General features: G+C 40.4%; 64 protein-coding genes, 1 pseudogene and 1 riboswitch (1 of these 66 cut by a window edge). Of the genes and pseudogenes, 46 read left to right on the top strand and 19 right to left on the bottom strand.

Annotated features, from left to right (window positions below):
* Positions 1–328 carry the 5' portion of a spore coat protein gene (locus CSV74_RS10815; protein WP_029052743.1) on the bottom strand. It extends 308 nt beyond the left edge of the window, so the window shows 328 of its 636 coding nt (coding positions 1–328); its start codon is at positions 326–328; its stop codon lies beyond the left edge, outside the window.
* Positions 329–475: 147 nt separating this feature from the next.
* Between CSV74_RS10815 and CSV74_RS10810 the strand changes: the two genes are divergently transcribed.
* Positions 476–1,759, top strand: a complete 1,284-nt coding sequence (locus CSV74_RS10810) for a LysM peptidoglycan-binding domain-containing protein (RefSeq protein ID WP_099691653.1) — start codon at positions 476–478, stop codon at positions 1,757–1,759.
* Between the two features lie 50 nt (positions 1,760–1,809).
* Here the strand turns inward: CSV74_RS10810 and CSV74_RS16765 are convergent, their stop codons facing one another.
* Complete coding sequence (locus CSV74_RS16765; protein WP_199083996.1) at positions 1,810–1,953, bottom strand: hypothetical protein; 144 nt, start codon at positions 1,951–1,953, stop codon at positions 1,810–1,812.
* A 381-nt stretch (positions 1,954–2,334) separates the two neighbouring features.
* On the opposite strand from CSV74_RS16765, the gene gdhA reads away from it, so the two are divergent.
* The 3 genes from gdhA (at position 2,335) to CSV74_RS10795 (ending at position 5,746) form a co-directional block, all read left to right on the top strand.
* Positions 2,335–3,717, top strand: coding sequence for an NADP-specific glutamate dehydrogenase (gene gdhA / locus CSV74_RS10805; protein WP_099691652.1), 1,383 nt, complete (start codon positions 2,335–2,337; stop codon positions 3,715–3,717).
* A gap of 142 nt (positions 3,718–3,859) precedes the next feature.
* Positions 3,860–5,071 (top strand): argininosuccinate synthase, encoded by a 1,212-nt coding sequence (locus CSV74_RS10800; protein ID WP_099691651.1) that lies wholly within the window; start codon positions 3,860–3,862, stop codon positions 5,069–5,071.
* A gap of 99 nt (positions 5,072–5,170) precedes the next feature.
* Positions 5,171–5,746: a YdcF family protein gene (locus CSV74_RS10795; RefSeq protein WP_199170345.1), complete on the top strand. Its 576-nt coding sequence runs from the start codon at positions 5,171–5,173 to the stop codon at positions 5,744–5,746.
* A gap of 62 nt (positions 5,747–5,808) precedes the next feature.
* Here the strand turns inward: CSV74_RS10795 and CSV74_RS10790 are convergent, their stop codons facing one another.
* Complete coding sequence (locus CSV74_RS10790; RefSeq protein WP_099691650.1) at positions 5,809–6,603, bottom strand: histidinol-phosphatase HisJ family protein; 795 nt, start codon at positions 6,601–6,603, stop codon at positions 5,809–5,811.
* Positions 6,604–6,758: 155 nt separating this feature from the next.
* Between CSV74_RS10790 and hisZ the strand changes: the two genes are divergently transcribed.
* The 11 genes from hisZ (at position 6,759) to rlmN (ending at position 16,956) form a co-directional block, all read left to right on the top strand.
* The gene (gene hisZ / locus CSV74_RS10785) at positions 6,759–7,991 is read left to right on the top strand and encodes an ATP phosphoribosyltransferase regulatory subunit (protein WP_158231787.1); all 1,233 of its coding nucleotides are present in this window, start codon (positions 6,759–6,761) and stop codon (positions 7,989–7,991) included.
* Entirely contained in the window at positions 7,979–8,614 is a 636-nt protein-coding gene (gene hisG / locus CSV74_RS10780; RefSeq protein WP_099691648.1) for an ATP phosphoribosyltransferase, read from the top strand. Before hisZ ends, hisG begins: the two co-directional genes overlap by 13 nt.
* Entirely contained in the window at positions 8,611–9,891 is a 1,281-nt protein-coding gene (gene hisD, locus CSV74_RS10775; protein WP_099691647.1) for a histidinol dehydrogenase, read from the top strand. The genes hisG and hisD overlap by 4 nt, the downstream gene beginning before the upstream one ends.
* Positions 9,891–10,475 (top strand): imidazoleglycerol-phosphate dehydratase HisB, encoded by a 585-nt coding sequence (gene hisB / locus CSV74_RS10770; protein ID WP_099671755.1) that lies wholly within the window; start codon positions 9,891–9,893, stop codon positions 10,473–10,475. The genes hisD and hisB overlap by 1 nt, the downstream gene beginning before the upstream one ends.
* A gap of 297 nt (positions 10,476–10,772) precedes the next feature.
* A complete protein-coding gene (gene hisA / locus CSV74_RS10765; RefSeq protein WP_099691646.1) occupies positions 10,773–11,498 on the top strand; it encodes a 1-(5-phosphoribosyl)-5-[(5-phosphoribosylamino)methylideneamino]imidazole-4-carboxamide isomerase in 726 nt (241 codons plus the stop codon).
* Complete coding sequence (hisF, locus tag CSV74_RS10760; RefSeq protein ID WP_099691645.1) at positions 11,485–12,249, top strand: imidazole glycerol phosphate synthase subunit HisF; 765 nt, start codon at positions 11,485–11,487, stop codon at positions 12,247–12,249. The genes hisA and hisF overlap by 14 nt, the downstream gene beginning before the upstream one ends.
* Positions 12,242–12,892 carry a bifunctional phosphoribosyl-AMP cyclohydrolase/phosphoribosyl-ATP diphosphatase HisIE gene (gene hisIE, locus CSV74_RS10755; RefSeq protein ID WP_099691713.1) on the top strand — a complete coding sequence of 217 codons (651 nt, stop codon included), beginning with the start codon at positions 12,242–12,244 and terminating at the stop codon, positions 12,890–12,892. The genes hisF and hisIE overlap by 8 nt, the downstream gene beginning before the upstream one ends.
* Positions 12,885–13,946 (top strand): histidinol-phosphate transaminase, encoded by a 1,062-nt coding sequence (gene hisC / locus CSV74_RS10750; protein ID WP_099691644.1) that lies wholly within the window; start codon positions 12,885–12,887, stop codon positions 13,944–13,946. The genes hisIE and hisC overlap by 8 nt, the downstream gene beginning before the upstream one ends.
* A gap of 220 nt (positions 13,947–14,166) precedes the next feature.
* Positions 14,167–15,519 carry a cyclic 2,3-diphosphoglycerate synthase gene (locus CSV74_RS10745; protein ID WP_099691643.1) on the top strand — a complete coding sequence of 451 codons (1,353 nt, stop codon included), beginning with the start codon at positions 14,167–14,169 and terminating at the stop codon, positions 15,517–15,519.
* A gap of 97 nt (positions 15,520–15,616) precedes the next feature.
* Entirely contained in the window at positions 15,617–15,799 is a 183-nt protein-coding gene (locus tag CSV74_RS10740) for a hypothetical protein (protein WP_029052757.1), read from the top strand.
* 80 nt (positions 15,800–15,879) lie between these two features.
* Complete coding sequence (rlmN, locus tag CSV74_RS10735; RefSeq protein ID WP_029052758.1) at positions 15,880–16,956, top strand: dual-specificity RNA methyltransferase RlmN; 1,077 nt, start codon at positions 15,880–15,882, stop codon at positions 16,954–16,956.
* Positions 16,957–16,971: 15 nt separating this feature from the next.
* Here rlmN and CSV74_RS10730 read toward each other — a convergent pair whose 3' ends face one another.
* The 4 genes from CSV74_RS10730 to CSV74_RS10715 all read right to left on the bottom strand — a co-directional run bounded on the left by CSV74_RS10730 (position 16,972) and on the right by CSV74_RS10715 (position 20,052).
* The gene (locus CSV74_RS10730) at positions 16,972–17,337 is read right to left on the bottom strand and encodes a hypothetical protein (protein ID WP_037561493.1); all 366 of its coding nucleotides are present in this window, start codon (positions 17,335–17,337) and stop codon (positions 16,972–16,974) included.
* A 65-nt stretch (positions 17,338–17,402) separates the two neighbouring features.
* Entirely contained in the window at positions 17,403–17,963 is a 561-nt protein-coding gene (locus CSV74_RS10725; RefSeq protein WP_099691642.1) for an SCO family protein, read from the bottom strand.
* A complete protein-coding gene (locus CSV74_RS10720) occupies positions 17,960–19,363 on the bottom strand; it encodes a sensor histidine kinase (RefSeq protein WP_099691641.1) in 1,404 nt (467 codons plus the stop codon). Before CSV74_RS10720 ends, CSV74_RS10725 begins: the two co-directional genes overlap by 4 nt.
* Positions 19,360–20,052 (bottom strand): response regulator transcription factor, encoded by a 693-nt coding sequence (locus CSV74_RS10715; RefSeq protein WP_099691640.1) that lies wholly within the window; start codon positions 20,050–20,052, stop codon positions 19,360–19,362. The genes CSV74_RS10720 and CSV74_RS10715 overlap by 4 nt, the downstream gene beginning before the upstream one ends.
* A gap of 143 nt (positions 20,053–20,195) precedes the next feature.
* On the opposite strand from CSV74_RS10715, the gene CSV74_RS10710 reads away from it, so the two are divergent.
* The 4 genes from CSV74_RS10710 to CSV74_RS10695 all read left to right on the top strand — a co-directional run bounded on the left by CSV74_RS10710 (position 20,196) and on the right by CSV74_RS10695 (position 22,762).
* Positions 20,196–20,945: a FixH family protein gene (locus tag CSV74_RS10710; protein WP_029052763.1), complete on the top strand. Its 750-nt coding sequence runs from the start codon at positions 20,196–20,198 to the stop codon at positions 20,943–20,945.
* A 122-nt stretch (positions 20,946–21,067) separates the two neighbouring features.
* The gene (locus CSV74_RS10705) at positions 21,068–21,400 is read left to right on the top strand and encodes an ASCH domain-containing protein (protein ID WP_029052764.1); all 333 of its coding nucleotides are present in this window, start codon (positions 21,068–21,070) and stop codon (positions 21,398–21,400) included.
* 8 nt (positions 21,401–21,408) lie between these two features.
* On the top strand, positions 21,409–21,849 hold the full coding sequence (locus tag CSV74_RS10700) for a hypothetical protein (RefSeq protein WP_029052765.1): 441 nt from the start codon (positions 21,409–21,411) through the stop codon (positions 21,847–21,849).
* Between the two features lie 127 nt (positions 21,850–21,976).
* The gene (locus tag CSV74_RS10695) at positions 21,977–22,762 is read left to right on the top strand and encodes a MetQ/NlpA family ABC transporter substrate-binding protein (RefSeq protein WP_099691639.1); all 786 of its coding nucleotides are present in this window, start codon (positions 21,977–21,979) and stop codon (positions 22,760–22,762) included.
* 50 nt (positions 22,763–22,812) lie between these two features.
* Here the strand turns inward: CSV74_RS10695 and yfkAB are convergent, their stop codons facing one another.
* Complete coding sequence (yfkAB, locus tag CSV74_RS10690) at positions 22,813–23,916, bottom strand: radical SAM/CxCxxxxC motif protein YfkAB (protein ID WP_099691638.1); 1,104 nt, start codon at positions 23,914–23,916, stop codon at positions 22,813–22,815.
* Between the two features lie 21 nt (positions 23,917–23,937).
* Positions 23,938–24,912: an SEC-C metal-binding domain-containing protein gene (locus CSV74_RS10685; RefSeq protein WP_099691637.1), complete on the bottom strand. Its 975-nt coding sequence runs from the start codon at positions 24,910–24,912 to the stop codon at positions 23,938–23,940.
* A 216-nt stretch (positions 24,913–25,128) separates the two neighbouring features.
* Between CSV74_RS10685 and CSV74_RS10680 the strand changes: the two genes are divergently transcribed.
* The 9 genes and pseudogenes from CSV74_RS10680 (at position 25,129) to CSV74_RS10640 (ending at position 32,376) form a co-directional block, all read left to right on the top strand.
* The gene (locus CSV74_RS10680; protein ID WP_029052769.1) at positions 25,129–25,548 is read left to right on the top strand and encodes a hypothetical protein; all 420 of its coding nucleotides are present in this window, start codon (positions 25,129–25,131) and stop codon (positions 25,546–25,548) included.
* An 8-nt stretch (positions 25,549–25,556) separates the two neighbouring features.
* Complete coding sequence (locus CSV74_RS10675) at positions 25,557–26,018, top strand: hypothetical protein (protein WP_099691636.1); 462 nt, start codon at positions 25,557–25,559, stop codon at positions 26,016–26,018.
* Between the two features lie 30 nt (positions 26,019–26,048).
* A complete protein-coding gene (locus CSV74_RS10670) occupies positions 26,049–26,627 on the top strand; it encodes an SCO family protein (RefSeq protein WP_099691635.1) in 579 nt (192 codons plus the stop codon).
* Positions 26,628–26,660: 33 nt separating this feature from the next.
* Positions 26,661–27,392 carry a hypothetical protein gene (locus CSV74_RS10665; protein WP_099691634.1) on the top strand — a complete coding sequence of 244 codons (732 nt, stop codon included), beginning with the start codon at positions 26,661–26,663 and terminating at the stop codon, positions 27,390–27,392.
* Positions 27,382–27,672, top strand: a complete 291-nt coding sequence (locus CSV74_RS10660) for a hypothetical protein (RefSeq protein ID WP_099691633.1) — start codon at positions 27,382–27,384, stop codon at positions 27,670–27,672. Before CSV74_RS10665 ends, CSV74_RS10660 begins: the two co-directional genes overlap by 11 nt.
* A 15-nt stretch (positions 27,673–27,687) precedes the next feature.
* The gene (locus CSV74_RS10655) at positions 27,688–27,975 is read left to right on the top strand and encodes a hypothetical protein (RefSeq protein ID WP_099691632.1); all 288 of its coding nucleotides are present in this window, start codon (positions 27,688–27,690) and stop codon (positions 27,973–27,975) included.
* Between the two features lie 17 nt (positions 27,976–27,992).
* Positions 27,993–31,632, top strand: a pseudogene (locus CSV74_RS10650) (copper oxidase).
* Between the two features lie 25 nt (positions 31,633–31,657).
* On the top strand, positions 31,658–31,975 hold the full coding sequence (locus CSV74_RS10645; RefSeq protein ID WP_099691631.1) for a hypothetical protein: 318 nt from the start codon (positions 31,658–31,660) through the stop codon (positions 31,973–31,975).
* Between the two features lie 5 nt (positions 31,976–31,980).
* Positions 31,981–32,376 carry a hypothetical protein gene (locus CSV74_RS10640; protein WP_099691630.1) on the top strand — a complete coding sequence of 132 codons (396 nt, stop codon included), beginning with the start codon at positions 31,981–31,983 and terminating at the stop codon, positions 32,374–32,376.
* A 43-nt stretch (positions 32,377–32,419) separates the two neighbouring features.
* Here CSV74_RS10640 and CSV74_RS10635 read toward each other — a convergent pair whose 3' ends face one another.
* From CSV74_RS10635 to CSV74_RS10625, 3 genes are all read right to left on the bottom strand, one after another.
* Positions 32,420–32,656: a hypothetical protein gene (locus tag CSV74_RS10635; RefSeq protein WP_099691629.1), complete on the bottom strand. Its 237-nt coding sequence runs from the start codon at positions 32,654–32,656 to the stop codon at positions 32,420–32,422.
* A 477-nt stretch (positions 32,657–33,133) separates the two neighbouring features.
* Positions 33,134–34,849, bottom strand: a complete 1,716-nt coding sequence (gene ptsP / locus CSV74_RS10630) for a phosphoenolpyruvate--protein phosphotransferase (protein WP_099691628.1) — start codon at positions 34,847–34,849, stop codon at positions 33,134–33,136.
* Positions 34,849–35,115, bottom strand: coding sequence for an HPr family phosphocarrier protein (locus CSV74_RS10625; protein ID WP_083032553.1), 267 nt, complete (start codon positions 35,113–35,115; stop codon positions 34,849–34,851). Before CSV74_RS10625 ends, ptsP begins: the two co-directional genes overlap by 1 nt.
* A 117-nt stretch (positions 35,116–35,232) precedes the next feature.
* Here CSV74_RS10625 and CSV74_RS10620 point away from each other — a divergent pair, with 117 nt between their 5' ends.
* The 4 genes from CSV74_RS10620 (at position 35,233) to CSV74_RS10605 (ending at position 39,420) form a co-directional block, all read left to right on the top strand.
* Positions 35,233–35,985 carry a DeoR/GlpR family DNA-binding transcription regulator gene (locus tag CSV74_RS10620; protein ID WP_083032551.1) on the top strand — a complete coding sequence of 251 codons (753 nt, stop codon included), beginning with the start codon at positions 35,233–35,235 and terminating at the stop codon, positions 35,983–35,985.
* Positions 35,982–36,896, top strand: a complete 915-nt coding sequence (pfkB, locus tag CSV74_RS10615) for a 1-phosphofructokinase (protein ID WP_099691627.1) — start codon at positions 35,982–35,984, stop codon at positions 36,894–36,896. The genes CSV74_RS10620 and pfkB overlap by 4 nt, the downstream gene beginning before the upstream one ends.
* Before the next feature lie 16 nt (positions 36,897–36,912).
* Entirely contained in the window at positions 36,913–38,820 is a 1,908-nt protein-coding gene (locus CSV74_RS10610; RefSeq protein ID WP_099691626.1) for a PTS fructose transporter subunit IIABC, read from the top strand.
* Positions 38,821–39,042: 222 nt separating this feature from the next.
* Complete coding sequence (locus tag CSV74_RS10605) at positions 39,043–39,420, top strand: PH domain-containing protein (protein WP_099691625.1); 378 nt, start codon at positions 39,043–39,045, stop codon at positions 39,418–39,420.
* A 56-nt stretch (positions 39,421–39,476) separates the two neighbouring features.
* On the opposite strand, the gene CSV74_RS17025 is transcribed toward CSV74_RS10605, so the two are convergent.
* Positions 39,477–39,602: a hypothetical protein gene (locus CSV74_RS17025; RefSeq protein ID WP_255407670.1), complete on the bottom strand. Its 126-nt coding sequence runs from the start codon at positions 39,600–39,602 to the stop codon at positions 39,477–39,479.
* A gap of 83 nt (positions 39,603–39,685) precedes the next feature.
* Between CSV74_RS17025 and CSV74_RS10600 the strand changes: the two genes are divergently transcribed.
* Positions 39,686–40,204, top strand: a complete 519-nt coding sequence (locus CSV74_RS10600; protein ID WP_099691624.1) for a hypothetical protein — start codon at positions 39,686–39,688, stop codon at positions 40,202–40,204.
* Positions 40,205–40,478: 274 nt separating this feature from the next.
* Here the strand turns inward: CSV74_RS10600 and CSV74_RS10595 are convergent, their stop codons facing one another.
* Together CSV74_RS10595 and CSV74_RS10590 are read right to left on the bottom strand one after the other, a co-directional pair.
* The gene (locus tag CSV74_RS10595; RefSeq protein ID WP_099691623.1) at positions 40,479–40,796 is read right to left on the bottom strand and encodes a DUF3784 domain-containing protein; all 318 of its coding nucleotides are present in this window, start codon (positions 40,794–40,796) and stop codon (positions 40,479–40,481) included.
* A gap of 84 nt (positions 40,797–40,880) precedes the next feature.
* Positions 40,881–42,044 (bottom strand): MFS transporter, encoded by a 1,164-nt coding sequence (locus CSV74_RS10590; RefSeq protein ID WP_099691622.1) that lies wholly within the window; start codon positions 42,042–42,044, stop codon positions 40,881–40,883.
* A 52-nt stretch (positions 42,045–42,096) separates the two neighbouring features.
* Positions 42,097–42,196: riboswitch (purine riboswitch) on the bottom strand.
* 216 nt (positions 42,197–42,412) lie between these two features.
* Between CSV74_RS10590 and CSV74_RS10585 the strand changes: the two genes are divergently transcribed.
* From CSV74_RS10585 to CSV74_RS10575, 3 genes are all read left to right on the top strand, one after another.
* Positions 42,413–42,634, top strand: coding sequence for a DUF2829 domain-containing protein (locus CSV74_RS10585; protein WP_029052786.1), 222 nt, complete (start codon positions 42,413–42,415; stop codon positions 42,632–42,634).
* A 56-nt stretch (positions 42,635–42,690) separates the two neighbouring features.
* Positions 42,691–43,446 carry a 3-oxoacyl-ACP reductase gene (locus CSV74_RS10580; RefSeq protein ID WP_099691621.1) on the top strand — a complete coding sequence of 252 codons (756 nt, stop codon included), beginning with the start codon at positions 42,691–42,693 and terminating at the stop codon, positions 43,444–43,446.
* Positions 43,447–43,600: 154 nt separating this feature from the next.
* On the top strand, positions 43,601–44,116 hold the full coding sequence (locus CSV74_RS10575) for a QueT transporter family protein (protein ID WP_099671825.1): 516 nt from the start codon (positions 43,601–43,603) through the stop codon (positions 44,114–44,116).
* 103 nt (positions 44,117–44,219) lie between these two features.
* On the opposite strand, the gene CSV74_RS10570 is transcribed toward CSV74_RS10575, so the two are convergent.
* The 3 genes from CSV74_RS10570 to CSV74_RS10560 all read right to left on the bottom strand — a co-directional run bounded on the left by CSV74_RS10570 (position 44,220) and on the right by CSV74_RS10560 (position 46,485).
* Positions 44,220–44,705, bottom strand: a complete 486-nt coding sequence (locus tag CSV74_RS10570) for a hypothetical protein (RefSeq protein WP_029052789.1) — start codon at positions 44,703–44,705, stop codon at positions 44,220–44,222.
* Complete coding sequence (locus CSV74_RS10565) at positions 44,706–44,915, bottom strand: helix-turn-helix transcriptional regulator (RefSeq protein WP_099691620.1); 210 nt, start codon at positions 44,913–44,915, stop codon at positions 44,706–44,708.
* A 163-nt stretch (positions 44,916–45,078) separates the two neighbouring features.
* Positions 45,079–46,485, bottom strand: a complete 1,407-nt coding sequence (locus tag CSV74_RS10560) for an MDR family MFS transporter (protein WP_099691619.1) — start codon at positions 46,483–46,485, stop codon at positions 45,079–45,081.
* 216 nt (positions 46,486–46,701) lie between these two features.
* On the opposite strand from CSV74_RS10560, the gene CSV74_RS10555 reads away from it, so the two are divergent.
* The 8 genes from CSV74_RS10555 (at position 46,702) to CSV74_RS10520 (ending at position 53,280) form a co-directional block, all read left to right on the top strand.
* Entirely contained in the window at positions 46,702–47,229 is a 528-nt protein-coding gene (locus tag CSV74_RS10555; RefSeq protein ID WP_099691618.1) for a D-glycero-alpha-D-manno-heptose-1,7-bisphosphate 7-phosphatase, read from the top strand.
* A 261-nt stretch (positions 47,230–47,490) separates the two neighbouring features.
* Positions 47,491–49,497 (top strand): acyltransferase family protein, encoded by a 2,007-nt coding sequence (locus tag CSV74_RS10550; RefSeq protein WP_099691617.1) that lies wholly within the window; start codon positions 47,491–47,493, stop codon positions 49,495–49,497.
* Positions 49,498–49,589: 92 nt separating this feature from the next.
* A complete protein-coding gene (locus tag CSV74_RS10545; protein ID WP_099691616.1) occupies positions 49,590–49,811 on the top strand; it encodes a small, acid-soluble spore protein tlp in 222 nt (73 codons plus the stop codon).
* 162 nt (positions 49,812–49,973) lie between these two features.
* Positions 49,974–50,300 carry a monothiol bacilliredoxin BrxC family protein gene (locus CSV74_RS10540; RefSeq protein ID WP_099671820.1) on the top strand — a complete coding sequence of 109 codons (327 nt, stop codon included), beginning with the start codon at positions 49,974–49,976 and terminating at the stop codon, positions 50,298–50,300.
* A gap of 222 nt (positions 50,301–50,522) precedes the next feature.
* Positions 50,523–51,113, top strand: a complete 591-nt coding sequence (locus tag CSV74_RS10535; protein WP_099691615.1) for a class I SAM-dependent methyltransferase — start codon at positions 50,523–50,525, stop codon at positions 51,111–51,113.
* Positions 51,114–51,266: 153 nt separating this feature from the next.
* Entirely contained in the window at positions 51,267–51,647 is a 381-nt protein-coding gene (locus tag CSV74_RS10530; RefSeq protein WP_099691614.1) for a DUF3887 domain-containing protein, read from the top strand.
* Positions 51,648–51,838: 191 nt separating this feature from the next.
* Positions 51,839–52,720 (top strand): 3-hydroxyacyl-CoA dehydrogenase family protein, encoded by an 882-nt coding sequence (locus CSV74_RS10525; RefSeq protein WP_099691613.1) that lies wholly within the window; start codon positions 51,839–51,841, stop codon positions 52,718–52,720.
* Positions 52,721–52,917: 197 nt separating this feature from the next.
* A complete protein-coding gene (locus CSV74_RS10520; RefSeq protein WP_099691612.1) occupies positions 52,918–53,280 on the top strand; it encodes a rhodanese-like domain-containing protein in 363 nt (120 codons plus the stop codon).
* Positions 53,281–53,326: 46 nt separating this feature from the next.
* On the opposite strand, the gene CSV74_RS10515 is transcribed toward CSV74_RS10520, so the two are convergent.
* Positions 53,327–53,842: a cupin domain-containing protein gene (locus CSV74_RS10515; RefSeq protein WP_051210449.1), complete on the bottom strand. Its 516-nt coding sequence runs from the start codon at positions 53,840–53,842 to the stop codon at positions 53,327–53,329.
* Positions 53,843–53,998: 156 nt separating this feature from the next.
* Here CSV74_RS10515 and CSV74_RS10510 point away from each other — a divergent pair, with 156 nt between their 5' ends.
* Positions 53,999–55,345: a dihydrolipoyl dehydrogenase family protein gene (locus CSV74_RS10510; protein ID WP_099691611.1), complete on the top strand. Its 1,347-nt coding sequence runs from the start codon at positions 53,999–54,001 to the stop codon at positions 55,343–55,345.
* Positions 55,346–55,529: 184 nt separating this feature from the next.
* Positions 55,530–56,357, top strand: coding sequence for a bifunctional hydroxymethylpyrimidine kinase/phosphomethylpyrimidine kinase (gene thiD / locus CSV74_RS10505; protein ID WP_099691610.1), 828 nt, complete (start codon positions 55,530–55,532; stop codon positions 56,355–56,357).
* Positions 56,358–56,548: the final 191 nt, after the last annotated feature.

Genomic DNA, 56,548 nt, shown 5'->3' with positions numbered 1-56,548 from the left:
GTGCTTTTTCTTTCATGCCGTAAATGAAATCGCTGCCTGCTTTCATTTGATAGCGCTGTGTAGGATGTGAAGGATCTTTGCCTGTCTTAAAACTTTCGACAAGGATATTGTACTCATCCAGCGTGAATCGGTATTGTCGATCAAGAATATCGAGAAGTTCTGGATCTTGGACATGTGGACGTAAAATCATTGCTTGATTCAATGCTCCAACGGTCGCGCTTAATATCTCTTTAACATCAAATAACTCATGTCCCCCGTGATTCATCGATGGGGGTACCTGTCCACCTTGCATGTGTTGAGATGTTTCAAATTGATTTGTCAAATTTATTTCCTCCTTCAGTTGTCATGTACATCGAGAGTAGTATGTGAAATCATCGAAATCCTATACATATGAAATGGCATTCACGACTCATGCATAGTTCGTAACGCAACATCATATCATAAGGATAGAACTCAAGAAGGGTAGTGGGGATACATGCAGATTCATGTAGTTTCGCAAGGGGAGAGTTTATATGAAATTGGTAACATATACGGTGTGCCATACGAGCAAATAGCAGATGCTAATGAATTAGAAAGCGAAATACGATTAGCTGTGGGACAAGCGCTTGTCATTCCAATAATAGGTTCTTATTACTGGGTGCGACCTGGAGATAGCCTATATACAATTGCACAGAGATATGGTTTAACAGTTGCGCGCTTGGCGCAAATTAATGCAATCGACCCTACTAGAAGGTTAATGATCGGTCAGCGTTTGTATATACCACAAGAAGTGAAAACGTTGATTGATTCATTATTATATGTAGAACCGCGTAATCCTGTCAGTCAAGATATGCTGGCGGAAGTTCGTGAACGTGTGGATGGTCTCACGTATCTCGCGATGTTTAGTTATGAAGTACAACGTGACGGTTCACTCAAAGCACCAGCTCTAGCAGATATTCCGACTATCGCCAAAAATGCAGGTACTGAAAATATACTAGTGCTGACGAATTTAGAAAACTATTCCTTCAGTGCGGATTTAGCGCATGTAATTTTTACCGATCAAGCTGCACAAAACCAAATGATTCAAAGTGCCATTGAAGTAGCAAAAGAAATCGGCTATAGTGATATTCACTTCGATTTTGAGTTATTATTCCCTGAAGATCGCGAATTATACAATCAATTATTACGTAATGCGCGTGATCAAATTCATAAAGCGGGCCTGACAATTTCCACAGCACTTGCACCAAAAGCTGGGGAAGTAACGACAGGTATTTATGGCGCCCATGATTATAAAGCACATGGAGAGATTGCAGATTTCGTTGTATTGATGACGTATGAATGGGGATATACGTATAGTGCACCACAAGCTGTGAGCCCAATCGGTCCAGTCACAAAAGTAGTGGAATATGCCGTAAGTCAAATCCCGAATGAAAAAGTGTTTTTAGGACAAAATCTATACGGTTATGATTGGACAGCTCCATTTGGTCAATCGGACAGTAAAGCTGCCAGAGCATTAAGTCCACGGATGGCGACTAATCTAGCAATCGAGCAGAATGTCGCTATTGAATACGACGCATTAGCCCAAGCGCCACATTATACGTATTACGATGAAACTGGAACCGAACATGAAGTGTGGTTTGAAGATGCACGAAGCATCAACGAAAAGTTTAACTTGCTGAAGAAATTTAAGTTGCGTGGAATCATGTACTGGAAACTCGGGCTAGCATTCCCGCAAAATTGGTTGTTATTAGAAGATCGCTTTACTATTCGCAAGCGATAAATATAGGAGCCTTTCCTTAAATAAAAGGAAAGGCTCTGTCATATGAGTTGTCACTCGTTATTTAATAATTTCATAGCGCTTTGGAACACATCCATATCTGGATTTACGAGTAAAGCAGGTAGGAAAGCAAAAGTCATGATGAGGAGGAGGTTCGCTCCTAGGATTGATCGAATTGTACCTGTTTTCTTTGTCATGGCGCTTCGCCTCTTTCTTTTCGTATTGTTCTCACTAATATGTGTATGCGCTTACATTTAGAACTTCACATAGTTTGTTTGAATAGTCTAATAATACTATGAATTCAGTCGAATGTAAATGATAAAGTTTAATATAGTACATAAAATTGACACAAAAGTTAAGTCAAAATTGAGATATTCTAAAAAAATCTTGTAACTTGCTATCTTTTCAGTGATAATATTGGAATACAAAGAAATATTTCGAACAATTAAAATTCAATTTATATTAGTAGAATTTACTCTTTTAACATACAAGTATTTTGAAATCATAGTCACTGAGTAAATGAGCGACTGGTCAGTCAACAGTTTTTAATTAACAACTAAGGAAAGGGATGATCGCAGATGACAAAGGTTGATGAGGTAGAATATAATAATCGCAAACGAGCAAATGATTACGTTCATAATGTATATGAATTGGTGAAAAAAAGGAATCCAGATGAGAAGGAATTTCTACAAGCGACAAGAGAGATTTTTGATTCTCTTCGTCCCGTCTTTGCTAAGCATCCCGAATTCATGGAAAACGGAATTCTTGAACGAATTACAGAGCCAGAAAGAATTATTTCCTTCCGCGTAGCGTGGGAAGATGATAAAGGTAAGGTGCAAGTAAATAGAGGTTTCCGCGTTCAGTTCAATAGTGATCTTGGACCTTATAAGGGAGGACTTCGTTTCCACCCATCTGTAAATAATAGTATTATGAAATTCCTCGCTTTTGAGCAAATCTTCAAAAATGCTTTAACAGGACAGCCAATCGGGGCAGGTAAAGGTGGATCTGATTTCGACCCAAAAGGGAAGTCTGATCGTGAAGTCATGCGCTTTACGCAAAGTTTCATGACAGAACTTAGCAGACATATTGGACCGGACATCGATGTGCCAGCAGGAGATATTGGTGTTGGTAAACGTGAAATCGGCTATTTATTTGGACAATACAACCGGATTAAAGGTGGCTATGAAGCAGGTATTTTAACTGGGAAAAATCCTGATCATGGTGGAAGTCTTGGTCGTAAAGAAGCGACTGGTTACGGTACAGTGTACTTTGTTGATGAGATGCTGAAAGAAAACAATCTTTCATTGGAAGGTCAAACTGTTGTAGTTTCAGGTTCAGGTAATGTTTCGACGTATGCTATGGAGAAAGCTATGCAACTTGGAGCGAAAGTTGTGGCATGTAGTGATTCTGATGGCTATATCTACGACAAGAACGGAATTGATCTTGAATTAGTGAAAGAACTAAAAGAGTACGGCAATAAACGTATTTGGGAATATACGAAAGAACATCTTGATGCAGAGTATCATGCAAATTGTACGGAAATTTGGTCTATTCCATGTGATATTGCACTACCATGTGCTACACAAAATGAAATTGATGAAATTGCTGCACATATGCTAATCGCAAATGGTGTTAAAGCAGTTGGTGAAGGTGCAAATATGCCATGTACGATTGAAGCAATTGTCATTTTCCAAGAACACAATGTGTTATTCGCACCAGCTAAAGCTGCCAATGCGGGTGGCGTAGCTGTTTCCGCTATGGAAATGTCTCAGAACAGCCAGCGTCTATCGTGGTCAGAAGAACAAGTAGATAAGCATTTGAAAGAGGTTATGCAGAATATCTATAAAGACTGCAGTAATGCAGCGACGGACTACGGTAAACCAGGCAATCTAGTAATGGGTGCTAACGTAGCAGGCTTCCTGAGAGTAGCCGATGCGATGGTTGCACACGGAATTCGATAAGTGATATTAAACAGACACATTTTTTTACATAATGTGTCTGTTTTTTTATGCTTTCCTATTGCGTTTCAACTAAAATATGTTATTATAAAAATACGTTAAATTGAATAAACATACACTTACTTGCATGAAAGGGGATCTTCCCATGAAAAAGAAAAAAGTCGTTTTAGCCTACTCAGGCGGTTTAGACACATCAGTTGCGATTCAGTGGTTAACGGATCAAGGATATAGTGTAATAGCAGTTTGCTTAGATGTCGGTGAAGGAAAAGATCTCGACTTTATTAAGGAAAAAGCTCTTACAGTTGGCGCAATCAGCAGCTATGTTATTGATGCGCGTGAAGAATTCGCACAAGATTTCGTCCTACTTTCATTGCAAGCTCAAACATATTATGAGAATAAATATCCACTAGTCTCTGCCTTATCCCGTCCGCTTATCTCCAAAAAATTGGTGGAAATTGCGCATCAAGAACAAGCAACTGCAGTAGCTCATGGATGCACAGGAAAGGGAAATGACCAAGTACGTTTTGAAGTAGCGATCAAGTCGCTGGATCCAACGCTTGAAGTCGTAGCACCGGTGCGTTCATGGAGTTGGTCACGTGAAGAAGAAATTCATTATGCACAAGAACATAATATTCCTATACCGATTGATTTGGATAATCCATACTCAGTGGACCAAAACTTGTGGGGACGTGCAAATGAATGCGGAATTCTAGAGGACCCATGGGCAACACCTCCAGAAGACGCGTTTGGTTTAACGGTTTCCATTGAAAATGCACCCGATACCGCTGATATTATCGAAATTGGCTTTGAACAAGGTGTTCCGGTTACGATTGATGGAGAACAGTATATATTAAGTGAACTGATCACCAAGTTGAATGAAATTGCTGGTAAACATGGGGTCGGCCGTATCGATCACGTAGAAAATCGTTTAGTCGGTATCAAATCCCGTGAAGTGTATGAAGCACCAGGAGCTATCACGTTGTTGAAAGCACATAAGGAACTGGAAGATTTAACGCTTGTAAAAGAATTAGCACATTTTAAGCCCATTATTTCACAAAAACTAGGTGAATTGATTTATAACGGTCTTTGGTTCTCTCCTTTACGTAATGCACTTGAGGCATTTATTAAAGAGACACAGCAATACGTCAACGGTACAGTTCGAGTGAAATTGTTTAAAGGCCATGCGATAGTAGAAGGTCGTAAATCTCCCAATTCGCTATATGATGAAAAATTAGCGACTTATACAGCAGATGATGAATTTGATCAAGCTGCAGCGGTCGGTTTCATCAAGCTATGGGGACTTCCTACCGAAGTGCATAGTATGGTCAATGAAAAGCAAGTTGTGAAGAAGTCTTAAGATGGATAGTTAGAGCAGCGCGGCCAAAAGCTTCGCTGCTCTTTTTTGTAACTACTTCTCATTCATCACCGTCTTATGAATATAGCAGGGGGTGTCTGAATGAAGAAATTATGGGGTATAGCCATAATGGTAGTGTTAATCATTGTGGGACTGGGGATGTGTTGGATGTTACCAGGGGATCGAATAAAACAAGCGCAACAGATGAAAGCGAATGGAAACTATGACTATGCAATTATTCTAGGTGCCAAAGTGAACGGTGAAGTTCCTTCGCTGTCATTACGTTACCGCCTGGAGAGCGCTGTAGAGTATGCAATGCAATATCCGCATGTGCAGCTAGTTCTTTCGGGCGGACAAGGAAAAGATGAGGGCATTAGCGAGGCCGAAGCCATGTATCGTTATTTACAAGAGCATGGTATTGCAAAGGAACGGTTAGTTATTGAAGATCAATCCACTTCCACATATGAAAATCTACAATTCAGCAAAAATATCATTCCTGAAGTGGCGGGTGTGACTATAATCAGTAGCGATTACCACTTGGCTAGAGCAAGATTTCTTGCTAGACAGATCGGATGGGAGTCTGATGTCGTTGCAGCGAAGACTCCTGAATCTGTCAAAGCAAAAGTAGGACTTCGTGAACGCTTGGCTTTATTGAAAACATGGTTGTTCAGAGGATAGGGATATATTGAAAATAAAAAGTGACGAAACTCCAAGAAGTTTTCGTCACTTTTCTATATCTCCTATAAAGAAGAGATTTTATGGAATTCAGGTTGGCCTTCTGTAAATGTAGCCAAATAGTCAAAGCCGATTGACTGATATAACTCTAAAGATTCTTTAAACTCATGTGCGATTTCTGTTGTTCTATGCGCATCTGAACCAAGTGTAATGATTTCGCCTCCGCATTGTTTATACAAACGCAAAATGTCTTCACTTGGCATATTATGTGGCAATCCGTAGCGAGTTCCCGAAGTATTCAGTTCAATCCCTTTACCATCTGGTATAATAGTATTGAAGATCTTTTCTAAATAGTCATGAAATAGATTAGCTGGCGGTTGATCAGTATAGCGTTTAATCAAATCTGCGTGTCCAAGCACGCTGTAACGCTTATAATTCTGAACACAATACAGTAGTTCTTTATAATATGTCTCAAAGGCAGCCTCTGTTGAACGATCTTCAAACAACTCGCGATAATGTAAGGATTTATTTTCGACTGTGTGCAGTGAACAGATGACGAAATCAAATTCATGCTCGTCCATCAATTCTTCGTAAAGATGCAAGAGGTCAGGTTGCAAGCCGATTTCAACCCCTTTTCTAATCGTCAGTTGTCCATCGAATTGTTCGTTCAATTGAAGAATCTTTTGTGCATATTCAATTTTATCAAAATCGAAATGAATCGTTTCATCCGGATATTCATAATCGATGTGATCGGTAAAGCAAATTTCGGTAAGGCCTTTAGCGATAGAAGCTTTGGCCATCTCTTCCATCGGGATTTCACAATCCGCTGAAAATGCGCTGTGCATATGATAATCAAACATAGTTTCCAGTCTCCTTTTCTTTACTACATATTGTAGCAGATGAACGATGCTACTAACAGTTGACAATGCTCTACATAACCATTATAGTAATAATTAACTTTAGCGTAGTAAAGCAGTGAAGTATATATTTCGCATGAAAGGCGGTAGAAGATATCTTGTATTCTGAAATTCTTGGAAATGAACATGAAAAGCATGAAAAAATCATCGGCACATTAGGAAAACGATTCACTACATATGGCTATAAGCGAATTAAAACATCCGCATTTGAACAATATGATCTGTATTCTAATGTCCGTACTTCAATCAATCAAAACGAAATGATCAAAGTGATTGACTATACCGGCGAAGTACTCGTATTACGCCCGGATGTAACGATACCATTGACACAGCAACTCGTTCAGTTGAATGATAATTTGCCCGAAGAAATGCGTTATTATTATGTGCAAGAAGTCTTTAGGCAGACGTTCCAGGAAAATGAACGTATCGGTAAAACACAGGCAGGAGTCGAGTTCTATTGCAAAAGTTCACCCGCATCAGATGCTGAAACAATTATGCTTGCATGTCACGCATTACGAGACGTTGGTTTCACAGATGTGAAAATCGAAATTGGTTATGCTGGTTTCTTTAATGAATTAATTGCGGACTCTGATATCACTGCAGAACAAACTGAGGAACTCAAGACGTTGATTCAAGCAAAAAACGTCGTGGAAATAGGTCCGTTCTTACAGCGATTGTCTATAGACCCTTCTATTAAAGAAGTACTCGAGCAATTACCTCTATTATACGGTGCACCTGAAGTAGTGTTTGAAAGACTACAAAACTTACAGGTTAGTGAATCGGCACAGGATGCGATCAAATATTTACAGCGAACATGCGATATCGTCGAACTATATGGCTTGAAGAAACATATCGTCATAGATCTCGGCTTGATTAACCACATGGGCTATTACTCGGGAATCATTTTCCAAGGCTATGTTGAGAATTTCGGCAAGCCCGTATTAATGGGCGGCCGGTATGACGCATTAAGCGAAGAGTTTGGAATGAAATTACCGGCGATTGGTTTTGCATGTGAAATCGAATCATTAGTCAAAGCTTCATCTAGTAGAGAAAAGAAGGAACGATACAGCATCGATGTGACTGTAATATATGAAGAGAGCCGCATCAAATACGCAATCGATATTACGAATGAGTTGAGAGAGCGTGACTATCGTGTCATTTCTAAACCTATGAAAGATGCGGAACATCAGACAGACAGTCTCTACACGATTCAATTAACAGAACAGCAAAACAAACTAGTAGATCAAGAAGAAGTAAAAGAGTTCATCGACTTCAAACAATTGCTTGATTTGATCGCAAGCAAGAAAGGGGTACCTGAATGGATTATCTAACAGTAGCAATGGCAAAGGGACGTACGGCGGAACGTGCGATGAAGTTCCTCGAGAAATCAGATGTGCATTTTTCAGAATTCACGGATGAAAGCCGAAAGCTCGTCATCTATGATGACAAGCAAAAGATCAAATTAATTTTTGTTAAAGCAGTAGACGTTCCAGTATACGTTGAAAAAGGCGCGGCAGATGTAGGAATTGTGGGGAAAGATGTCATGATGGAAGATCCTCGTGATGTTTATGAATTACTGGACTTAGGAATTGGGCGTTGTAAACTGGCGGTGGCAGGATATCCTGATACACCAGTTGAAAACGTACCGTTCCTGACAGTAGCTTCAAAATATCCATTAGTCGCGAAAGAGTTTTTCGATAAAAAAGGTATCCGGACAGAAATGATCAAATTGAATGGATCGATTGAACTCGCGCCATTGATCGGCATGTCAGATGTTATTGTCGATATCGTCGAAACGGGTACAACATTAAAAGAAAATGGCCTCGTCGTCTTGCAGGAGATGGCAGATGTCAGTGCCCGTTTAATAGTCAACAAAGCGAGTTATGCTACGAAAACTGAAGATATCCAGCAGTTCATCAAAGATATGAAGGAAGGCTTGGAGGTGCGTTCATGAAGATCATACGTGGAGCTGAATTCACAGAAGAGCTACTAAGACGCAATGATTCCAATCAAACAGATTTGGAATTTGATCGCAATGTCTTATCGATCATTGACCAAGTTCGTTCCGAGGGCGATCAAGCAGTTCTAGATTTCACTGAACGTTTTGACGGCGTGAAGCTAGATAGCTTGATTGTCACAGAAGAAGAAATTAATGAAGCGGAACAAGCAGTTACAGATGATTTCTACCGTGCATTGCGCTCAGCAAAAGAGCGTATCACGACTTATCACGAGGCGCAAAAAGAGCAATCGTGGTTCTTGAATCCGAATGAAGGGATCATGCTCGGTCAGAAAGTAACGCCAATCGACAGTGTTGGACTGTATGTACCGGGCGGAAAAGCAGCCTATCCGTCGACGGTCTTAATGAATGCATTGCCAGCAAAAATTGCAGGAGTTGGACGAATTTCCATGGTAACTCCACCTCAACGTGACGGCAAGATTAATCCCTATGTTTTAGTTGCAGCAAAAGAAGCAGGTGTAGATCGAATTTATAAAGTAGGTGGAGCACAAGCGATAGCTGCTCTAGCGTATGGTACAGAGACTATTGAAAAAGTTGTCAAAATCACGGGCCCTGGTAATGCATACGTTGCAAGAGCGAAAAAGTGGGTGTTCGGTGATGTAGCGATCGATATGATTGCTGGACCAAGTGAAATTTGTGTCGTAGCCGATGCTCATACGCATCCTATTTATGCAGCAGCAGATTTGTTGTCCCAAGCAGAGCACGATGAGCGCGCGGCTGCAGTGTGCATCACAACAAGTGAAGCATTTGCGGCTGAGCTTTCCAAAGAAGTAGAACGTCAGCTAGCTGAACTCGATCGTAAAGAAATCGCAACACAGTCTATAGAGCAATTTGGCCGTATCATTATAGTTGATTCATTGAAAGAAGCATTTGATATAGTGAACCGTTTAGCACCAGAACATTTGGAGCTCATGATTGATCAGCCTATGGAGCACTTGGCAGCGATACGAAACGCAGGAGCGATCTTCCTAGGTCAACATTCACCTGAAGCATTGGGTGACTATATGGCTGGACCAAATCACACATTACCGACGAGTGGAACAGCAGCGTTCTCTTCTCCATTAGGTGTTTATGATTTCATGAAAAAGTCGAGTATTATCTATTATTCCGAGAACGCTTTGGCAGAAGTGGCAGATGACGTCATTACTCTAGCAGATGCCGAACAATTAACAGGCCATGCCAACTCGATAAAAGTACGAAAGGCAGGATACTAATGCGTAAACAACAACTAACACGTAAGACAGGTGAAACATCTATTGAAATGGATTTTTCGTTAGATGGCACGGGAGAGACGAATATCCACACAGGCGTTGGTTTCTTTGACCATATGCTGACGGCATTCGCAAAACACGGACGTTTTGATCTATCTGTAACATGTGATGGTGATATTGAAGTGGACCAACACCATTCCGTCGAAGACATCGGTATTGTACTTGGACAACTATTCAACCGATGTATCGGGACAAAAGAAGGAATAGAACGCTTTGCCTTAGTTTCCACACCAATGGACGAAGCACTATCCACTGCATCCATTGATATTAGCGGCCGCTCATTCCTCGTCTTTAACGTAGATGGAATGAAAGACAAAGTAGGAGAATTCGACACAGAACTAGTCGAAGAATTTTTCCTAGCGTTCACCAACAACGCCAAAATCACATTACACATCAACTTGAACTATGGAAAAAACACACATCACATTATAGAATCCGTATTCAAAAGCTTCGGCCGCGCCCTACGCGTCGCCAGCACCATCAACCCAGAAATAAAAGGCATTCCTTCTACTAAAGGGTCTTTGTAATAGACTTTCACAGTTTGATATTTACTGTGGATTAACTGTGATAACAATTTACTAGTTGATCGGAGTGCAAGGCGGCGACTCGGGGAGGATCAGCCCGACAGGTGAGACAACCAAAGGGAGCGAGAGCCGTCACGAAGAACGGCTTTTGCGAGTAAAAGCGAAGCGTTAGGAGCATATCTTTGCACTAGCGACCTGGTTGGCTCACCGCGGGCCCTCCCGAACGCGTCCGCCTGGAACGCAGATCAACGGTACCAATGGATTTTTAATGATTATTTCATTTATTAGGAGGACTAGTTGATGATTTTATTCCCAGCAATCGACATTAGAGACGGCAAATGCGTTCGCCTCATCCAAGGTGACTACGCACAAGAAATAATCTACAATGACTCACCAACCGACATGGCACAAGAATGGCAAAATCAAGGAGCCGAGTACATCCACGTCGTAGACTTAGACGGCGCCAAAACAGGAAACTCCGCCAACAAACAAGCCATCGAAGCCATCGCGAAATCAGTTAGCGTACCCGTTCAAGTAGGCGGCGGAATCCGAAACATGGAAATAGTCGACTCGCATATCGAAAACGGCGTTGCACGTGTCATTATCGGCACTGCAGCGATCCAAGACCCTGAGTTCTTGAAAAAGGCCGTTGAAAAATACGGTGACAAAATTGCCGTTTCAATTGACGCGCGTAACGGCTTAGTTGCAACTGACGGTTGGACAGAAACAAGTGACGTCAAAGCAGTTGATTTATTGCAGGACTTAGCGAAAATTGGCGTCAAAACAGTTGTCTATACAGACATCATGAAAGACGGCATGCTCCAGGGACCAAACTTTGAAGAACTGAAAATAATGGATGATGCATCTTCGATCGATATCATCGCATCAGGTGGTGTATCGACAGAAGAGGACATTAAGAAACTAGCTGCTGAAGATATGTACGGCGCTATTATCGGGAAAGCATTATATGAAGGCAATCTATCCTTAAAAAAACTATTGGGGGACGACAGTCATGTCAACAACTAAAAAGATCATTCCGTGTTTAGACGTAGATAATCGTAAAGTTGTAAAAGGAAAGAAATTTCTAGACGTACAGGAAGTGGCAGATCCCCTTACATTAGCAAAAAAATATGTAGCCGATGGCGCAGATGAACTCGTCTTCTATGACATCTCTGCATCGACGAAAAACCGTGGTATGTTCCTCGATTTAATTGAGGAAATTGCAAAAGAAGTACCGGTCCCATTCATCGTAGGCGGAGGGATTCGTACGCTTGAAGATGTGGACAAAGTATTTGATCTGGGTGGTAACAAAGTCTCCATCAATAGTGCAGCTTTGACAAATCCGGAACTAATTAAAGAAGTAGCAGATAAATACGGATCAGAGCGTGTAATGTTATCAATGGATGTTCGTCAAGAAGGCGAAAACAAGTGGTCAGTTTATGCAAAAGGTGGTATGGAAGAAACAGGAATCGATGCAATTGAATGGGCGAAGAAAATGGAAGCACTTGGCGCTGGTGAGCTGGTCGTCAATAGTGTGGACGAAGATGGCGTCAAAGACGGTTATAATCTTGCACTCAACCGCGCTATGGCTGAAGCTGTCAATATTCCAATTATCGCAAGTGGTGGCGCAGGAAAACCTGAACACTTTAAAGAGGTACTGACAGAAGGAAAAGCAGATGCAGCTCTGGCCGCTTCCGTATTCCACTTCAATGAAATCAATATTCGAGACTTGAAAAATTACTTAGCAGAAGAAAATATTGCAGTTAGGAATGAATAAAATGACACTAGACATCAATGCATTACAATTCGACGACAAAGGTCTAATCCCTGCGGTTGTACAAGACGATCGCACAGGCGAAGTCCTAATGCTTGCTTATATGAACAAAGAATCAATTGAAAAGACGCTAGAAACAAATGAAATTTGGTTTTATAGCCGCTCAAGACAGGAACTTTGGAATAAAGGTGCAACATCCGGAAATACACAGCAAGTGCAACGTATATCTGTAGACTGCGATCAAGATACATTGCTAGTCCAAGTTACACCAAAAGGTCCGGCATGTCACACAGGCGAGAAAACTTGCTTCTTCACAACGGTAATGGAAAAAGAAGAATCATTACGTGAAGTCGTCTATGAAGTAATTGACGAAATCGCAGATCGCAAAGCTAATCCGATAGATGGCTCATATACGACGTATTTATTCAACGAAGGTATCGACAAAGTATTGAAAAAAGTCGGAGAGGAATCTACAGAAGTCGTAATTGGCGCAAAAAATGCTGATAAAGAAGAAGTGTCCAATGAAATTGCAGACCTAGTCTACCATACACTTGTATTAATGAATATTCTTGACGTCGATCTAACGGATGTTCAGCAAGTGCTACGTGAAAGACGACCGAAAAAGGAAGTGCCACGCAATGAGTAGATTTCTGAGCACTGTTGCGCGCCGTACAGAACCTTATGTTCCGGGTGAGCAGTTGAATCAGCCAGATGTCATTAAATTAAATACGAATGAAAATCCATATCCACCAAGCCCTAAAGTATTAGAGGCCATTCAAGCAGAATTGAATGGGAACACGTTACAACGATACCCTTCCCCAACAGTAGATCCATTGCGTCACGCGATAGCGGAGACGTACGGACTGACAAAAGATCATGTTTTTGTTGGTAATGGCTCTGACGAAGTACTGGCATTTTCATTCATGGCATTTTTCGAGCCAGGAAAAACTATTAAGTTTCCTGAAATTAGCTATAGCTTTTATCCGGTCTATTCCAAGCTATTTAATATCTCATTCGAAAAAGTACCATTAAATGCTGATTTCACATTACCCAAAAAGCAGTTCTATAATTCACCAGGCGGCGTCATTCTACCAAACCCAAATGCACCAACAAGTATTTATGCTGAGTTGGATGTAATCGAAGACATTTTGCGAAACAATCAGGATCAAGTAGTCATTATTGATGAAGCGTATATTGATTTTGCAGGTCCGTCTGCGATGAAACTGATTGATCGCTATCCAAATTTACTTGTAATTCAAACCACGTCTAAATCTCGTGCACTCGCTGGATTGCGTGTCGGATTCGCACTTGGACAGCCTGAATTGATTGCAGGATTGACGCGCATCAAAGATTCATTCAACTCGTACACGATTGATCGTTTAGCTATGGCGGGGGCTACTGCTGCATTTGTAGATCATGCTTACTTCTCGGAAAGTACAAATAAAGTTATTCGCACACGTGAATCTACAGTCCATACTTTAGAAGAATTAGGATTTGAAGTTCTTCCTTCGGATGCAAACTTCGTCTTTGTAAAACCTCTGCATAAGGACGCAAAAGTGTTATATCAACAATTAAAAAACCGTGGAATTTTAGTCCGTCACTTTGATCAAGCAGACATTCGTGAATATTTACGTATTTCTATCGGTACAGACGAACAGATGAATACGCTGTTTGAAGTGCTTAAACAACTTACTAAATGAATAAATCGTTCAAAAGCCATTCGATACTGAATGGCTTTTTCTCTGCATTAATGTATACGAAGTAGCATAAAGCCTTGTTAAATTAGCTTTTGTGACAAAGCTCAGGACATACAATCAATGTATATGTATACAAAATCATGTATTTTAAACTTTTTCTATTGTATTTTTATACATGATGCCTTATAATAATAGAAAGAAGCTTGATTGGAGAGATGAATTTATGAAAACAAAAAATATAATTATTATTGGTGCAGCAGGAAGAGACTTCCATAATTTCAATACATACTACCGTGGTAAAGAGGAATACAATGTCGTAGCATTTACAGCTACGCAAATCCCGGATATCGATGGACGTAAATATCCAACTGAATTAGCCGGTGAATTGTATCCTGAAGGAATTCCTATTTATTCACAAGATCAACTACCTGAGTTGATCAAAGAACTAGAAGTAGATGAATGTGTATTCTCTTATAGTGACCTTAGTTACGAAAAAGTTATGGGGATTGGTGCGATTGTAAACTCGGCAGGCGCTAACTTTACACTACTTGGATCAAAAGCAACAATGATCAAAAGTAATAAACCAGTTATTTCTGTTTGTGCAGTTAGAACAGGAACAGGGAAGAGCCAAACATCACGTAAAATCATCGAAACATTACTCGAGCATGATTTGAAAGTAGTGGCGATCCGTCATCCAATGCCTTATGGCGACTTGGCTGAACAACGTGTACAACGTTATGCAACAGTAGAAGATTTCAAAAAACATAAATGTACGATTGAAGAAATGGAAGAATATGAGCCACACGTTGACCGTGGAAATATCATCTATGCAGGTGTAGATTACCAAGATATTCTAGACGCTGCTGAAAATGATCCAGACGGCTGTGACGTAATCCTTTGGGATGGCGGGAACAACGACTTTTCATTCTACGAGCCGGACTTGGCAATTACAGTTCTTGATCCACACCGTCCTGGCCATGAGTTGAAATACTATCCAGGTGAAGTATGCTTGCGTACAACAGATGTATCAATTATCAATAAAATCGACAGTGCATCTGAAGAAGCAATTCAGACGGTCGAAAACAATATTAAATTTGCGGCACCAAATAGCACAATTATTAAAGCTGAATCCAAAATCTCTGTAGATAACCCCGAAATTATTAAAGGCAAGCGCGTGCTAATTGTTGAAGATGGACCGACATTGACTCACGGTGAAATGAAACTGGGTGCTGGTGTAATTGCAGCACAGCGTCTAGGTGCAGCTGAGATTGTCGACCCACGTCCATATGCGGTAGGAAGCTTGATCACAACTTTCGATAAGTATCAGCACATCGAAAATATCTTACCGGCAATGGGGTACGGCGAAGAGCAGTTGAAAGATTTGGAAGCGACGATCAATGCGGCTGATGTAGATGCAGTCATTATCGGTACACCTATGGATCTTTCACGTGTCATCAATATCAACAAGCCATGTACACGAGTCTATTATGACTTGGATGAAATCGGAACTCCAAATCTTAAGTCAGTTCTTACAGATTTCATCAAAGAGCATAATCTTACTGCAACAAATGTGTAAGAATAGATAACTTATCCAGCACCTGTCTCGAATGGAAATTCGTCTGCAGGTGCTTTTTTCTGATATACTACAGGTAGGACAGTAAGGAGGTAGTAACTTGTTTAATTCGAAAATCATTGATCTCGTCATTGGTCTAGTGATGGCGTATTTTGCATATGACCGAATCGCTACAGGACATACCGGGATGGGAATATTCTTCGTTGTGCTTGCGGCATTGAATCTATTGGCATTTTTCCTGAAACTTAGAACTGACAAAAACGTTCAGCAAAAACCACTATAAAACGAATCAGTTGTTCCTTTAACCGGATTCTTGTAGTATAATAAAAAGATTGTAATTTTTGAAATGAGGCTAGAAATCACATGAAAAAATCGATATATGGTTTGACAATTGAACAATTGACAGACTTTCTCATAGAAAACGGACAAAAAAAGTACCGTGCAGCACAAGTTTGGGACTGGCTTTATAAAAAACGCGTCTTATCATTTGATGAAATGCAAAACATAAATCAAGAGACAATTGATGTATTGAATGAAAACTTCGCGATCCAAACACTTGAACAAAACGTCAAGCAAGTTTCACAGGACGGCACAGTGAAATTCCTGTTTAAAATGCATGATGGAAACTTAATCGAAACGGTTTTGATGAAATTCCCATATGGCCATTCTGTTTGCGTAACAACTCAAGTAGGATGTAATATCGGTTGTAGTTTCTGTGCAAGTGGACTTTTGCGCAAAAACCGCGATCTCGATGCAGGAGAAATCGTGGGTCAAATTATGAAAGTGCAAGAGCATCTTGATGGTAAGGGCGAAGATGAGCGTGTCAGTCATATCGTAGTCATGGGCATAGGGGAACCGTTCGATAACTATACGAATCTGATGAATTTCCTTCATGTCGTAAATGATCAAAAAGGTCTGTCGATCGGTGCGCGTCATATTACGGTTTCAACAAGTGGTTTGACGGAAAAGATTAAAGACTTCGCAGATGAAAAACTTCAAGTGAACTTGGCGGTTTCATTACACGCGCCGAATAATGAGTTGCGTTCATCCATCATGAAGATCAACAAAGCATTTCCGATCGAAAAGTTGATGGATTCAATAAACTACTATTTAGAAAAGACGAATCGTCGGATTACATTCGAGTATATTTTATTGCGTGACGTCAATGACCATGTAAAAGAAGCGGAAGAGTTGGGTCGATTGCTCGCGGATAAGCGTCACTTGTCATATGTCAATCTGATCCCGTACAATCCAGTAGATGAACATGGCCAGTATCAGCGCAGTGAACCGGAAGCGATTAAATCGTTCTACGAAGCACTTAGACGCAAAGGCATCAACGGTGGTGTGCGTCTTGAAAATGGTACCGATATCGATGCAGCATGCGGTCAACTACGAAGTAAACAAATCAAAAAAACAAAAAAACAACCGGTCGGAGAATAATTCTCCAACCGGTTTTTAATTTTTACGAGCTAATTTCACGATAAATTGAACGATAACGGAAATGGCTAGTCCGAATGATGAAATAATGAACAAAGATAAAATGCCAATGGCTTCCGAAAATTCATTATCCATCATCAGGAAGCTGCGAAACATTTCAGCAAATGCTAGAACAAGTACGACCATGAACATTTTAAATGCAATCGATAGTTCATAGAACAATAAAAGGGAACTGACAATGCCGACCATCAGACCGAACACTGCAAACGTCAAATAGTTATTGACGACCAAGTCATGTCCAAGGACTGTCCGCACGCCTAAAATGAGTAGAACAAATGAAATCAATCCCGTAAAAAAACCGACCTTCCAATAACGAGAATCCAACACGTACACCTGCTTTCCTTACTAAGTATAGCGGAATCGACGAAATTCGTCACGCAACCCGACTGTTATTTCATGCGTTTTAGATCGGCCAATAATTCTTCTTTATAGGATTCATTCGAGAAATTATATTCCTTGAGAATATAACCTTCGGAATCCATTAAATAAAAATTTGTGCCATGGACAACTTGTGTAGAAGATTCATGTTTCAACACAAATGTCTGGAACTCTTCCCGCGCAAAAGCTTCGAATTCTAGTTGTGTGTAGCCCGTCAGAAAATGCCAGTTCGATTCATCATCAGTAAAGTTTACGATATAGTCTTTCAATACTGCAGGTGTATCGGTATCAGGATCTACAGAGAAAGAGACGAAGTTCATGTCGATGTCCTGATCTTTCAATTCGGCTTGGAGATCCGCCATTTCACTCGTCAATGACGGACAAACTGTTGTACAATTCGTGAAAATGAAGTCTGCAATCCATGGCGAACCAGAAAGCTCCTTGGAACTAAATGGTTGATTATGCTGATCCGTGAAGGTGAATTCACGGATTTGTTTCCCACGTTCAAGAGGTTGACTACAACCACTGACGAACACTACGAGCAGCAACAGAAAAGGAATCAGACGTTTCAACTGCTTTCACTCCTTTGCATTTGCCCCGGTAATTCAATTACCACAATAGTTTCTGTTGTTTCATTGGAAATCGTGAATGTACCTACATGTAACCGGACGATTTCTTTGACAATCGATAGACCAAGTCCAGTACCGCCAGTTGTGCGAGTTCGTGCTTTATCGGTACGGAAGAAGCGTTCTCCGATCCGCTCTACATCCTCGTCTCCGATGGTCACACCGTCATTTGCAATGCGGTATTGTACACCTTGTTTACTGGCGGTGAGATGAACAGAAATGAATTGCTCTGCATATTTTACGGCATTATCGATCGTATTATAAAAGACTTGTTGCAATCGTTTAGGATCACCTTCCAAAATCAATTCTTCATCAATCGATGTGTGCAATTGAATATTTTTATCCTGTAATCGTATCGCAAATAATTCCAATGTATCCAATAGTAATTGTGCAATTGCAATCGGTTCCTTTTCGAGTGTATATATATCTTGCTCTAAATGATTCAACTCGACTAGATCATGTATGAGTTTCTTCAGGCGTTCTGTTTCTTTCTCGATGGTCGATAAGTAGTGTTTTACATCATCAGGAGACGAATCAATTTTATCGCGTGAAAGTTGTGCGTAGCCGCTAATATACGTCAAAGGTGTCCTGAGCTCATGTACAATATTTGAAGTAAAATCTTTCTTGCGCTGATCTTGTTCTTCAAGAGAACGGCTCATTGTGTCGAATGCAGTGGCCAGTTTACCAATTTCGTCTTTCCGTCCTGTATTGAGTCGGTTCGAATAATCGCCTTTAGACACTTCTGCCGAATAGGTCTGCAATGTTTGTAACGGCTCGAATAACGAACGCCATACACGTTGCAAAATTAAAAAAAGAACCATAAAGAAAATACTGCCTACAAGTAACATGATTGGAAGACTGTCATGGAAAACATCTTGAATCGCAGCTAGCGGAACATAAATATAAATAAAACCGATTAGTCCATTTTCGCCTTTAATCGGGAAAATCCCACCAAAGATTTCCCGTTTTAATTCATCCACATAGCCTTCTTTCATAACAGGCTGACCCGTTTCTAGTATCTTCTCGTCACTTTCATTAATGAGTGATTGATAATCAATCTGATAAGGGAAATAGGAAGTTAGATCATCCAGACGATCCACGACGATGATTTCATACTCCGAGACGATGTTATACCATTGAATCTTTTCGATGATCGAATCACTTAGCTCGCCGTAATGATAGTGAGAAGCTGTTCGATTTCCCTGATACATGATGGACTCTTTAATCTGTTCTTTATATAAATCGGTATACAAGTAGTGAATAAAGAAAAATGAGAATAATATGGTACAGGTGATGCTACCTAAAAACACAATCAACATCTTTTTGCTTAGATTCAAATTATTCATTCAGAGTCCTCTAATTTGTAGCCGATCCCCCATACCGTCTCAATCATTTTACCTGCGTCTCCTAGTTTTAATCGAAGCGTTTTGATATGCGTATCAATTGTGCGCTCACTGCTCTGGTGATCGTCGCCCCAGACCAATTCAAGTAATTGTTCACGGGAATATGCACGTCCTTTATGTTTGACTAGCAACAATAGCAAGCCAAACTCCTTCAAAGTTAAACTTAAAGGTTTTCCGTTAAGCTGTGCGGTATACGAGTCTTCATTAATGGTAAGGGGACCTGCTTGTAATACGAGTAGAACAGGATTATGACGGTAGGTTCTGCGCAAGACGGCTTCGATACGCGCCACAAGTTCTCCTGGTAAGAAGGGCTTGACGATATAGTCGTCTCCACCAAGCTTCAACCCTTGGACTTTATCCCATTCCTCGCCTCGTGCAGATAGGAAAATCAAGGGGATCGAGGAAGTACGTTTCATCTCCTCTGCAAATGTGAAGCCATCCATATAGGGCATCATCACATCGACTATGCATAAATCTATAGTATGTTGCTTAATTACTGACAAAGCTTGCAAACCGTCGCTGGCTTCTAATACGCTATATCCCACATCTTCCAGAATCACTCGAATTAAATCACGCATTTGCGGTTCATCATCAATGACTAATAATTGGTAACCCAATTCAATACGCCTCATTTCGTAAAATCTCTATACGCCAATTTTCCGGAAAAGATGTGAAATCTACATGAAGTTTCAATAAGTTGTCGAAACTTCATTGAAATTTCGTAATCATATTTTATAATCATAACAGTAAAATGAATAGATAGGAGAATGAAAAGATGAAACGTTTCGGAATGTTTGTAATGAGTACGGCAATGATTGGTATTCTCGCTGGGTGTGGTCAAGACGAGAAAGTACCGACGGAAGCTGTTTTACCTGAACCAATTGAAGTTGAACTTACAGTACCTGAACAAGGAAATGTGGATGAACCGGTAACGATCACTACGCTCGTGACGCAAGGTGAAGAATATGTAGATGATGCATCAGAAGTAGAGTATGAAATTTGGGAAGAAGGCAAGAAAGAAGATAGCATTCTCGTAGAAACAACGAATGATAAGGAAGGTATTTATTCAGCAGAAAACACATTTGAGACTGACGGGTTGTATCACGTGCAAGTTCACGTTACTGCACGGGGCATGCACGTCATGCCTGAAAAGCAAATTCAGATCGGAGAAGCTACTCAACAACCGGATGAACACGAAAGCGCACAAGAAGGTCAACATCATGAACATGGTGATGGAGTAGAAGGACTTTCTATTCACTTCGTGCAACCTGAGGAAGCAAAAGCAACGACAGATACAGAGTTGATGACGCATGCGCAGCTTGACGGCGAAGCAATTAAGGCACAGGTCCGTTATGAAATCATCTCTGCAGACAAAGAAACTACATGGGTAGATACGGATGAATCTAAGCCTGGTGAATATACAGCAAATTATCAATTCCCTAAAGCAGGCAGTTATCAAGTGATTATCCATATCGAAAATGAAGATATTCACGAGCACGAAGAACATACAGTAGAAGTGAAATAAGTACCATCCCTCGTCACTCCGGTGGCGAGGGTATTTTATTGGGAAGTAAAAGCTGTAATTCATTGATGAAAAGGGTTACACTAGTATATGTGAAAGATTAACGAATCAAGAGGAGTGTTAGCATGACAAATTATCCAGAAAAAACATGTTCCATTGAAAGACTTGTAACCATTCCGGAGGACGTACAAAAAGTACTTAACGGTGAAAAGTGGGCTACTAGACGTAATGGTGTCTATGCATACCCAGGCGAAACGATGACGTTAGAAGGTAAAGAGTATAAAATTGATAAATTATATGAACAAACACTCGGAGAACTAACAGATGAAGACGCCAAATCAGAAGGTCATACAACAGTTGAAGAGTATAAACAGGCGATGTTGTCGATCCACGACAAAATGCCTTGGCTTCCTAAAATGAAAGTTTGGGTGCATGAATATAGCCCAATTCAGAAATAATCTCCTAAATGAACTATTATTACGGAGCGATTGTCTTTGCACACGTAGTCTCGGCTATAATTTCAGTGGGACCTTTATTCCTCCTGCTGCCATTAATACGCCGGCTACGTACTGCTAAAGCAGAAGCGGAAGACATCTATCTGGCGTTTATCCGAGTCATTATCCGACTCGTTATGCATTCAGGCCATGTGCTTGTTGTGTCCGGTATCCTACTGATTTTATTTGGTCCGTGGCCATGGCACACTTCGTGGGTTGTTCTCACAATAGGCGTCATGTTGCTGTCCGGATTCTTCCTGGCTACCGGTTTTTCCTCTGTATTGAAGAAATTCCATGAGTCAGGCAATGACAGGGATGCCGTAGTCAATAAATTGCAACGCACTGCTTGGATCTATATTGGATTGCTTATGGTGATGCTTTGGCTTATGGTACAAAAACCGGCAGTCTGGTAAAATTACATAGCGAGCAAAAAGATGTGTACAATGTTGCACATCTTTTTAATTTCAAGATTTGGTTTGACAGTGAAAATTACAGCGAATATGATGAAGATAGCAGTTTTTTGAAAGGAACGATTTGAAGATGAAAATGAAAGTACTCGGTCTGATGACGATCGTTGGATTGCTATTAACAGCGTGTAGTCCAACAAGTAGCAATGAAACGATAAAAATTGGTACGACGGCAGGAATTTATGCAAAAGTCATCGATCAGGCACTAAAACCAGCACTTGAAGAACAAGGTTACAATGTAGAAGTCGAATCATACGTAGATTTAATCGAGCCGAATCAAGAGTTGGCTGATGGCGAAATCGATGCCAACATGAACCAACAACAAATTAATCTCAATCAGTTTAACGAAGAATATGATTTGCCTATAGTTGCTTTGACGGAAGTTCCAAGCGTTGGTCTTGGCTTGTACTCCAACTCGTTGACATCGATGGATGATATACCTAATGGTTCATGGATTACCATTCCGAATGATGAACTAGGCACAGCTAGAGCACTACGCTTTCTTGAACAGCAGGGGTTGATTTCATTAGATCCAGATATTTCGACTTATGCGGTTACAGAAAAACACATTGAGAGTAATCCAAAAAACTTGAATATCCAGCCCGTCTTGATTGCTCAGCTAATTCCATCTATGGCAAGTGGTGATTTGGCGATCATTCCAGACAACTATGTCATGGTCAATGAAATGGAATTGGAAGATGCCCTTGCGCATGAACAGCTTGGTGAAGAATTGCAATATATTGTTGCGGTCAAAGAAGAAGATCGTGAGAAGGATTTTGCCATAGCGATTAAAGAAGCTGTCGCTTCAGAGAAGTTCCAAGAAGCTATTGATGAACATTTCCAAGGCTTCGGAAAATAAAAACCACGTATGGACTCAACTATGAGTCATACGTGGTTTTTTCGTCTTCCTTATCTTTGCTCTCGCTTCAAAAAATCTACATCTGGATAATAGGCATCTTTCACGAGTAAATTGGGTCCAAGACAACGAACCGCAGGGCAGTGACAGCTTACGCTTTTCGCTAGCGGATGTAGTTGCCATTTATCGTATAGATCAGTCAAATGATCGGTTTGAATATTACCGAGTGGGGGAACATCTCCGAAATCTGTCACGATCACATCACCGGTAAACATATTGACATTTAACCGGGAACGTCCATCTGGATCATTTCGTACAGTGACATTTTCACTTGCTGCAAGTTTCGCAAATAATTCTTGGTCTCTCGCGTCGTTACTGCAATTATAAAATGGCAATGTTCCAAACAGCATCCAAGTTTGTGGATCACGGTATGATAGCAAATCGAACATTGCTGTGCGTGTTTCATCTAAAGTTAGCACATCCAATGAAGAAGCGAAATCGCTAGGATACATAGGATGTATTTCATGGCGTCCGCATTTCATTTCATGGACGATTTGTTCGTGGATCGTCTGTAAATGAGGCAATGTTCGGCGGTTCAGCATCGTTTCCGCTGACACCATAACACCCATTTCAGACAACGCGCGACTGTTTTCAATCATTCGTCCGAATTGTGCTGCACGACGTTCACGTGGCGGCTTGCGTTCCATCCGAGCGAATCCACCATCGATGAAATCATCCACTGTACCCCAGTTATGTGAAATATGCAGTACATTCAAATACGGTGCGATTAATTCATAACGTTCGATTGGCATAGTTAGGTTTGAATTCATCTGCGTCTGGATCCCGCGCGCATGTGCATACTGCAATAATGGTACGACATACTGCTCTACGGACTTCTTCGAGAACATCGGTTCTCCACCAGTCAAGCTAATTGTCCGCAAGTGGGGGATCTCATCCAACCTCTGCAACAACAGCTCGATTGGTAATGCTTGTGGATCTTTCGGTTGTAGCATGTATCCAACCGCGCAATGTTCACAACGCATATTGCATAAATAGGTCGTCGTGAATTCTATGCTTGATAGAACTTGTTTACCGTGCAAATCTACATCTTGATACGCTTCCCATGCATCTGTTAAGCGGGAATGTGATATTACCATGTTCGTTACTCCTCATATCAATTAATTTTTGACGCTAGCATATTCTGCTAAATCCTTCGCATATTTACTCATCGAAGACGTGGAAACATCGAATGCTTCAGCGATCTCTTTTAATGTCATGTCAAGTGGTTCGTAATAATTATTGTCTTGTCCATAACGGATTGCACCCGCCGCGATCGCTAGTTTCTTACGCGCTTTCGGCTGCTCATCTACTAAGAAGTCTTCAAGTACTTCAAGCAAAGCGTTAGATTCTCGGTCATGTTGCTTTAAAAATTCGCCAGCCGACTCTATAACGCCTGCTTCAAATTCGGTAAACTCATCTCCGGTATAGCCACTTTCACCAAGTGCAATCCAGAATTTCATGATGGAGTCTTTTAGTGAAGGATTCTCTGTATCTGCAAGTGTTTTAGCAAACTGTTTGATTGCTTCCGAATGATCAATCGGGAAGAAAATCAAACTTGAGACTGCTAGATAATTACCTTCAGACGTCCCATCGGAAAGTATGAAGCAATAGAAGTGTACGCCAACGGGAACAGGTTTATCGCTTTCTTTCCACAAGTTAATCGTTTCATCACCAAGAATACTTGTAGCTGTTAAATATGTATCTCCGACAGCAGTTACTTCACCGACAAATACCCGCGGCTCTGACCATCTATCAAGCAATTCTAGAATGGATGGGCGAATATGTTTTTTCTTCTGCTTTGCCACATAGTCGTCCCAAATATCTCTCCGTTGATGGAAGAAGAATTCATCAAGAGCAATCGTTTCAATCATTTCTTGTGGTAAATAGCTATTCAATGAAGATTTCCATGTATTTGCAAATTCCACGAACGCAGGTATATCTGGTCGCTGGGGATGAATATCATAAAACGTTTGCAATAAGTGCTCCATTTCATCTGTCAACAAATCCTCAACTGTCACAGCTTCTTTTCGTTCACAGCACTTTTTATATTTCTTGCCACTGCCACATGGACATGGATCGTTACGTCCAACCATAAAAACACTTCCCTTATTAAAATTACTACATCTCTAAGTGTACCAAACGTGAAGCGAGTTCGCATGATATTTGTGTGATGAGTAAGCGGCAGTGAAATCTTCGCTTATTGTTTACTAAATAGTGGAATTAAAAGGATGCAGCCCAATTCCCCCCTAATATTTTACAGACAAGTTACATTTGTCTCAATTCTTCCATATGCTATTTCGAGGTGACCTATGGAACAGTCGATCTTGCTGTTTTTATTGTATGCAGACATCTGTTTGATCATTGGCTTTTATATGTACATCCGAAAAATGAGGAAATTGATTGGTTTTCATTTAGGTATGAATATGAGCATGGTTATGGGCGGTATGGCCGCATTGTTATTTGGAATCATGCTTATCACGCATATGCCGTTTCACTTTACGTATATTACATTACTCTCGGCAATTATCGGAGGAGCAGTTGGAGCTTGGTTTGGCTTGTTGATTGATTATCAGACGTTTGTGACTGGATTGACAAATGGTCTGATTGTCGGGCTGATGGCACCAATGATTGGCACGGTTTTGGAGATGCAAATGCTATTTGTCTGGTTTCTACATGCTTTCTTCATCGGTAGTTTAGGTGTATTGTTCATTTCTATTAAAAGGGCGTGAAGGGGGCTATGCTACTTATAATTTTGCTGTTGATGTGGTGTGTTGGTGAAATACTAATCAACTATCGAGTAGTGAGGAAGAAAAGACTGTTGTTTGAAGACCGATTCACAAAAACGATTTGTATGGCAATTGCGTCCATTTCTTCCTTCGCAACAGCATTGTACTTCGAATTATTGTTACCGGAAGATCAAATCGCTACTTATTTATTGCCCGTATTTCTAGGAGTGTTTATCGGTTGGCAATTCGGCTCGCTTATTAAAGCACCAGCTTCATTAAATGGTCTATATAACGGCGCGATAGGAGGCGTAATGGGTATGATGCTAGGTGCAGTGCTGAAAAATCCTGCACTTTGCAATATACCCCTTGATTCTAATTCAATGATTGCGAGTAATCTTTTCACCATCACTATATTTATAGCCTTTTCTCATTCGTTGGTTTGTTTCTTCATCCGCCGTTCTATGAGAGGGTGAAGATCATTTGGGCAGGAGAGGAGAACAGTAGTGAAAAAGTTCATCATCATATTGATGTTGCCAATCTTTTTCGGGATTATATACGCCGTGTGGTCAAAGGCAGTGGAACTACCGAAAATTGGGGAAGTAACGGAATGGCCGTTTACCGAAGTGGGCGGGAACGAGACAAACTTCCAGGGCAAACCGAAGCTTATCACATTTTTCTACACCAAGTGTCCCGATGTTTGTCCGACTACTATGTGGGATCTGACAGCCTTGCAGAAGGTAATGGAAGGTAGGGGAATCTCTCAAGATGAGTACTTCATCATAGCTATCACGGTAGATCCTGAATATGATACGAAAGAGAAAATAGTACGTTATAAAGAACTATTTACTATCGAAGACCCTAACTGGTTGTTCTTTAGAGGTACAGAAGAAACGACTAAAGAGTTTTCAAAATACCTAAATTTCTATTACGACAGGAATGAAGATGGATTCGTTACCCACTCGACGTCTATGTATATTGTCGATGATCAGGATTTGGTAAGAGCTCATCATAATATGGCAACAGGGAAAAATAACGTAGCAATTGAAGAAATCGCTAATCATTTACAACAACTTATCAAATAGTTCTAGCGTTACTTTTCGAATGATAGTAAGGAGGTGATCTTCATAAAGGAAGCTAGTAGAAATCCCGCTTTTTCCTCGCCGACAAGTAATGAGCCTGATGAACAAACGAGAGTCTTAACAGATTATATTGGTCAGAAAAATTTATTTAAGATAGCAAAGATTCATGAGCCTCTCAGGAAATCATTGACACTCAAAAAATTCTTCAAAAGCAAACGAAACCAGCAAGTCGTCATTTCATCATTTGGCGAGGTGGACAGTTGTCTGGAAACAGAGGGAAAAGTCGCAGCGATTGGTAGAGATTTTGTCATGCTGACGAATCTACAGAAACGAATATGGATTCCCTACACGTATATTGAAACAGCAAATATCCCATTTGGTTTTCCTTCCTATTCCAATACGCATCAGCATCACCTGTATGATAATCAGTTGCAAAAAAATCTTACACTTCGATTTGGTGAGACGGTTAACAAAAGAGAAGCACTCGTCCAACAGTTTTTTGAAGAATCTTTTCGGACGAACTTTCTTTCTTGGAAAGGTATGAGAGTGGAAGCCGTTTTGAGTAATGAAACCGTAAGCGGAAAGATCATGAATACGACAAAGAGCGAGTTACTGCTTACGAGCTTCGGCGCAGTACGCAAGATTCCTTTAGTGGAAATTCGCATTGTATCTACTCTCTCACTAGTTTCCTTTTGGAAAAGGGAGATGAGAACGTTGCTCCAATCATTTGGTGGAAAAGTAAGAGGAGGCAGAAAGAATGAAAAATAAAAAAAAGATTCAATCTCATGATTTCTCAGGATTGATAGATCAGGAAGTTCTTATCATTACAAAGGCAGTGCAGCTTAATATACTAGGCCAAGTATTCCGTCCAATTTTTTGCGGTACAGTTTCTGAAGTGGGTGTAGGGCATCTAACCTTAACGCCTGTCACAGTCAAAATGGGAAATGCTCCTTTTTATAAGTTCCCGACACCACTGAGTATACCTTTGGAGAAAATCGTGTCATTTACGACAGAAGTACCTTGCGATCTGGTCTTTCCGTTAACTTAAAAAGGAGTTGAATGCATGACGCAGCAAAATGAATGTCAGCCAATCAATATTGTTCGGGAAGAAGGAATCATTGTCCACTTTAGCCAGAACATAGGTAAAAGGGTATTGATCCTGACGGAAGCCTTTCCGTTTATGTTCATAGGGGAAATTATTAGTGTAGTGGATGATATTGTGGAAATAAATGTTCAGACAACATCTATCCCGGCATTGGAAGGGAAAACATGGTTTGTTCATATAGACACCATTGAAGTGTTCTATATCGAAACAGAAAATGGAGTTCCAATCCCGGAATTAAAAGAGTAGAAGATGAGGTGAAGTGAGTGAAAAGACGCTACCACGTAGTAGCCATTCCTATACGGATTGTCCTGAACACATATGGGGATCACAATCCGAATGGCATGATGTATGTATTGAAGGAAAACGAAGAAAAAGTGAAGCAACTCGTAAAGAAAAATCCTTATGCCTGTTGATCTCGTTCAACCGCTCTTTATCCGGGCCAATAAAGGAGATGTCGTGGAAATACTGTTTGAAAATAAACTCCCATTCCATGCAGGTATGCATTTTCAGGAAGCAGAATACGATGTATGCCAATCGGATGGAGCGAATGTTGGATTCAATAAGGAAACGACTGTAGCGCCATGTGAAAAAATCTTATATAAGCTGCATTTAATGAAAGAAGGAAATTATTACTTCTCTGATCTAGGAAATGTCTCGAGTGACCAAAACGGTTCTAACTCCAACGGTCTTGTCGGAGGATTATGTGTACAAAGTCGTTTCTCTTGGTGGACCGATCCTGAAACAGGCAAGCCAATAAACAGCGGACAATATGCGGATGTCCATCATCCTTTATTGCCTTCGTTTCGTGAGTATGTATGGATGTTTACAGATGAAATGGAAGTAGATGATTTAACTGGTAATACGCCAATCAATCATTTCACCAATCAAGAAGTAGAGTCATTCCATGGCGCTAATTACCGCTATGAGCCAGAAAACAGACGAGAACAATTAGTCGCAGAAGGCGTCGTCTGTCCAAACTGTGAGGGAGAAGAAGTACACCATGATTCATGGGTATTCGGAGACCCATCGACTCCGATTCTGCGGGGGTATGTCGGGGACCCTGCAAAAATCCGACTATTTCATGGCGGCGTGAAAGAAACGCATGTATTCCACTATCACGTCCACCAATGGTTCAGTGATCCGAGTGATTTGGCTTCTGAAATTTTTGATGCTCAGGCCATTAGTCCGCAAAGTCATTACACGATTCAGCCACTATACGGTCTTGGCAGCTTGCATGGCTCTTTCGGTGATGCTGTCATCCACTGTCATCTCTATCCGCATTTCGTAGCAGGGATGTGGGGGATGAATCGTGTCTTCAATTCACTTCAAGACGGCAACCAGTGCTATCCGAATGGTGTTCCGATCAAGGCACTTAAGCCATTACCGGATAGACCGGCGCCGCCAAAACCAACTAAACAGAAACCTGGATTCCCAAATTTCATTCCTGGAAAAGTCGGTATGAAAGCACCTCGTCCACCGATGGGTATTGTTGGAGGTAGGGGGTTGACTGAACTTGAGAGAAATGCTGCAATCGCAAATCCTAGGCCGGGTGCAGTTTTTACCGACCCGTGTCCTGAAGGTGTACCTGTAAAGGAGTTCAATATCTCCTTAATTGAGATTCCACTTATTTATAACCGAGAAGGTTGGCATGATCCGACTGGACGGATATTTGTACTTGATGAAGATTTGGACGATATTTGTTCAGGAAAGAAAGCGCCCGAACCGCTCGTCATCCATGCATCCAGTAATACGCGCTATGAAATCAATTTCACAAATCGTTTGCCGCATATCCTGGATGGTGACGCATTCCAGCTAGTTACGCGAACTTACGAGACGGGTATGCACATCCACTTTGTGAAGTTCGATGTACTCGTAAATGACGGTGGGAATGTCGGATGGAACTATGATTCATCCGTTCTATCCGGTGAAACGATTCGATACTCTTATTATGCAGATGTTGAGCTTAAAGCATGGTTCTTCCATGATCATTTATTCCCGGGAACCCATCAACAACACGGTGTCTTCGGTTCCGGTGTCGTCCATCCGCGCTTTTCTGAATATTTCGATTCCACGACTGGAGAAGAAGTGGATCAGGGGACGGAAATTACTGTTACCAATCCACTAATTCCCGATTATAGAGATTTTGCGATATTTGCACAGGACTTCACACATTTATTCAACAAAGATGGTAAACCATTAGCACCTCCGCCATTCCCGGGCTCACCAGATGATCCAGGACTGTTTGGAGTGAACTATAAAAATGAACCGTTGCAATTCCGTTTAGGTAAGGACTGCGATCCCGCCTATAGTTTCAGTTCTTATGTAAAAGGCGATCCTATTACACCGATCTTTAAAGCCTATGAGGGAGATTCCATCAGAATCCGGCTGCTACAAGGGGCACAGGAAGAATCCCATAGTTTTAATGTGCATGGTCTACGTTGGCCGAATGAGCGCGGAGATCTAAATTCCAGGTTGGAAAACCAGCAGCATATAGGAATATCCGAATCATTTACGATGGAGATGAATGTACCGCGGTCAGGTGATTATTTATGGACTTTTGAAACGGAAGAGGATTTATGGAATGGACTCTGGGGTCTGATTAGGGCATACGATGAAAAAGTTCCTGAATTAATCAAACTGCCAGATCGACCCGAACCGAAAGAGCGTTCAAAACCTTTGCCAGAATGTACAGGTACCAAACCGCCATCAGCAGCAGATCCAACTATAGAGATTGTGGAGGGACCTCTGCGAAAATACGATGTTGTAGCCTTTCAAACCTCGATCAAGTATAACTCGTTCGGTGATCATGATCCGGATGCCATCATCTTTGCGTTGCGTGAGGATATGGAGGCTATACAAAACGGCAAGAAAGAGCCAGTACCGCTCATCCTACGTGGCAACGTGGGGGATACTGTCGATGTTACGTTAACTAGCTATCTGAAACCAGAGCTGTTTCCATTCAAGGACGGAATCTATCCGTATCCGATTGTGAAGGAGCAAGCATTTTATCCACCATCTTTACGTATCTCACTTCATGCTCAATTACTTGATTATGACGTTAAGACATCTGCAGGAGAGACAGTTGGATTCAATGGCGATCAAACAGTTGGTCCAGGTGAGTCTAGGACGTATCGCTGGTATGTCGATTCTGCGGTCGGTGTGTGCGGCATGTGGGATATGGCGGATATTCGCAACCACCGTTCGCAAGGCGCGTTCGGAGCTTTCATTGCTGAGCCTAGAGGGACGGAATATTTGGATCCGTATACACTACAGCCCGCGTCGACCGGAGCAAGTGTTATTTTGCGGAATCCATACTTACCAGATACTAGGGAGTTCGTAATTGTGATGCATGACGGTGTAAGGTTGCTTGATAAAAATAACCAAGTCATTTTTGATCCTGTGGATGGTATATTGCTGGCTCCACCTGAGGTAGACGAAGATTTGCTTGATACGTATGATCAGGGATCGCGCGGCTTTAACTATCGAAGTGAACGTCTAATTAATCGTTATCGAGAGCACGCAAAAATTCATGATGTATTTAGCTCAGACGTTTTTGGGGATCCTTCGACTCCTGTATTCGAAAGCTATGTAGGGGATCCGGTCACTATTCGCTTAGTGACACCGGCTGAGAGACGAAGATCTCATACATTCCACCTTCATGGCCACCGTTGGAGATTTGATTCAAAAGACACTTATTCACGAACAGAATCATATGTCGGATTTAACGTTGCGGGTGCTAAAAGAAACCTGCAACTGCTTGGCGGTGCAGGAGCTTATAACGGATTCTCGGGCGATTTCATGTATCGATCAGGAAACATTCGCTGGGATATCGAGCAAGGGATGTGGGGGATCATGCGGGTGTTCGAAGAGCTTAAAAAGCATCTCCCAAAACTAGATCAATAGTTTGTGAAGGAACGGGGGTGTGAAAATGGGTAAAAAGAGAATAAAGAAAAAACAAATGAAAAAGCAAATGGAAAAGCAAATCGAAAAACAGGATTTTTTCATCCCGAAAAAATGCTGTCCTAGCCGGGCAGAGAATCCGGAATTGCCATCTCCAGAAAGCTGTCTTCCTCCTGAAAAGCGTGAGGAAGTAGACAAGAAAATCGCAGAAGCCAATAGATTATTACTGGATCTGGCACTTGACGATAACCGATCCGTTCAAGAAACGTATCAACGGGCATTTGACGGTTTGATTGGTCTGGAAGTAGAGATAATAAATCCTTTAGATGAAACGCTTTCTGGGTAGTGGTGATGGCGGCATTTGATTTCGTCCTGTTAAGTCGAGACGATTATAAAATCATCGTGCCATATGAACAGATTGAATCGGTTAAATCCTCGGGCTGCTATGCTGAACTAGTGCCGGAGGCCAATTTACTGAATATCGGTCCACGTTTACGTAGGAAGCTAACATTTCAGTTTGGAAAAGTCGTCGGCTCTTCTCCAGAGCTTATACAGCTATTCTTCAAAATTCCGTTAGCGGTCTATCTGCTGTTGTTTGAAGAGCAAACTATAAAAGTTCGAGTGGGACGGTCACTAATTGAAGGGGTACTAGTGGATGTGAATAAAGAGTCCATTGTACTGAAGTTGAATAATGAAAAAAGTATCATAGCCATTGGAAATATTGGCTACATCGTGGTAGATAAATAAAAAATCAGTCCCTATAATTGGGGACTGATTTTTTATTACTATACTACCTGCATGGGTTTTTGGAATGGCAACATCCTAGGGTCTTGATTTGTGAAATCCTGTCGATTGGTAAAATCAAAGTATTACCGATTGGATGATCTTCTTTCTTTCGTTTCTTTTCTTTTTTATCAGCAGTACAACCACAGTCTGCGGGCAATTCGCCTGGTTTCCCGTTCACGAATATCTCGACAAAGTTAGAGCCGACAAAAGTAATAGTACCCTTTACAATTTCTTCTTCCATTTGGAATTCCACCTCACAACAAACCATTTGGCGCAAACGGAAGTTAAGACCGTCTTGCAAACCGCCTAAACGGACCATGAAGCACGGATTACATAAGTCTTTTCTACAACGGATACAGTATTTGGCACCACATTTTTTTGTGTGGCACTTCTGAAAGTACTTGTGATTTCTACATTTACAATTATTTTCTTTTTTCAAAGCATTCACCTCCCACCGCTCTTTGTAGTATATGAATATCTGATGCTTGGGAGATGATGTAACAACCTAATGAAGTTGTATTGTCTAAAGATTGACTGATTAAATTATAAAGTGGATGTATTTCGACTAACCATCCACACACTTTCTTTTCAATTATTAGGCTAAGCGTACAAAAAGAGAGGCAAGTTCGTATGAGATTTGTGTGGAGGAAAAATGTTGGAGAAATTAAAAACCACTCTTTGAATCATCTAGATTCAGAGAGTGGTCCATTACGTAGTATTAGCTATCCAAACTCTTGATGAAGTGCAATACTTCATCCGCGGTAGATAGGGAAAGAATATGATCTATCTGATTTTCTAAGGTGGCCTTAGATAGTTTCTGGATTTGTGAACGTGCACGAAGTATCGAGGATGCACTCATGGAAAACTCATTCAATCCCATCCCGAGTAGTATAGGAATTGCCGTTTCGTCACGAGCCATTTCTCCACACATTCCTACCATCTTACCTTCTTTATGAGCTGCATCGATAATCATTTTTATAAAGCGTAAAATAGATGGATTATATGGCTGGTAGAGGTACGAAACGTGTTCATTCATCCGATCAGCAGCCATCGTATATTGAATTAAATCATTTGAACCAATTGAGAAGAAATCTACTTCCTTTGCAAATATGTCAGCCAATATAGCTACAGCTGGCGTTTCAACCATAATTCCGAGTTGAATCGTCTCGTTCACGTCAATTTTTTCACTGATGAGTTGTTGCTTTACATCTAAGAATATTTCTTTTGCTTGCCTGAATTCATCAATCGTTGTGATCATCGGAAACATGATCCGCAAGTTTCCATATATACTGGCACGCAATAAAGCGCGTAACTGTGTTCTGAACATCTCTTCGTGATCGAGACATAGACGGATAGCACGTAGCCCTAAGAATGGATTGGCTTCATGCGGAAGCTGTAAGTAAGGTAATTCTTTGTCACCACCAATGTCTAGAGTCCGGACAATGGTAGCTTTTCCATTCATTTGTTCTAGCACGCTTTTATAGGCTTCGAACTGTCCATCTTCGGTTGGGAATTGTTCTTTTCCCATGTAAAGAAACTCCGTGCGGAATAAACCAATCGCTTCTCCACCATTTTTTAAGACACTTTCAACATCGTCAGGTGTCCCAATATTTCCTGCTAATTCAACGCAATGACCATCAAGCGTAATGGCGGGCTCATTCGCAAGTAATTGCCATTCTGCCTTTTGTTTAGCAAATGCATGCTGTTTTTCTTGATAAGCGACTAATGTTTCTGCGTCAGGGTTCACAATAACTCTCCCAGCTTCCCCGTCTACAATAATGATTTCGCCGTTTTGAATCGTAGCCATTGCAGTTTTACTTCCAACAACAGCTGGAATTTCTAGTGTTCTCGCTAAAATAGCAGAGTGAGAAGTAGGACCCCCAATATCTGTCACGAAACCTTTAATTAGTTCAGGATTCAGTTGAACAGTGTGAGAAGGCGTCAAGTCTTCCGCAATGATGACGACCTCTTGCGTAATAGCTTTGGGTGATTGAATGCTGACTCCGAGCAAATGGGAAAGGATTCGTTTCGTCACATCCCGAATATCAGCAGCGCGTTCTCTCATATATGGATCATCCATCGCTTCGAACATTGAAACGTATAAGTTTGCTGCCTCTTGTACTGCATACTCGGCGTTTACGTGTTGCGTCTGAATGGTATCTGTAATAGCGGCGCTTAAATCTGGATCGTCGAGAACAAGTAAATGTGCACTGAAAATAGCTGCTTCCTGTTCACTGAACTTTTCCTGTGTCTGTCTCTGAATAGTCGTCAATTCTGATCGGGAATGAGAGAGTGCGCTTTGCAGACGATCTATCTCTGCTGACACGTCTGAAATGGATTCCTTCAGTACAGTCAACTCAGCATTTTCTAGACGAAAGGCTTTGGCGATAGAAATACCATTGGAGGCTGGTATGCCCTGAAGGATCTTTTCCATTAGTCTTCTGCGCCTTCAGATCGTAATAATTCCTCCAGCTTATTCATCGCTTCTCCTTCATCCTCACCATCCGCAATCACCGTGATTGTAGATCCTGCAGCGACACCAAGTGACATCACACCAAGAATAGATTTTAGGTTTACTTTCTTTTCTTTATACTCAAGTGAAAGTTCTGATTTGAAAGGAGTGGCGGCAGCGACCAATTGGGAAGCTGGACGTGCGTGAAGACCTTCACCATTGCTAAATACGAATTGTTTTTTTATCATTACGAAAACCTCCTGTAGTTTGCTTTGAATGTTTTTGACTGCTTATGAATGATTATGATAGATTTTATTGAATAATTCAAGTAATATGGTGTTATTGATAGAAAAGGTGGGGGGCACATGCTGACAAATGAACGATTTGAATTGATTTTGAATAAATTAGCTACTCATAAAACAGTGAAGATTACAGAATTAATAGAAGCAACCGATGCATCTGAATCTACCATCCGACGAGATTTAACTGAACTTGAAACGCTCAATAAACTTCAACGTATTCACGGCGGAGCCACGTTGCCAGATCGAGACATGCAAGAACTAAGCATTTCAGCCAAGTCGGAAAAATATTTTTCAGAAAAGGTAAAAGTTGCTTCCTTGGCAGCAAGTATAGTCAAAGAAGGGGATTTCATCTATCTAGATGCGGGTACTACTACGTTTCAAATGATACCTTTTCTAAAAGACCGTAATATAACGGTTGTAACAAATGGGCTGACTCATGTTGAATCATTAACTGAGCAAGGCATTTCCTCTTATTTAATAGGAGGTTATGTCAAAGCTACAACAGGTGCACTTGTAGGACAACAAGCTAGAAACTCATTGAAACAATATCATTTCAATAAATGTTTTTTAGGTACGAATGGAGTGGATCCTGTTCATGGGTATACGACTCCAGACCCTGATGAGGCAACTGTCAAAAGTTTGGCAGCAGAGCAATCCAGAACTACTTATATAGTGGCGGATCATTCCAAAGTGAAAAAAAGTAGTTTTATTAAATTTTTATCTATAGAAGAGGCAGTCTTGCTGATTGATGAATTGCCAGACGACATTCTACATGAACTGGAAGAAAAAACGTTAGTAAAGGTGGTGCAGAAATGATCTTCACATGTACATTCATGCCGACAGTAGACTATACCGCGTATTTATCCAATTTTGAGCGTGGAGAACTGAATCGTACAAATGAAGTGTATTATTATCCAGGCGGAAAAGGTATTAACGTATCACGGGTAGTTCACAGACTAGGTGCAGAAACAGTGGCATGCGGTTTCATTGGTGGTTTCACAGGAGACTATATTGAGGACTTTTTGCAAAAAGAAGGAATAAAAACCGATTTTATTCGCACGGCAGATATTACTCGAATCAATGTGAAAATTAAATCGACTGAAGAAACGGAATTAAATGGGCCTGGTCCAATTTTAAATGAAAAGAATTTTCAGGGGCTTCTTGAACGAATCAGTCGACTAACAGAAGACGACTGGTTAGTGATCGCAGGTAGAATTCCAGCCTCTTTACCTTCGTCGTTCGTATCCGAGCTTGCTACACTTTGTGAAAAAAATAAAGTGAGGCTCGTAGTGGATACGTCAGGACCTGCATTGAAACAGATTATGGAAATAACTAAGCCATTCTTGATCAAGCCGAATGAACAGGAACTTGGAGAATTGGTTGGTAAGACCATTCATAGTAAACAAGAGGCAGTTGGTTATGCCAAAAAATTAGTAGGTGAAGGTATTCAACATGTAGTGATATCGATGGGTAAGGAAGGGGCACTCTATGTATCAGCTACAGAAACATTGGCAGCTACTGCGCCGAAGGGAAAGCTCGTCAATTCAGTAGGTGCGGGGGATTCACTAGTATCAGGTTTTATCGCATCCTACTCTACAGATGGACATGCAGGAAATGCTTTCAGATATGGAGTTGCTAGCGGAAGTGCCACCGCTTTCCAGTCCGATTTATGTAAAAAGGAAGATGTTGAGTCATTATTGAGTCAAGTGATCATTACGAAACTATAGGAAGAGGTGCTATTCTATGAAAATCACACAATTATTGACAGAGGATACAATCAATCTTCATTTGCAGTCTAGATCGAAGGATGCGGTCTTATCTGAACTGGTTCAGCAGTTACATGATGCAGGGAAATTACGTGACAAAGAACAATTCACCAATGATATTCTGAATCGGGAAAGTCAAAGTACGACGGGTATTGGTGAAGGAATCGCTATTCCACACGCGAAGTCAGCTGCTGTTCAGACACCTGCTATCGCGTTTGGGCGTTCTACTGAAGGTATAGACTTCGACTCGCTTGACAGCCAACCGGCACATTTGTTTTTCATGATTGCAGCAAGCGAAGGGGCTAACGACGACCATTTAGATGCACTGTCTAGACTGGCGACATTTTTGATGGATACTTCATTTCGTGAAAAAATCTTGTCAGCACAATCAGCAACGGACGTATTGCAAGCAGTCAATGATAAAGAGTCGGAATTGGATGATGAAGTAACAGAAGAAGTACAAGCACCGAAAGAAGAGAAATCTACCGTACGTTTGCTAGCGGTTACGGCTTGTCCGACTGGAATTGCGCATACGTATATGGCTGCTGAAAAATTAAATGAGAGAGCAAAAGAACGTGGCCTTTCATTAAAAGTAGAAACGAACGGTTCATCTGGTGTGAAAAATAGATTAACAGATGCAGAAATTGCAGAAGCGGACGCCATTATTGTGGCAGCTGATACGAAAGTGGAAATGGCTCGATTCGCTGGGAAACATGTGATCCAGACGAAAGTCGGAGATGCTATCTATGAAACGGATGCATTACTGGATAGAGCGATTAAAAAAGATGCACCGATTTATGAGTTGGAAAAAGGTCAGGAAGATACTTCATCGAGTGACAAGAAGAGTGGTTTTTATAAGCATTTGATGAACGGTGTATCAAATATGCTTCCATTCGTTGTCGGTGGTGGGATTTTGATAGCGCTCTCTTTCTTCTGGGGAATCGAATCGTCTAATCCAGACAGTCCTGAATATAATGCCTTTGCAGCTATGCTTAACACTATAGGTGGCGGAAAAGCATTCTTCCTCATGGTTCCTGTGTTGGCTGGCTTCATAGCTTCAAGCATAGCTGATCGACCTGGTTTTGCTCCCGGTATGATAGGGGGGCTGATCGCCATCACGGTTTCAGGTGTAGATGAAGTGGGTGGCGGTTCAGGATTTTTAGGCGGTCTTATTGCAGGGTTTTTAGCAGGGTATATCACTTTACTTGTTAAGAAATTATTTGCTCGTTTACCTAATTCATTAGAAGGCTTAAAACCCGTGCTGTTTTATCCGGTTTTCAGTATTGCAGCGACAGGAATAATTATGTTGCTTATCAATCCACAATTGGCCAAGCTATACACTGGATTTTCCGCTTTCCTTGAAGGGATGGGCGGTACGAATCAAATTTTAGTTGGTTTAGTTATAGGTGGAATGATGGCTGTGGATATGGGTGGACCGGTCAATAAAGCGGCATACACATTCGGTATTGCCATGCTAGATGCACAGAATTTCCAATTTATCGCAGCAGTAATGGCAGGTGGGATGGTACCACCGCTTGGTATGGCGATCGCGACAACGTTATTTAAAAATCGTTATACAAAGACAGAGCGTGAAGCAGGGAAAACGGCGTATGTGCTCGGTGCCTGCTTCATAACGGAAGGTGTTATTCCATTTGCAGCAGCTGATCCATTGCGTGTCATTCCGGCTTCCGTAATAGGGGCAGCGACAGCAGGTGCACTTACGATGGCATTTGATATCGCCTTACGCGCACCACACGGAGGAATCTTCGTCATGGGACTCGTTGAAGGTGGAATCAGTAAAATTCTACTGTATGCACTCGCAATAATTATTGGTTCTGTTATTACAGGCTTAATTGCCGGCATGTTGCGGAAGAAGCCTGCTTGATCAAAATTTATATATCTATTATAAGCTGTCCATGTAAAGTCATCAGTTGACATAACATGGCCAGCGTTTTACTTTTTCTATCCAATTTTACAGCAACATGGTAAACTATTCAGACTGTATACATTCGCATGAACTAGAATACCATTACTAGTACAAAGTATGAAGGGTTTTCTACGTGTATTGTGATGTGAGGAAAATTATATCGAAAAGGGGAATAATTGAATGGGATTATTTGATGGGCTTTTAGGAAATGCTTCCGTCGTAAACAACGATGAAGTGAGGAAAGAACTAGACTTGATCTTGGCAGAAGGCGAAGAAGTGGAAGCCGCGTTTAAGCTAGTGCGAGATTTAATCGTATTCACGAAAACACGATTAATACTCGTAGACAAGCAAGGTATCACAGGAAAGAAAGTGGAATACCATTCCGTCCCATTCAAAAGTATCTCTCATTATAGTGTAGAAACTGCAGGTACATTTGATATGGATGCGGAATTGAAAATTTGGATATCAAGCTCACTGACTCCACATATTGAAAAACAGTTTAGAAAAGATAAAGCTATTTATGATATCCAGAAAATATTAGCTACGGTTTGTGTTTAATGTACATCTTATTTAAAGAAGTGGTACTTTCTGTAATAGAAAGTACCACTTCACCATTATTTCGTTTTAGGTGAATTAACATTTTCATACGCAACGAGCGTTACACCTAATTTATCTTCTAAGCGATTCAGTGCATGTAAATCTTCGGTACTTAATTGTGCAATCGACGTATCTTTTGTCATATACATAACTTCCTTTCACTGTTTAAGTATAAGGTGGCTGAATCGTACTAAATTATACATCCAATTGATAAGGAGGCCACGCTATGTCTGATCCAACTGTATTCGAAAACTTAAAAGTCGCATTTGAAAACCATATATATGATTTGGATAATCTGGAACAAACAGTTCATATTTTACATCGCAAAGATCAACTAGATTTAGCCGTGATGGCAAGAGAATTCACCATTCGTTTTACCAGAGTCGGCTTTCCGTCTGTCATTGTCGATCTTAAATTACATTCGTCCCTTAAGGAACTGGCGGATGAAATACTTGAAATCCAAGACATGGATCCGGGCTGTACGCTTACATTACTCGTCCGCACGTTTATTCGAGATGTAGATAAAGAATGTGAAGAAATTGCGAGTATCCTTCGTACCGTATGGGAGAACGATATTAGTTTCACACAAACACTTAGCTTCCGTCATGAACAAACAGAACCGGGGTTCATGAACAGGATCAACATTCATTTCAAACCAAAACTAACTGAAGAGCATATGGGGGAAATCGGTGAATTCTTAAAAAGTGTACTGGATATGATGGAGCAAATTGGAGAAGTGTCATAATGAAAGAAAAAACGCTTCCTTTAACGGAGCGTTTTTCAAATACTACTATAATACTGTTTGTGTAAAAGCCCAAATATAGTCTACACGATCTTCAGATGGACGACTTGGATCACCGATCGATAGCACGCCAATTCCTGGATCTTCCACGTTTGATAAGGAACGATAAGGGATAAATTGATCATGCGTACAAAAGCGGCAAATAAGTGGATGTTTTAAAATCGTTATACGGCTTCTAACGCTTTCAAGCTATTCAACCCATCTTTCAACACCTACCTTATTTTTTAAAACGATTACCTGTATTGACATAGATTAAGGTAAATACTAGTACTACTACGAAAAGTGTTAATCCTACAATAAAGTATACATCTTCTTCCAACAGTTCACTCACAGCGAACAAGCCGACACAAAAACTTAAAGCGAACATGATTTTCGCCATGAACTTGCATAACGCACGTTCATTAATGTGGATCTTTTTTTCGATTGGCATCGTATTATAGCCTGACAGTAAGGACGTACCTTTACCTTGCCAAAGTGCTATACCATACACAATGAATGCAATCATGATAATAATATCAAGAAGTAGGCCGGTCATAGTGATTCCTCATTTCATGACAATGAATGGGCATCCAATAAAAATGGAGCCAACTCTTTGACGAGTTAACTCCATTCTATCTCATTACATAGCGGTCTGCCGAGTCTTTACAGCCATCGATAAAGAGATCGCTGCACATAAGAATGCGATTATCACAATTACGCCACCAACTGCCGGCATATTTGTTACATTGCCTGTTTGACTAAAGACTACCCCGCCAACTCCAGATCCAAGCGCAATCCCGACTTGTAGCGCCGAGTTATTGAAACTCTGGTGCACATCGGAAGTTACAGGATCACTTTGGATAATATAGTCTTGCTGAGCAGGTGCTAGAGCCCAGCTTAATCCACCCCAAATCATCATGAAGATAATGAAAAGTGGAATGGAGAATGTCGAATAGGGAAGTACAAATAAACTAATTGCAAAAGCCCCTAATATGATTAAAATGCTTCTCTTCGAGCCAAGACGTGAAGCGAGTCCGCCACCAAATGCTCCGCCTGCTACTGCTGCAAGTCCAAATAGGAAGTAGAATACACTGATCCAATAAGGGCTTAACTTCATCGTAGTCTCTAGGAAGGGGGTGAAATACGCATATACCGTATAGTGTCCCGCGAGCATAAACATGGTCGCTAAATGAGCGAAAAATATCTTTTTATTAGCTAAAGCTTTAAGTTGAACGGACAATGGTTGCACTTTCGCGTTCGGTATTTTTTCGAGAAACTTTGCAATCAATACAATAGAACCTACTGTCAAGATCGCAATTCCTAAAAACACTGAACGCCATCCGAATGCGTTCGTTACTACAATCCCAATGGGTACCCCTAGAACAAGCGATGAGCTGATTCCCATGTATATATAGCCAAGCGACTTAGCTCTAACACGCGGCTCGACCATTCGTGCTGTAATCGTTAACGACAGCACAATGACGAGTGCTGCACTTGCAGCTGTCAAGACACGAGCAGCCATCATCAAGCCGAATGTCGGACTGAAGTATGTTAGAATGTTTCCAAGTAAAAATACGACCAATGTAATCAAATATAATTTCTTGCGTTCCACTTTCGCGGTCAGTGACAATAATACAGGTCCTGCTACCGCGTAGACGAGAGCGAATACTGTAATGAGTTGTCCAGCCGTTGCAATTGAAACATTCAAATCATCAGCAATGACGGGCAAAATCCCGCCGACTACCAATTCTACCAGTCCTACCGTAACGGCGGATACTGCCAATAATAAAACACGTAAATCCAAAACAATTCCTCCTACTAGTGTCCCTACACTATTTTTTGAAATAGAAAAATCCCGATTACAAAAATGATTTTGTAATCAGGATTTGACGGTTCCTGGTAGAGACCCTCGAACCATATTATCGAGGTTATACATGTTGATTCCGTAATGAAATTTTCTATTGTTCAATTTATCATGGAATGTGAAATATGGCAAGTTGGATAGCAAGTTATTTATAAAAAATCTTTAATTTAACACATAGTGTAAAAGTTATATTCATTCTGCTCCATAATCTGGTTCGAATAGTCTCAAGTTGTAAAAGGCATCATAATCAAGTATACTTTTCCCGATAAACTTGTGCGAATCATTACAATAATAAAGGATGGATATACATGACATTTGAAGAAATATTACCACGTTTGAAGGCTGGAGAGAAAGTAATCCGTAGTAACTGGGGTGGAGCGGAATTATACGTGAAGCTAGTAGGAGAAAGCGAACAAGATGGTAAAAAGCTAAATCCATATTTCGTGATTGATGTAACGGGTGAAGGCTATACTATGTTCACACCAACAGTTTGCGACTTACTAGCTGAAGACTGGGTCATCGTAGAGTAAATCGGAAGAATCCAAGCTCATGAGAATTCATGAGCTTTTTTATGTGGGAGGCTATTATGAAATTTGCAGAATATGAAAAAAAGACAGTCGTAGTGACAGGTGGTGCGTCTGGTATTGGGTACGCACAGGCGGTGGCGTTTTTAGAAAATGGAGCGAATGTCTTTGCGTTTGATATAAACGAAGGGGATCTTAGGGAGTTGCAACAGGAGTATCCGTCACAGTTTGCCTATGCGATTGGAAGTGTCAGTGCAAAGGACGAAGTAGCACACGCTGTCAAAGAAGCATGTAACGTGTTTGGTACAATAGATATTTTACTAAACACAGCAGGGGTGCTTGATGGTTTTGCAAAAACTCTAGACACTGATGAAGCGCTTTGGGATACAATCATGGATACGAATGTGAAAGGTACATACTTTATGACGAATGAAGTATTGCCACATATGATCGCTCGAAAGTCAGGTGTCATTGTCAATATGGCATCCATTGCAGGACTTGTGGCAGGCGGTGGTGGTGCAGCTTATACTGCATCCAAACATGCCATTGTCGGTTATACAAAGCAACTGGACATGGATTACTGCCGCGAGGGGATTCGTGCGAACGCAATTGCACCAGGCGCGATCCAGACCCCGATGAACAAGGCGGATTTTGAAGGCGATGGTGAAATGGCGAAGTGGGTAGCGGAAGAAACGCCTGCAGGTCGATGGGCGCAGCCGAGTGAGGTTGCAAGCCTGACATTATACGTAGCCAGTTCCGCAGCGGATTATATTCATGGAGCGGTTATTCCGATTGACGGAGGTTGGATTGCAAAATAAAGCTTTTGTATTACAAGGAACTCTGTTATAATACCGTAGCAAGCAAATACTGTTTGCACTACGGCACTTTTGATCGAGCGATAGGCTCTTTCTTCCTTTGGTCGTAGTTATTACTGGAATAGCAACTACGCTATTTCACAAAGGAGAAAATAAAATGAGTATGTCTTTTGTTAAAGATTCACCTAAGAGTAAGAGTACGGTGAATGAACTGACAAAAACAGCGCTCGTCGCAGCTTTGTATGTGGCGGTGACGTTTGTGTTTGCAGTGATCAGTTTTGGTGCAGTCCAACTGCGTTTGTCAGAGATGTTCAACTATCTGGCTTTGTATAATAAAAGGTATGTGATCGGTGTCACACTAGGTGTCATGTTCGCAAACTTTATGTCTCCCACTTGGATATTGGATGTGCCGATTGGTTCGATGGCTACGTTAGTCGCGTTATTAATATGTCGTGCACTAACAAAGAAAATAAAAAACGATATCGTCAAAATGGTAATCACTGCTATTGTGTTTGCACTGTCCATGTGTGCCATTGCAGCCCAATTGACTATTATGCTTGGTTTCCCGTTCTGGGCTACTTGGCTGACAGCTGGAATTGGCGAGTTGTTATCCATGACAATTGGCGGAATCATTATATACTCGTTGAATAAGAAAATAGATTTGTCCAAATAAAAGAGAGCATATTCGCAGATTTTGTGAATATGCTCTCTTTATTGTTTTCATTATAATGAACTCATTATATATAAAGCCGGTGTATATTTACTTGATTCATTTATTAAGCACGTTGCAAAACGGTAAATGAAATCGCATAAATAATCAAACCACTAATCGGAATAGAAGCTACTGCGAATAATGGATACCAAATATGATCCAAAAAGTAGTTAGGAATAAACATGAATGAACCGATCATGAAAAAGGAGAAAATCAATATTCCCGAAAAAGCATAACTAATGGCTTTTCGTGTATTCGCCACTGCTCGTTCGTCTGTAGAATCGTATTCGAACGTTATGAAGTCACGTATATCCGTATTCTTATTTTTACGCATACGTAAAAAGTGAATCAGATTAGCGATAATAAAAAGAATGAGTATAGCAATCATCAAAGATCCTGGCCACGTGTTAACCTGTACTGTAAATCCTTCAATATATCCTCGATCCATCTGAATGAATTTCTGTTCAACCCGAAGAAAATCAAAAACCATTATAGCTAAAGCAATGAATAGCACGATTCGTAAAGTAACAGAAATAAATATATTCTTCATTCAAGCATCCTCCTTGTAAAAAATTTCTTCAATTGACAACTCAAATACTTCTGCAATATTCATGGCAAGCAAAAGAGAAGGAGTATAACTACCTTTTTCTAATGCCACTATCGTTTGTCGTGTAACCCCAACTTGTTCTGCAAGTGTACCTTGTGTTAAATCCATTCGCGCACGCAATTCTTTGACTCGATTTTTAATCACGCAATTCATCACCTCGTCTTGTTTTAATGTATACCAAACTTTACATTATGTCTAGTTAACTATACTATATTTTAAATAAGAAATGTGCATATCAAGTTTTTATGTAGATATAGAACCACTAAAAAAGATGTCCAGAGAAGTGTTTCAACTTCTTGGACATCCTGTTATCATTTTATACCTTTGCATCTGTATCTTTTAGTTGTGGATTCTTGATCAGCAGCGCTAATAGAAGTCCTACAATGGATATACAACCTGATACGAGAAAGGCTGTATTCACACCTTGGATTTGACCTGCAATGGTTCCGTTGTCTAGATCAGCCGTGATCATGACTGTAACGAGGGCAGCAGTTCCAATAGATCCAGAAACTTGTCTAAATGTATTATTCATTGCTGTACCGTGGGAAATTAAATGCGTAGGTAGCTGATTTAAACCTAGTGTAGTGGATGGCATCATAATCATCGCAATCCCTAACATCCTGACGGCATTCAATATAGCTAAATACGTGAATGTTGTATCTACTGATAAGTTGGAAAACATGAATGTCGTGACCGATAAAATGGTGAAGCCCGAAAGCAGTAACCATTTGGCTCCATATTTATCGAATATCGTACCGGTCACTGGATTCATGATTCCCATGACAATTGCCCCTGGTAGCAGCATAAGACCTGAGTGGAGAGCATTAAAACCAAGCATAGTCTGCATGAACAACGGCAAAATCACTGTCGATGCAATCATGGAAGCAAATACGATCATACCTAAGCTAGTTGCCAGTGTGAATACGCCATACTTGAACACTTTAAACTCGAGAATGGGTTGCTCCAGTTTCAATTGTCTTAAAATGAACCAAGCGAGTGAAATCGCCCCAACGATTAACGAGATCAAAACGTTCGCATGAAGCCAACCAGTATTCCCTGCAATACTGAAACCGTAGAGCAATCCACCAAAACCGAATGTAGAGAGAACGATCGATAAATAATCCATTTTGGGATTGGTCAGTTTCGTTACATTTTTCAGCAAGAAATAAGCGGCTACAATATTTAACAGAGCAAACGGCAAAACAACATAGAATACGCTGCGCCAAGGGAATTGATCTACGAGATAACCAGATAAGCTCGGTCCGATAGCAGGGGCGAATGCAATAACGAGTCCAAAGTAACCCATTGCTTTTCCGCGTTGCTCAATCGGAAATAGTAAAAACATAATAGTTTGCAAGAGTGGCATCATAATCCCGGCTCCCGCACCTTGGAGAACTCTACCTATTAACAATATAGAGAAATTTGGAGAAGTCGCTGCGATTAGTGTACCTAAAGCAAATATACTCATCGCTGTCAAAAATAGACGTCGGGTTGTAAACTTTCCGATGAAAAAAGCTGTAATAGGGATCATAATCCCGTTGACCAACATGAAAATCGACTGCAACCACTGCACTGTACTTTCGCTAATCCGAAGATCTAACATAATTGGCGGAAGGGCGGTAGCAAGTAGTGTTTGATTCAGAATTGTGATGAACGCACCCAATAACAGGACGGCCATCAAGGGAAGGTTCTTTTTAAAATCGAATTTCTGTGAGTTTACCATGTCCACGCATCACCTCATCATTAATTACAGATCACAAAATAATTCGGAGTTCGTTATATATCTAACATACAGGTTATGTTAATTGTTATTTCGTAAGACCACAATAATCTTGCTTGACTACATCTATTGGCGAAGCTTGGGTGGTACTACGTTTAAAAGAATGTAATTAGGATAATATGACAATGATAAGATCTTTTCTATAGGAGGAAAGCCAACATGAAAAAAGCTGTATTTCTGGATCGAGATGGCGTGATCAATGAAGTGTTGACAGATCGAGTGAAATTTGTGAATGAACCGAATCAACTATATTTCTTGCCGGGGGTTGCGGAGGCAATTAAGCAATTGAATCAACTGTTTGATTATATATTTGTTGTAACGAATCAAGGCGGTGTGGGTCTTGGTTACATGAAGGAATCCAAATTGAAATCCATTCATGATCATATGATAGCAGAACTTGCAAAGGAAGGTGCAATAATTGACGAAGTCGTTTATTGTCCGCATAAGCCAAAGTCTGGTTGTGATTGTCGCAAACCCCATAGTAAGCTAATAGAAAATCTTGCAATAAACTATGATGTAGATTTGTCCACTTCTTATATGATAGGCGATACGGATACAGACATTATTGCCGGTAAAAGAGCAGGAACTAAAACGGTTTTCCTTGGTGCAACAGATCCAATAGCAGATGCAGTGTTCCCAGATCTGCTTCATGCTGTTCCTTGGATCATCGATGATATGGAGAAGTGAAGAGCTGAGAATTGTTACGAAATTGAACTAAAGGAAAAATCCCCTATGATCTATATAGTGAAAGAACAGAATTCTTCATGAAGACTTCTGTTTTTTCTCGTATATGGAGATTAGTTAATAAGGGAGATGTAGGAAAATGCTTGTTTTAATGCTTATTAAAATCCTATAATATAAACAGATAAAAAGAGAATGCTTCTATCGTTTTATGATATAGTATTGAATGCATTTAAAATTAAAAGAGCATATGTAACGGAGGAAGTTATGTCGGATCTAAAGTTACCACATAAAAGATTTAGGCCCGAGATAGAAGGGGTACGAACGGTTGCAACATTATTAATCGCCATTTATCATATATGGTTTGGTAGGGTATCTGGTGGAATCGATGTGTTCTTCGTTATTTCAGGTTATTTGATGACATTGTCCATTGTTTCGCGAATAGAACGAACCGGATCAGTGAATTTTATCGAATATTTTCTGAACTTAACGAGAAGACTATTACCCCAAGCTACAATAGTTTTGATTTTTACGGGAATATTTGCGGTGATTCTTCTCCCTCAGTTTGAATGGGGAGAAATTATTGCGCATATGATGGCTTCCACGTTTTATTTTGAAAACTGGCGGTTAGCATTAGATTCTGTTGACTATTTAGCAAAAGATAATTTAGCAAGTCCATTTCAACATTTTTGGTCACTAAGTGTGCAAGGTCAATTTTATTTGATCTGGCCTGTTTTACTTGCATCTATTTATTATATCGCACGAAAATTTTTGAAAACACCTGTATATAAGACGTTACTTAGTTCGCTGATCATAGTGTTCATATGTTCACTGGCTTTTTCCGTCTATCAAACAAATGTGAACCAACCTTTTGCATATTTCAATACATTCACGCGGATGTGGGAATTTAGTATTGGCGGCATTTTTGCTTTACTATCGCCGTACTTGTTTTTTACTAAAAGATGGAGTGTTATGTTAGGGTGGCTAGGTCTAGCCATTATTGGCCTCACTGGATTTTTGTTTCCAGTCTCCACTGTATTTCCTGGGTATTTGGCATTAATTCCTATTGGTGGGGTATTACTAATATTAATTGCCTCTGAAAGTATTACAATATATGGTGTAAATCGATTTTTATCCACAAAGCCTCTGATCTATCTAGGCAGTCTTACATATGGTGTGTATTTATGGCATTGGCCGTTGCTGATTTACTATCGTTCCTATATGGAAACAGAAACAGTGCCTATCGGAGATGGTATTTTACTATTGGTGACAACTTTTGTGCTGTCCATGATTTCTACCAAGTTATTAGAAAAACCTGTTCAAAAAATAGGCCGAAATCAGAAGAATAGGGAACTAATCGTCGTATTGTCAGCTATGTTAGTACTTGCATGTAGTTCCATATTTTCTATTTCTGCTTATATAGAAAAGGCAACTGCTAGTACTAATATTGTCCAGGAACAGGATTACCCTGGTGCTCAATCCGAAAAGTTTGATATGAAAACTGTTTCTTATGTAGACTTGATCCCGTCACCTTCAGAAATTAAAACAGATCTTCCGGAATTTTATAATGATTTGGAATGCCAGTCCGCTAACCTCACAGAAGTCAGGAAATGTTCTTATGGTGTTTTGAAGGACTTTGATTACACATTGGCGCTCGTAGGTGGATCTCACTCAGGTCATTGGTTCCCAGCTTTAATAGAATTAGCAGAAGAAATGAATTTTAAAATTGATTTATATAGTCATGATGGTTGTCGATTTACTGACGAAGACCCTAAGGGAAACTTAACGAAAGCTTGTATTCCTTGGAATAGTAACTTGATTGATACGTTACTAGAAGATCCACCTGACTTGGTTTTCACAACATCGACAGTGAATAAGCGTCCAAAAGTACCTCGAGGATTTGTGAATCAATGGAAGAGACTTGAAGGGGTTACGACCATCTTTGCGATACGGGATAATCCTCGTATGCAAGAAATTATTCCTGTTTGCCTTGAACAAGCAGACGATCCGTTGGAGTGTTCAGTACCAAGAGATCAAGCCATTGCAAAGGAAACTCCATGGGAAGTGACAGAAGGTATTCCATCGAATGTGTTTTTCGCAGACCTAACAGACTCTTTTTGTGATGAAACGACTTGTTATCCTGTCATTGGAAATATTATTGTCTATCGTGATGATAACCATATTACCGCAGAGTATGCAAAAACGTTAGCACCCGCATTAAAAGTACCTTTGCAGCAAGCATTCGACAACTTAAGTAAGAAACCTGCGGAATGATGAGTGAGGTGTTTGCCATGAACATCGTATAGTTCATCTAGATACGGGAATGCTATCATATAGAACGAAAACTTCAAAAAGGAGTGTATATGATGGCAAAAAACTATCCAAAACCGAATGATCCTGCTGACAACAAAGTACGATTGAATAAGACAATTAGTAATATGGAAGCGGCAGAAGATGCAATGAAGTTTGCAGAGGGCAAAGAGTTTGAAAAGATCAAAAAGAAAAACGAACGCAGAGCAGAAAGTATTGAGGATTTAAAAGAAGAAATTAGTGAAGAAGACAAATCCCGAATCAATGGGTATTTATAAATAACTTGCTACGATAAAAACCCTCACTTATATAAGTGAGGGTTTTTACTGTCTGTTATGATAGAGGTAAATAAGCAAAAAAGAGGAATCCATTTAGTACGCTGTATAGAATATAAGTATCTATACGATCTAAGGTTTTCTATATAAAGGAGAGAATTAAAGTTGAAAAGAATAAAAAAAATTGACGAGTGGCGGGAACTGCTTGAAAAATCGGATGAGCAACCATTTCTGTTGTTTAAATCCAGCATGACTTCTGTCAGCAGTTTGGCTGCTAAAAAAGAATTGGATGGACTCCGCACGGAATTACCTATTTATATCGTCATTACACAAGTAAGTAAAAAGCTTTCGGTAGCCATTGAATCAGATTTAGGTGTGCCACACGAAGTTCCACAATTATTGATAGTAAAAGACAAACGAGCTATATGGCAAGCTACTCACTATCAAATCAAAGAACAGATTTTACTAGATGCGATAAAAGAATACGTCTGAGATGCGTAAGGATTTCGAATTGTTCTTTCTTAATGCATATGGAAAGGTGCATGTGTTGCTCTCCACTGAAGTTGAATAGTAGCGTGCATTTATAGTCCAAAACCTACACCAATAGAGAAATAGATCACTGCTGCTATTAATGTACATAAGTAAAACATGTAGACAATTGAGTTGTAACAACTACTCATAGAACATAGTAAAGTAGCAAAAGGAGTTCTTGTAATGGAAAGTGTATTTCCGAAAATCTATGACATGGCTATGAAGCCTCTAGAAGCAACTCGATTTAAAAAAGTTCGAACGGAATTAATCCGTAATGCACAAGGGAATGTACTGGAGATCGGTTCAGGTACTGGTATCAATTTTCCATATTATCAGCAGGCAAAACATGTAACAGCGATTGAACCGAATCCACAGATGAGTCGCAGAGCTATGAGAAGAGGACGAAATGCGCATGTTCCTATTACTTTATATGAGGCAAATGCAGAATCATTACCATTTGCCGATCATACATTTGACACAGTCATCTCTACACTAGTATTTTGTACAATACCCAATCCACTACTTGCATTAAAAGAAATCCAGCGTGTTAGTAAGCGGGATGCTACCATTTTATTTTTTGAGCATGTCAAAATGAAGCAACCTCATCTTGCGAAAGCACAAGACTTATTAAACCCGTTATGGGAGAAGGTCTGCGACGGTTGCCAATTAAATCGAGACACTCTTTCAATGATCGAGGATTCAGGCATATACGTAGAAGATATGGAGTCACTCTATGAAGGCCTGTTTTTGTCTATTAAATGTAAAAAAATATAAGTAGGAACTTGAAAGATGATTTGTACGTACACGCCTTAATCAAATGGCCTCAGACGCTAAGAGATTTGGTATCAAATTAACAGCATGCAGTATATGTATTTCATTTAATTACCCAACTAATTTTTATCTATGTTAAACGGAAGGAGTTAGAGAATGAAGAAACTAGTTATCCTTGCTATAGCAACCGTTTTCCTACTCGCGGCATGCGGAAAAAATAAAGTCGACGATTCTGCTGCCAAAGAGTATATTAAGATATCAAAAGAAACGATCACATTATTCAATGAAGAGAAGTTTGATGAAATGCGTACTATGTTTGATGCAACGATGAAAGATGCTTTATCCGTAGAGCAATTACAAGAAGTATCGGATATTGTAAAGGAATCTGGTGAATTCGTCAGCTTTGAAAAAGAGTCCATCGCTAAAAAAGAGCAATACTTTGTTGCGACTATTACAGCGAAATACAAAGAAGACAATAGAGTGTACACTATAACATTGGATGAACAGCAACGGGTCGCAGGTTTTTTCGTGAAATAAGGAAACCAATTGAAACTCTAACGGAGGTCACTCACTTCTTGTTAGGGTTTTTTATAATTTTTGCTTACGCCTTATTTAAAATCGCTCTAGACTTAAATTTCTACTTATACTTGCTAAAGAAAAGAATACTAGTTATTATAGTATTCAGAACATACCGACCAGTCGGTATAATAATAAGGGGGAGTAAAAACATGAATCCATTTGATGTGAAACGGATTACAGTAATTGGCGCAGGGCAGATGGGACACCAAATTGCCATGCTATGTGCGCTAGGTGGATACCAAACAACGTTGCAGGATATTAATGAGGAAGCTTTGCAACATGCAAAGGACAACTTGGAGCGTCTGATGAGTGATTGGGTAAGAAAAGTTAAGATTAATGAGCAAGCTATAGAGAAAGCTTTTTCATTACTTTCTTTTACAGATCAGTTAGAGGAAGCAACAAAAGATGCAGATCTTGTAATAGAGGCGATTGTCGAAGTGCTTGAAGCGAAGCAAGAGCTGTTTAAAAAATTAGATGAAATGACACCACCTCATGCTATATTGGCGACGAACAGCTCAACTATTATGAATTCATTGATTGCCAAAGTGACGAACAGACCGGATAAAGTATGTAATATGCATTTCTTCTTCCCGCCACTCGTCATGGACAGCCTCGAAGTTGTCATGAGTGAAAAAACGTCTGAAGAGACAAAGGATATCGCCATGGCAGTTTCAAAACAAATTGGACGTACAGCGGTTCTACTGAGGAAGGAGATTTCAGGATTTGTTGCGAACCGTATACTCGGTGCCATTCATCGAGAAGCAGCGTACTTATATGAAGAAGGAATTGCTGACTTCAAAGATATTGATCTCATTATAAGAAAGTCTCTTGGTCATAAACTCGGACCATTTCAATTAATCGATATGTCGGGAGCGGACGTCGTGTATTCGGCCATGCAGCATCAATATCAGCAGAGCGGAGATGAAAGAGATAAGCCACCTGTGTGCATTAAAGAAAAAGTAGATAAAGGGGAACTTGGAAGGAAAACGAAAATAGGGTTTTATGATTACCGTGAAGTCCCGGTGAAGTAACACGGAAAGTCGTTTGGTATTTTAAATATATAGTATAAACCACGACATGTATGCTATCTACGTGTCGTTTTTGTGTTTAATCTAATATGGGGTTCAACAAAGGTTAGTATATACTGAAAGAAAATGGGACTAAGATAGTCTGATTTGAAGTAGTCGCAGCTTATTAATTCTTGGCAATAGAAAATGGAGGTTAATTCATGAAGAAATTAGTATGGTTGATCGCAACCGTTTTATTACTGGCGGCTTGCGGATCGACAGATAAAGCATTTGAAACAGTAGATTTAAATGATATTGAAGCTTTACAAAAGGAAGGCGCGTTAGTGATGGATGTGCGCGAAGTAGATGAATACAACGAAGGTCATATGGTGAGTGCAATCAATATGCCGTTATCGCAATTACAAAATGGTGAAAGAGCGGGCTTAGATAAAGATCAGAAGTATGTAATCGTTTGTCGTAGTGGAAGTCGTTCGCAAACAGCAAGTGAAATTTTGTTTGAAGAAGGATACGACGTGATCAATGTTTCTGAAGGTATGTCTACTTGGCTAGGTCCGGTGGAATAATGAAAGAACAGGCGACGGGATACTTGCCGTCGCTTTTTGTAAATGCTTATTTCGTTGGTGGACCTATTAATTGCGAAGGGGAAATAGCTTTTACATTGGCAGCCCATTGTTGTTCATCTAACCCATAGGAGTAAGCGAAAACGTCTGCTGGTGTAGCGGTTAGAATATCGGAACCTAAGACGACCTCGGGAATATTCACATTAAAAATACCTTGCAGATGTGTATCATCGGTATGGGCGATTTGGTAGTGCCACCATCCTTGTGGAATGTTAACGACTTGACCCGCCACAATTTTATAATGTTGAAAGATTTTCGTGTCAAGATTCATCATAGAAATAGTAGCCGAGCCTGAAACACAATAGGTCAGTTCGGAAGCATTTGGATGATAATGGGGTTCAATAATATGATCTTTACTAAGGAAGATATCCAACATCGACAAATGATCTAATGTGTTTAATTGCTTACTGCTCAAAATATTAATAAAGTTCTTATCATTTTTCTTGAAAAAGGGACTAGTATTCACATTCGCTGCGTACTGAGGATTATTTGAAATCATTTTCATACGACCTTTCCTATGTGCTGTTATATAGTATGTACGTAGGAAAGTAACGTGATTTTAATTGTATAATTGTTTCCAAGTGTGATAAGGGTCAATAGAGGGTAGTTGATTATAGAATGGGTGAACAGAATGAGCAAGAATAGTTGGAGGAGATAGAGTATGGTCAAAGAATATGATTTGCTTGTAATTGGAACAGGTAGTGCAGGTTCCATCACAGCAACAAAATGTAAGAAAGAAGGCTGGAGCGTTGCAATTATCGATGACCGGCCATTTGGCGGTACCTGTTCTCAGCGAGGTTGTGATCCGAAGAAAGTATTGGTAGGAGCTGCTGAACTGATTGATTGGAATAAACGTATGCAAGGAAAAGGGATTGAAGAAGATAGCAAAATCAATTGGACTGAATTAATGGAATTCAAACGAACATTTACTCAGTCGATACCTGAGGACACGGAAGAAAAATTCGAGAAATTAGGCATTGATATCTATCAGGGCAAGGCGCACTTCCAAAGTGAAACAGAATTGAAGGTTTGTTCAGATGTATTAAAAGGGAAGCATATCTTAATTGCCACGGGGGCAAAACCTATTGAGATGAATATCGAAGGTGAAGAATATTTGACGATGAGCGATGAGTTCATGGAACTGGAAGCTCTACCAAAAAAGATCGTCTTTATTGGGGGAGGATTTATTTCATTCGAATTTGCGCATATTGCTGCAAGGGCAGGCTCAGAAGTGCATATTTTGCATAGAAGTGAAAGCGCTTTGAAGCATTTTGATCAAGATTTAGTAAAAATGCTCATTAAACGTACTGAAGAAATTGGCGTTCATGTGCATTTGAACACACCGGTAAATGGAATAGAGAAATGCGGCAATTCATTTGTGGTCAAAGGGGAACAAGATGATCGCCAAGTAGAGTGGAAAGCAGATCTCGTTGTACATGGGGCAGGACGCGCACCGGCATTAGATATTGATTTGGAAAAAGGAAATGTAAAGCGCGATAAACAAGGCGTGTGTGTCAATGAATTCATGCAAAGCATTAGTAATCCACATGTATATGCGGCTGGAGATGTTGCTTCAAGTGATGCGCCTCCTTTAACACCCGTCGCAACAACTGAATCACATGTTGTCGCTTCAAATTTGCTAAAAGGAAATAACAAAACGGCCAATTATCCCGTTATTCCATCTGTTGTCTACACCGTTCCTAAATTATCATCTGTTGGAATGAGCGAACAAGAAGCAATAGACTCGGGTTTAAAAATATATGTAAAATCACAAAATATGACCGAGTGGTTCACATATAAACGGACAAATGAACGGGCCGCAGCATTTAAAGTAATAATCGATCAAGAGAAAGACGTCGTACTCGGTGCTCATTTCTTAGGTGGTGGAGCCGATGAACTGATTAATCTCTTTGCATTAGCCATTCGTTTCCAAATTCCTATCCTAGAATTAAAGCAAATGCCATTTGCGTATCCAACTATAGCATCTGATATTTCCTATATGTTGTAAATAAATTCAAACAACTCTCTATCTTACAAGTGGATAGGGAGTTTTTAGTTGATGGTAACTATACAGGGCCTTGTACCGAACGATGAAATTGACTCTTTAAACCTCCTCACGTTATCCTGTACAATGATGCACGTATATAATTACTAATTTATGAATTACATCTAAGACAGGAGGAAAAGAGACGATGATTAAGCGAGCATTAACTATCGCTGGTTCCGCTGCACGTGGAGGGGCAGGAATTCAAGCTGATTTGAAAACATTCCAGGAATTTGATGTGTTTGGTACAACAGCGGTCACAGCAATTGTTGCCAGGAATCCACGTACTGGACAAGGTATATTCCCGCAATCTTGGGAAGCGATTGAAGCACAATTAGTGACGATAGAAGAAGATATTGGTATAGATGCAATGAAGACTGGCATGTTGTTTACGAAAGAAATTATTGTCAATGTAACGAAGTGGATTCAGCAGTCCGACATTCAAAATATAGTAGTAGATCCCGTAATGATTGGTAAGATGGGCTCTGCGTTGTTGAAAGACGATGCAATGGAAGCGATGCAGAAGCAATTGATTCCTCTTGCAACGGTTATTACGCCAAATATGCCCGAAGCATCTTACTTATTGGGTGGTATGGAATTGGAATCTGTGGCTGATTTAAAAGAAGCTGCACGTCGTTTGTTTACATTTGGACCGAAGTTCGTATTAGTGAAAGGTGGAAGACTGGAAGGACCCGCAGTGGATGTGCTGTATGACGGAGAACAGTTCTATGTACTTGAAGCTCCAAGAATTGACACGCTGAATACCAATGGTGCCGGTTGCAGTTACTCTGCTGCGATCGCGGCAGGCTTGGCAAAGGGACAAACGGTACCAGATGCCGTGATTGAAGCGAAAAAGTTCATTACAGCAGGCATTCGCCACTCCTTGACTTTCAAGCAAGGTGTAGGGCCAACCTATCACGCGGCATATGGCAAATATGACGAGACGAGTTGTAAAGTAACTATTGAGCAGGATTGAATTCAAGAACAAGCATCAATAGAGGCTGGGACATAACTATCTCACCCCGTTTCCCTTCACTCCGAAAGGCACGCTTTCCGAGGGGCGTGGCTTGAGCCAAGCGAACAACGAAGGGTTCGCTTTGCCGTATTTCTGTGTACTTTGCAGAAATTAAGGCACCTGTCCAGGGTCTCAAGACGCACGCTGATCCC

The sequence above is a fragment of the Sporosarcina sp. P19 genome (assembly GCF_002743165.1).
GTDB lineage: Bacteria > Bacillota > Bacilli > Bacillales_A > Planococcaceae > Sporosarcina > Sporosarcina ureae.
Note: the sequence above shows the minus strand (reverse complement) of the source record. Positions and strands in the feature narration are given on the sequence as shown.

What these genes read in the sequence shown, in the direction of transcription:
- gdhA (WP_099691652.1), top strand. Translation starts at nt 2,335, where the DNA reads ATGACAAAGGTTGATGAGGTAGAATATAATAATCGCAAACGAGCAAAT.
- CSV74_RS10720 (WP_099691641.1), bottom strand. Translation starts at nt 19,363, where the DNA reads ATGAATAATTTGAATCTAAGCAAAAAGATGTTGATTGTGTTTTTAGGT.
- CSV74_RS10685 (WP_099691637.1), bottom strand. Translation starts at nt 24,912, where the DNA reads ATGGTTGGACGTAACGATCCATGTCCATGTGGCAGTGGCAAGAAATAT.
- CSV74_RS10705 (WP_029052764.1), top strand. Translation starts at nt 21,068, where the DNA reads ATGACAAATTATCCAGAAAAAACATGTTCCATTGAAAGACTTGTAACC.
- CSV74_RS10710 (WP_029052763.1), top strand. Translation starts at nt 20,196, where the DNA reads ATGAAACGTTTCGGAATGTTTGTAATGAGTACGGCAATGATTGGTATT.
- CSV74_RS10605 (WP_099691625.1), top strand. Translation starts at nt 39,043, where the DNA reads ATGGGATTATTTGATGGGCTTTTAGGAAATGCTTCCGTCGTAAACAAC.
- yfkAB (WP_099691638.1), bottom strand. Translation starts at nt 23,916, where the DNA reads ATGGTAATATCACATTCCCGCTTAACAGATGCATGGGAAGCGTATCAA.
- CSV74_RS10555 (WP_099691618.1), top strand. Translation starts at nt 46,702, where the DNA reads ATGAAAAAAGCTGTATTTCTGGATCGAGATGGCGTGATCAATGAAGTG.
- CSV74_RS10520 (WP_099691612.1), top strand. Translation starts at nt 52,918, where the DNA reads ATGAAGAAATTAGTATGGTTGATCGCAACCGTTTTATTACTGGCGGCT.
- hisD (WP_099691647.1), top strand. Translation starts at nt 8,611, where the DNA reads ATGAAGATCATACGTGGAGCTGAATTCACAGAAGAGCTACTAAGACGC.
- CSV74_RS10565 (WP_099691620.1), bottom strand. Translation starts at nt 44,915, where the DNA reads ATGAATTGCGTGATTAAAAATCGAGTCAAAGAATTGCGTGCGCGAATG.
- hisA (WP_099691646.1), top strand. Translation starts at nt 10,773, where the DNA reads ATGATTTTATTCCCAGCAATCGACATTAGAGACGGCAAATGCGTTCGC.
- CSV74_RS10655 (WP_099691632.1), top strand. Translation starts at nt 27,688, where the DNA reads ATGACGCAGCAAAATGAATGTCAGCCAATCAATATTGTTCGGGAAGAA.
- thiD (WP_099691610.1), top strand. Translation starts at nt 55,530, where the DNA reads ATGATTAAGCGAGCATTAACTATCGCTGGTTCCGCTGCACGTGGAGGG.
- CSV74_RS10580 (WP_099691621.1), top strand. Translation starts at nt 42,691, where the DNA reads ATGAAATTTGCAGAATATGAAAAAAAGACAGTCGTAGTGACAGGTGGT.
- CSV74_RS10680 (WP_029052769.1), top strand. Translation starts at nt 25,129, where the DNA reads ATGGAACAGTCGATCTTGCTGTTTTTATTGTATGCAGACATCTGTTTG.
- rlmN (WP_029052758.1), top strand. Translation starts at nt 15,880, where the DNA reads ATGAAAAAATCGATATATGGTTTGACAATTGAACAATTGACAGACTTT.
- hisG (WP_099691648.1), top strand. Translation starts at nt 7,979, where the DNA reads ATGGATTATCTAACAGTAGCAATGGCAAAGGGACGTACGGCGGAACGT.
- CSV74_RS10515 (WP_051210449.1), bottom strand. Translation starts at nt 53,842, where the DNA reads ATGAAAATGATTTCAAATAATCCTCAGTACGCAGCGAATGTGAATACT.
- CSV74_RS10620 (WP_083032551.1), top strand. Translation starts at nt 35,233, where the DNA reads ATGCTGACAAATGAACGATTTGAATTGATTTTGAATAAATTAGCTACT.
- hisB (WP_099671755.1), top strand. Translation starts at nt 9,891, where the DNA reads ATGCGTAAACAACAACTAACACGTAAGACAGGTGAAACATCTATTGAA.
- CSV74_RS10795 (WP_199170345.1), top strand. Translation starts at nt 5,171, where the DNA reads ATGAAGAAATTATGGGGTATAGCCATAATGGTAGTGTTAATCATTGTG.
- CSV74_RS10525 (WP_099691613.1), top strand. Translation starts at nt 51,839, where the DNA reads ATGAATCCATTTGATGTGAAACGGATTACAGTAATTGGCGCAGGGCAG.
- CSV74_RS10635 (WP_099691629.1), bottom strand. Translation starts at nt 32,656, where the DNA reads ATGGAAGAAGAAATTGTAAAGGGTACTATTACTTTTGTCGGCTCTAAC.
- CSV74_RS10800 (WP_099691651.1), top strand. Translation starts at nt 3,860, where the DNA reads ATGAAAAAGAAAAAAGTCGTTTTAGCCTACTCAGGCGGTTTAGACACA.
- CSV74_RS10695 (WP_099691639.1), top strand. Translation starts at nt 21,977, where the DNA reads ATGAAAATGAAAGTACTCGGTCTGATGACGATCGTTGGATTGCTATTA.
- ptsP (WP_099691628.1), bottom strand. Translation starts at nt 34,849, where the DNA reads ATGGAAAAGATCCTTCAGGGCATACCAGCCTCCAATGGTATTTCTATC.
- CSV74_RS10745 (WP_099691643.1), top strand. Translation starts at nt 14,167, where the DNA reads ATGAAAACAAAAAATATAATTATTATTGGTGCAGCAGGAAGAGACTTC.
- CSV74_RS10790 (WP_099691650.1), bottom strand. Translation starts at nt 6,603, where the DNA reads ATGTTTGATTATCATATGCACAGCGCATTTTCAGCGGATTGTGAAATC.
- CSV74_RS10550 (WP_099691617.1), top strand. Translation starts at nt 47,491, where the DNA reads ATGTCGGATCTAAAGTTACCACATAAAAGATTTAGGCCCGAGATAGAA.
- CSV74_RS10560 (WP_099691619.1), bottom strand. Translation starts at nt 46,485, where the DNA reads ATGGTAAACTCACAGAAATTCGATTTTAAAAAGAACCTTCCCTTGATG.
- CSV74_RS10625 (WP_083032553.1), bottom strand. Translation starts at nt 35,115, where the DNA reads ATGATAAAAAAACAATTCGTATTTAGCAATGGTGAAGGTCTTCACGCA.
- CSV74_RS10530 (WP_099691614.1), top strand. Translation starts at nt 51,267, where the DNA reads ATGAAGAAACTAGTTATCCTTGCTATAGCAACCGTTTTCCTACTCGCG.
- CSV74_RS10545 (WP_099691616.1), top strand. Translation starts at nt 49,590, where the DNA reads ATGGCAAAAAACTATCCAAAACCGAATGATCCTGCTGACAACAAAGTA.
- CSV74_RS10535 (WP_099691615.1), top strand. Translation starts at nt 50,523, where the DNA reads ATGGAAAGTGTATTTCCGAAAATCTATGACATGGCTATGAAGCCTCTA.
- CSV74_RS10640 (WP_099691630.1), top strand. Translation starts at nt 31,981, where the DNA reads ATGGCGGCATTTGATTTCGTCCTGTTAAGTCGAGACGATTATAAAATC.
- CSV74_RS10810 (WP_099691653.1), top strand. Translation starts at nt 476, where the DNA reads ATGCAGATTCATGTAGTTTCGCAAGGGGAGAGTTTATATGAAATTGGT.
- CSV74_RS10675 (WP_099691636.1), top strand. Translation starts at nt 25,557, where the DNA reads ATGCTACTTATAATTTTGCTGTTGATGTGGTGTGTTGGTGAAATACTA.
- CSV74_RS17025 (WP_255407670.1), bottom strand. Translation starts at nt 39,602, where the DNA reads ATGACAAAAGATACGTCGATTGCACAATTAAGTACCGAAGATTTACAT.
- CSV74_RS10700 (WP_029052765.1), top strand. Translation starts at nt 21,409, where the DNA reads ATGAACTATTATTACGGAGCGATTGTCTTTGCACACGTAGTCTCGGCT.
- CSV74_RS16765 (WP_199083996.1), bottom strand. Translation starts at nt 1,953, where the DNA reads ATGACAAAGAAAACAGGTACAATTCGATCAATCCTAGGAGCGAACCTC.
- CSV74_RS10585 (WP_029052786.1), top strand. Translation starts at nt 42,413, where the DNA reads ATGACATTTGAAGAAATATTACCACGTTTGAAGGCTGGAGAGAAAGTA.
- CSV74_RS10645 (WP_099691631.1), top strand. Translation starts at nt 31,658, where the DNA reads ATGGGTAAAAAGAGAATAAAGAAAAAACAAATGAAAAAGCAAATGGAA.
- CSV74_RS10570 (WP_029052789.1), bottom strand. Translation starts at nt 44,705, where the DNA reads ATGAAGAATATATTTATTTCTGTTACTTTACGAATCGTGCTATTCATT.
- CSV74_RS10575 (WP_099671825.1), top strand. Translation starts at nt 43,601, where the DNA reads ATGAGTATGTCTTTTGTTAAAGATTCACCTAAGAGTAAGAGTACGGTG.
- CSV74_RS10660 (WP_099691633.1), top strand. Translation starts at nt 27,382, where the DNA reads ATGAAAAATAAAAAAAAGATTCAATCTCATGATTTCTCAGGATTGATA.
- CSV74_RS10715 (WP_099691640.1), bottom strand. Translation starts at nt 20,052, where the DNA reads ATGAGGCGTATTGAATTGGGTTACCAATTATTAGTCATTGATGATGAA.
- pfkB (WP_099691627.1), top strand. Translation starts at nt 35,982, where the DNA reads ATGATCTTCACATGTACATTCATGCCGACAGTAGACTATACCGCGTAT.
- hisIE (WP_099691713.1), top strand. Translation starts at nt 12,242, where the DNA reads ATGAATAAAATGACACTAGACATCAATGCATTACAATTCGACGACAAA.
- CSV74_RS10610 (WP_099691626.1), top strand. Translation starts at nt 36,913, where the DNA reads ATGAAAATCACACAATTATTGACAGAGGATACAATCAATCTTCATTTG.
- CSV74_RS10595 (WP_099691623.1), bottom strand. Translation starts at nt 40,796, where the DNA reads ATGACCGGCCTACTTCTTGATATTATTATCATGATTGCATTCATTGTG.
- CSV74_RS10600 (WP_099691624.1), top strand. Translation starts at nt 39,686, where the DNA reads ATGTCTGATCCAACTGTATTCGAAAACTTAAAAGTCGCATTTGAAAAC.
- hisC (WP_099691644.1), top strand. Translation starts at nt 12,885, where the DNA reads ATGAGTAGATTTCTGAGCACTGTTGCGCGCCGTACAGAACCTTATGTT.
- CSV74_RS10510 (WP_099691611.1), top strand. Translation starts at nt 53,999, where the DNA reads ATGGTCAAAGAATATGATTTGCTTGTAATTGGAACAGGTAGTGCAGGT.
- hisF (WP_099691645.1), top strand. Translation starts at nt 11,485, where the DNA reads ATGTCAACAACTAAAAAGATCATTCCGTGTTTAGACGTAGATAATCGT.